This is a genomic window from Halomarina salina (assembly GCF_023074835.1).
Taxonomy (GTDB): Archaea; Halobacteriota; Halobacteria; order Halobacteriales; family Haloarculaceae; genus Halomarina; species Halomarina salina.
Genome location: NZ_JALLGW010000001.1, coordinates 2954879 through 3010009 on the forward strand (window position 1 = coordinate 2954879; position 55131 = coordinate 3010009).

Sequence of the window (55131 nt, forward strand, 5' to 3'; positions counted from 1 at the left end):
TCACGACCCGCGGAAAGCGACACCCGCGAGCGAGCCACTGTCTGCGTCGATGGAGGGACAGGTCCGACGAATCAACCGGTCGCGTCCCGTCAGTCGTCGGTATCGACGGCCTTAGCGTTGCCCCCAGCACTCGCTGTTGGGTCGGGCGACGGCGCGTTGTCGGTCGTATCGAGGGAGGGCATGTAGTCCGGGGCGTCCTCGTCGAGGTCCGCGAGGTACCGTCTCGACCAGACCTCTGCGCTGTGGTCGTTACTGTCTCTGTGCTCCCCGTAGAGTTCTAACGCGGTGTCGAGGGTCGCTACCGTACGCTGATACTCACAGTTCTGACAACCGACGACGAACGGTTGGACCATTACTGTCGTCTACTACAGTCACGTGCATAGAGTGAGACGCTAGCCATATATCCAAATCAGCTCACGGGGCGGGTAACTACTTAGTGAGGCCGTGGTCCGCGGAGTGACGGTTCGATGTTTGCACGCTCTGTTCCCGTCGTTATCGGCACCGTACAGCGGGTTCTTCGGAACGAGCGGCGGTTCGTCGGATGAACTCGTACCGCGTGTGTACCGTGACGGCGGCGACTCACCAGTCTCGACTGGCGAGTCGTTGCCGAACGGACTACCGGGCATCGGAGCGGAACGGCGATTACTGGACCACGGGAGGTGACGCCGCGACAGACGCAACCTCGTCGTTCGAGCACTCGCCGCTGAACGAGAGTCGGAGGTGGCCGTCTCCTCTCCCCCGCCAAATCGGAACGCCCTCGCAGGGTGCCTGCAGTCTACTCGCTCCACTCGCCAGGGAAGGAGACACCTCGGTCACGGGCCACCGAGTCGAGAGCCTAATACGTACCAGTTCCCCCGGTGGTGCACCCGGCGCATAGCTTCTTGTCCCGCCCGCGTGTCACTCCGCCTCGATGACGGACGAACCGGACGTCGAGTTGCTCACCGACGAGTACGGCGTCAGCCACGTCTACGCCGACTCGCGGTACGCACTCGGGTACGGCCAGGGGTACGCGCAGGCCCGCGACCGACTGTTCCAGATGGACGTGCTCCGGCACGTCGGCTACGGCGACAGCGCGGGCGTCCTCGGGCCGTCGCAGGTCGCCTCCGACCGGCAGGTCAGACGCGACCTCTACACGCGCGAGGAACTCGAACGCCAGTACGAGCGGTCAACGCCGGAGGCGAAGGAACTGCTGGAGGGGTTCGCCGCTGGCGTCAACCGCCGCCGCGCGCAGGCGATGCGCGACCTCCCGGCGGAGTTCCTCACGCTCGGCCACCTCCCCGAACCGTGGGACCCGGTCGACACCGTCGCCGTCCTCGCGTACATGATCGGCTACTTCGGCACGTTCGGCGGTCACGAGATCGGGAACGCCGCGCGGTTCGCCCGCCTCGAAGAGCGCCTGGCGGACCGCGCGGCTGCCTACGAGGCGTACGGCGACCTGAACTGGCTCCGCGTCCCCGAGGACCACACCGCCACGCTCGACGCACCCCGCGACGGCGGCGAGGACGCACTACGCTTCGACGACGTGCCCGCGGAGCAACTCGACCTCGCGGAGGCCGCACTCGGTGCCGTCCCGTGGGGCGAACGCGAGGGGAAGGTGTTCGGCCTCCAGCGAGCGACGGGCGCGCTCGCGGGGTTCGAGTGGGGGTCGAACGCGCTCGTCGTATCGGGCGACCGAACGGAGACCGGGTCCCCGATGATGTTCGGCGGCCCCCAGATGGGGTACTTCCGACCGCCCGTCGTCCACGAGGTGGGCCTCCACGGCGCGGGGTTCGACTGCGCCGGCATCGCCGTCGTCGGCACGCCGGGCGTCGTCATCGGCCGGACGCCCGAGTTCGCGTGGTCGGTCACGAGCGGCTACGACGACATGCGCGACACCGTCGCCCTCCGTCTGCACCCGACGGACGACGACCGGTACTACTGGCGGGGCCGCTGGCGCGAGTTCCGCACCGAGGAGGTGACGCACTCGCCGTCCCGGCTCGGGGCGCTCGCGGACGGGCAGCGACCCGCGGGGGGCGAGACTCAGCAGTTGGCGTGGGTCGAGGAGAGCGGCGCGACGATGCCCGTCGTCGCGTGGAACCCCACCGAGCGCGTCGCGTGGGCGCAGCGCACGACGACGCGAGGACAGGAGCTACAAGCCGCGCTCCAGTGGTCGGAACTCGGAGCGCTCGACTCACCGAAGGAGGCCGAAGAACACCTCGCGGAGTTCCCGTTCAGCTTCAACTTCCTGTTCGCGGATAGCGAGGAGGTCCGGTACGTCCACACCGGTCGCATCCCGGAGCGGCCGGACGACGTGGATCCGCGGTTCCCGGTCCCGGCCGACCGGTTCCGCTGGCACGGCACCCGCGTCGGCGCGGGCCTCGACTGTTCGGGGACCGACCCCGAGTCGGGCTACTTCGCGCAGTGGAACAACGCACCCGCGACCGGGTGGCGTGCTGGCGACGCCGAGGGTCGGTGGGGCTCCATCCACCGCGCGGACCTGCTGGAGACGGTCGTCGACGAGCACCTCGCCGACGGGCCGCTGTCGATGGACGGTGTCGAGTCCATCCTGCAGGAGGCGGCCACCCGCGACCCGGTCGCCCGCCACTCGGCACCGATACTCGCGGACGTCGCCCGAGAGAGCGACGATTGGATACTTCGAGCGATGGCCGACGAACTCGACGCGTGGCGCGAGGCGGGCTACACGTGGGCCGAGGGCGCTGCCGACGGGGACGACCCCGAGCGCGACGGCGGGTTCGACGCCGACGGAGACGGGCGATACGACTTCGCGGCGATGGCCATCTGGGAGGAGACGCGCCGCGAGCTACAGGAGCGCGTGTTCGGCCCAGCGCTCGGTGACCTGACGCCCGAACTCGTCTTCGACCCGCCACTGGAGGTCCATCCCGAAGAGGACGAGTTCCCCCACGCCGGGGACCACGGGCGTACCGACCGCGACGTGACGCTCGTGGATGCCCTCCGGGGCGAGACGAGCCACGACTGGTTCGATGAGGACCGAGACGCTGTCGTGGAGGACGCGCTACGCGCGGCCGCCGAGACGCTGACCGAAGAGTTCGACAGCGACGACCCGGCGGACTGGCGACGCGAGGTTCGCACGACCGGGTTCTCGCCGATGGGTGGGCTGCCCGTCTGCGAGATTCCGATGGTCAACCGCGGGTCGTGGAACCAGGTCGTCTCGCCGGTCGAGAACCGCGCTCGCGGCGTGCTCGCGCCGTCGAACGTCGGCCACCTCGCGATGCGAGAGCTTCCGGGTGCGGTCCGCGGGTCGGTTCCCGACCAGCTGGAAGACCAGCTGGCGATGTACGAGGAGTTCGACTACAAACCGTTCCCCGTGGCGCGGCGGCGCGTCGAGGAGCGTGCGGAGCGACGAACGCTGCTCGACGCCGAGACGCTGGGTCGGTTCCCGAGACTCTTCGGATTGCTGGGTCGGGACTGAAGACGAGTCAGTAGTACGGGAGTCGGTCAGGGACGGTCCTGTGGTCGCCGTCGGACCTCGGCGTGCTTCTCGACGCGAGCACCGTCGTCCAGACGAGCGCCTGGGCGCACGTCAGCGTGTTTCCCGACTCTCGCGCCGTCGGCGACGGTCGCCGTCTCGTGGACGGACGCGTGTTCACCGATTCTCATACAGAGGTGTGTGACGCGACCACTCGCAAAGAACGTAGGGGCGGCAGGCTCAGGCGCGTTTCTGTATCTCCTCGCGGAGCACCGAACTGACGAGTTCGCCGTCGGCCTTCCCGCGGAGTGCGCCCATCGCCTCGCCCATCAGTCCGGAGAACGCTCCCATCCCCTCCGCCTCCACCTGGTCGCCGTTCCGTTCGACGACCTCGGCGATGGTCTCGCGGACCTCGCTCTCGTCGACGCCGCCGAGTCCGGCCTCCTCGGCGGCCTCTTCCGCGGTCATCTCGGGGTGGTCGGCGAGCGTCCGCAGCACGGGGCCGACGCCCTCCTTCGCCAGGTCGCCGGACTCGACGCGGTCGAGGACGGCGAGGAAGTGGTCCTCGCGCAACCGCTCGACGGGCACGTCGTCGCGGCGGAGTTCGGTGACGGTCGATTCGAGCGTCCCGGCGGCGAGCGTCGGGTCGACGCCGTTCTCGACGGCCGTCTCGAAGACGGGCATCCGCCGGCCGAACGCGACCTGTTCGGCGAGACCCGCGTCCAGCCCGTACTCCTCGACGTAGCGGTCGACGCGTTCGGTGAGCAGTTCGGGCGTCTCGACCGCACCGAGGTCGAGGTCCACTGGCGGGACGTCCGTCTCGGGGTACATCCGGGCCGCGCCGGGGAGCGGCCGGAGGTATCGTGATGTGCCGTCGTCGTTCGCGCCGCGCGTCTCCTCGGGGACGCCCTCGATGGCAGCTTCGGCTCGGTCGGCGACGGCCCCGATGGCGCTCTCGGCGACGCTCGTCCCCGCGGCGACGATGGCGACTGCGTCGTCACCACTCGCACCGACAGCGTCGCGCAGGGCCTCGACCTCCTCGTCGGTGACGCCGTACGCCGGCAGTTCGTCGGTGTGGAAGATGCCGCCCGCGCCCGAGCGTTTCGCGTGGTCGGAGAACTCGGTTCCGAGGCGGCGGTCGGGCTGAATCTCCCGTCCCACGAGGCCGTCGAACCCGTGGAGCGGGACGGCCATCACCGTCGCCGCGCCCGCGATGACGCCGCTGTCGGTGTCCGCGAAGACGTCGGTCACGTCCCGTGGGTCGCCGACGCCGGCGTCTCGGTCGGCGAGTTCGTCGCGGATGTCGACCAGTTGGACCTGCCGATGGACCTCGTTGCGGACGATATCGGCGATATCGTCGAGGCTCTGGACGCCCTTCAGTTCGACGCGCGCGCCCTCGGCGATGGAGATGTTGACGTCCTGCCGGATGGTGCCCAGACCCCGCTTCACCTTCCCGGTCGACCGGAGCAGCATCCCGATCTCGCCGGCGGCCTCCTGGGCCTGCTCGGGCGAGCGGATGTCCGGTTTCGTGCCGATCTCGACCAGCGGGATGCCGAGGCGGTCGAGCGCGTAGGTGACGCCGTCGTCGCGTTCCTCGACGCGACCGGCGGACTCCTCTTCGAGCAGGAGGTCGGCGATACCGACCGGGCCGTCGTCGGTCCGAATCTCGCCGTCCGTGGCGACGAGCATCGAACGCTGGAACCCGGAGGTGTTCGAGCCGTCGACGACGAGTTTCCGCATTATCTGTCCCTGGTCGATGGTCGTCGTCTCCAGGAGGGCGGCGATTTCGAGCACCACTTCCAGCGCCTCGTCGTCGATGCGGTGGGGTGGTTCGTCGTCCTCCTCGACGAGGCAGGTGGTGTCGAACGCGAGGTACTCGAACTCGCGGTCGACGCGGCTCTCTTCGAGGGCGGCCTCGTCTATCTCGCCCAGTTCCGAGCGCGTCGGGTGGAGGTAGCGCGTCACCGTCCGCATCGCCTCCTCGGGGTCGCGCCGGGTCGTCGGACAGCCACAGAAGAGCTTCGTCGCGGTGTCGAGTTGCTGGTGGATCTCCAGCCCCGCCACGAGGCCGAGGTCCTCGTAGTCGTAGTCCGGGGTCGTCATGTCCGGGATTCCGCGACGGGACGGTAAAAAACCAGTCAGTCGCGGTCAGGCACGGTCGGTCGCGGTCGGGCGCAGTCGGGCCCGAACGAGGCCGTCACTCCTCGTCGCCGAGGATACCCGGCTCGGTCATCGCGAGCGGTTCGAGCACCTCGTCGGCCTCCGCCTCGGAGAGGTAGCCCTCGTCGACGGCGACCTGCTTGACGGTCTTCCCCTCGGCGAGCGCCTGCTTCGCGACCTTCGACGCCTTGTCGTAGCCGATGGCGGGGTTGAGCGCGGTGGCGAGCGCCATCGAGCGCTCGACCTGCGTCTCGCAGGTCTCGCGGTCGGCTTCGAGTTTCGCGACGAACTTCTCGCCGAACGTCTCGGCCGCGTTGGCGAGCATGTTCGTCGATTCGAGGAAGTTGTGCGCCAGCACCGGCTTATAGAGGTTGAGGTCTATCTGGCCCTCCGCCGCACCCGCGCTGACGGCGGCGTCGTTGCCGACGACCTGCTTGTGGACCTGGTTGACCGCCTCGGCGACGACGGGGTTGATCTTCCCCGGCATGATGGACGAACCGGGCTGGTTCTCCGGCTGGTCGAGTTCTCCGAGGCCGTTCCGCGGCCCGGAGGCGAGCAGGCGGAGGTCGTTGGCTATCTTGTTCATCGAGCCAGCGACGACCCGGAGCGCGCCGTGGCCCTCGCTCATCGCGTCGTGGGCGGCCTGCGCCTCGAAGTGGTTGTCGGCCTCGCGGAACGGGAGGCCCGTCTCCTCGGCGATGTACTCCGCGGCGAGTTCGGGGAACTCGGGGTCGGTGTTGAGGCCGGTGCCGACCGCCGTCCCGCCGAGGGCGAGTTCGGCGAGGTGGTCGGTGGTGTTCTCGACGCGCTCGATGCCCTTCTCGACCTGTGCGCGGTAGCCGCCGAACTCTTGACCGAGACGGACCGGCGTGGCGTCCTGCAGGTGCGTCCGGCCCGTCTTCACGATGTCGTCGAACTCCTCTTCCTTCGCGGCGAGTTCGTCGCGCAGCGTCTCCAGTGCGGGGAGCAGGTCCTTCTCGACGGCTTCGAGCGCCGAGACGTGCATCGCGGTCGGGATGACGTCGTTCGAGGACTGGCCGAAGTTGACGTCGTCGTTGGGGTGGACCGCGCGCGAGCCGATATCTTCGCCCAGTATCTCGGCGGCGCGGTTGGCGACGACCTCGTTGGCGTTCATGTTCGAGGAGGTCCCCGACCCGGTCTGGAACACGTCGACCGGGAACTGGTCGTCGTGGTCGCCCGCGATGACCTCGTCGGCCGCCTCGACGATGGCCTCGCCCGTCTCCTCGTCGACGTGGCCGAGGTCGACGTTCGCCCGCGCGGCCGACTTCTTCACGACGCCCAGCGCACGGACGAACCGCCGCGAGAACTCGATGCCCGAGATGGGGAAGTTCTCGACCGCCCGCTGCGTCTGTGCCCCCCAGTAGGCATCCGCCGGTACCTGCATCTCGCCGAGACTGTCGCGCTCCGTCCGGTGCTCGTCGCTCATGTCCGGGCCGACGCCCGGCGGTGGCGTAAAACCCATCGAAACCCGGTCGAACCGTCGAACGAGTCCGGCCAGTCGTTCTTTCGAATGTGAGTAAAACTTTAGTCCTCGTGGTCTAACGTAGTCCTATGAGTACGCGAGTGGGTGGCACGGATATCGAGACCGTAGCGGACGAACCGACCGTCGGCGTCGGCGTCGAACTCGTGGGCCTCTCGATGGCCCGCGCTGGCGTCGCGCGGAGCCAGATGTCGCTCCCGGAAGGGGCGACGGTCGTCGACGCGGTCGAGCGACTCGCAGACAAGCACGGCGCGCCGGTCCGACCGGCGTTGCTCCGTGGCTCCCGTATCCGGCAGGACACCGTCGCCCGTCGGCGGTCCGGGAGCGACTGGGAACGCATCTCGGGGAACGAGACACTCACGCACGGCGACCGCATCCGCTTCGAGGTCAGCGACTGACCGGACCCGGTCCAGCGGAGCGCCTCGATTCGACTGGCTCGTACTCGACCCGGTCGCAGTCACCCCAGACCCACCCGCTGACGTAGTTCACCCGTCGACGGCCACGGGCTGTCGGCCCGTCTCTGAAAGTCGTACCCGATAGCAGCGCGACCGCTCCGGACTACTCCAGCCCGGCCAGTCGGTCCAGCGCGTACACCATCCTGAGCATGCTGGCCGCACCGTCGCGTTCGAACACGAGTTCGTCCGTCTCCAGCACGTGGTCGAGGACGACCTCCGAGGCGTGGTTCGGGGCGGCGGCGATGCCCGCCTCCTCCTCGGCGACCCACTCCATCACCCGGAGGTCGGACTTCGAGTCGCCCATGACGAGCGAGAACGGGTCGTCGATGCCGAGCACGTCGAGTGCGGCCTCGACGCCCGCGACCTTGTCGAGTTCGTAGCTACCGAGTTCGGCGGCGTCGCCCTCGTAGTACCCGACCTCCAGTCGTTCGAGTCGCTCCTCGACGTCCTCCGGGACCTCGGCGTCCGGCACGCCCGGCCCGCGTTCGAGGACGCCGCGAATCTCGGGGTCGGTGCGGGCGTAGTACGCCCGCGTCTCTTCTGCCGTCGCTCCATCGAGGACGTCTCCGAGCAGGTCCAGCAGGTAGACGAGCGCCTCGTCGATGACCTCGACGGCTCGCTCGCTCCCGGTCTGGAAGTTCGGTTTGAGCGTCACGGTGAACTCGTTGCCCTGCAGGTGACAGCCCCGGTTGACTCGCTCGGGGGCCTCGGGGAGGACCCGCCCGCGAATCTCGTCGAACGTCCCCCTGACGTCGGCGTCCAGGTCGTCGTACAGCAGGCGTTTGGTGTCGGGGCCGTGGCCGGGCGTGAACACGCCGTTGCCCGCCTCGTAGACGATGGAGAACCGTCCGGAGTGGACGAGTTCGTTGCCCAACCCTTGCGTGATGAATCCCTTGACGTTCTCCAGCGTCTGTCCCGTGCAGATGACGATGGGTATCCCGCCGTCGTGGAGTTTCGTCAGCAGCGACAGCGTCTCGCGGGGTATCTCGTTGTCGGTCCTGCCCGCTGAACGGAGCGTCTCGTCGACGTCGAGGACGAGCACGTTCACCGCACAGTCGTACTTGCCGAGGAGGTCGAGGGCGGTGAACGCACCCTCGCGGGAGGCGTGGGCGGCCACGTCCGCGAACGTCTCGCCGACGGGGAACGCCTCGCGGATGGCCGCCTTCCGCTCGTCGAGTTCGTCGCGGACGTCCTTCCACTGCTCCAGGGCGACGCGCGTGCCGAGCGCCGGGAACACGTCCGCGAGTTCCTGGTACGCTCGCAGCGTCTCCGCGTCGAACTCGTCGTACAACTGGTAGAGCGCGTCGTAACGCTTCATCGCTCAGGCCTCCTCGACGTGTATCTCGTGGGCTTCGACGTCCTCGTACGCGGCGACGCGCCCGCCGACCGTCACCTCGCCGTCCTCGGCCTCGACGGTGAGCGTCGCCACCTCGTCCGAGGAGGCGAGGCTGAGGTCGCTCACGCGGCCCGTCACGCGGCGGTGTTCGCCCGTCACGACGTCTCGACCGACGACGGTCACGCTGAACGCCCCGTCCGCTTCCTGGAAGTCCTTGACACATCGCCGGATGGAGGCGTAGCGTCGCGGGAACGACCCCGTCCCGCCGGAGACGACCGATTCTCCGGTCGTCCAGAGGACGGTGTTGAAGAACCCGCCGACGAGGAAGCCCAGCGCCGAGCGGTTGAAGATGACGCCGTAGCGCTCGCTCCCGTCGGTGAGTGCGTCCTGCGTCGCGTAGACGGACCGCTCGCCGTCCGCGACGGCCATCACCGGCGTCGTGATGCCGCGTCGGGCGCGCACCTCGGTGGCGACGGCGTCGTAGTCGAACTCCTCGGGCGAGGGGGCGTCGGCCGCCGGCGTCACGAGGAGTTCGATGGCCACGCCCCGGGAGCGAGCGTCCGCCAGCTCCGACTCGAACCGTTCGAGCAACCCCGGCGTGAGCGAACACGCCAGTTCGTACTCTGCTATCTCCAGGACGGACTCCAGGTAGCGCAGGATGCTCGGACGGGACTTGACGAGCGACACGGCCTCCGTCTCGCGAGTAGGCGCGGTGTAGCGGGCGGAGAGGTCCGTCACCAGGTCGTCGAGCGACTCCTGCACCGACGGGAACACCTCCTCCGGGTCGAGGGCGACGACACGCATCGGGCGGGACTCCCGGACCTCGACCATCCCGCGGTCGCTCAACTTCCGGACCGTGTCGTACACCCGCGGCTGTGGGATGTCGGTGTGGTCGGCGATCTCGCTGGCGGTGAGGTCGCCGTGGTCGAGGACGGCCAGGTACGCCTCGATCTCGTACTCCCCGAAGTCGAAGCGGTCCCCCATCCACTCCAGCGTCCGGCGAAGGTCTGTGGAACTCATGGCGGGGGGTTCTCCGCCACCGTCTAAAGGGTTTACTCCGATTCGAGTGCAATAGTTTTCGGAATCGAATCAACACCGACGGCTCTCGGCGCGCATCGACCAGAGAACCGGACTGGAGGGCGTGTCGGTGCCGCTATCGACCGAGAATGGAGTTGATCGCGGACGTGAACGGTGACTCCGCGGCGTCCGAGCGCACCGGGTCGGTGTCGTCGAGCGAGAGCGGGTCCTCGTCGAGGTACGGCGCGAACGCCTGCATGATGGGCTCGGGTTCGACCGTCCCGCGAGCCTGGTCGTACTCGACGATATCGTGGTTGTCTAGTTTCGGCATGTGGCCCTGGTAGAGCGATATGTAGACACGTTTCCGGTCGTCGGACGACAGTTCGTCGGTGTCACAGTCGTTCTCCAGCGCCGCGACGTGTTCAGCGAGCGTTCCGAGTTCGGCCGGCCCCTCTACGTCGAGGAGGTACCGCATGACCGACCGCCTACGTGCGTTCGAGAGGAGGTGGAACGCGTCGTCTCGTTCGACCTCGGTGGGTTCGGCGTGCGCGGAGCTTGTTTCGGGCGGGGTGTCCGTGAGTCGCTGTGAACTCATACACCAGCCCATGAAGGTCTTAGGGATAAACCGATGACTCCGTTGTCAGCGGCGAAACCGTTGCGCCCAGTTGCACCGAGTTCGTTCGCACCGTTCTCCGTTCAGGACCGTTCAAAACCCGTGATATCCAGAGTTAGAGCGATTGTCTGACGGTCGACAGACGAAGCGTGACGCTCCCGAATGGTGGACGAGCGAGCGCGACTGCCGGACGAAAATTTCACGGCTCTTAGGAGGTTCCAAACCCTCGAATGGGTTCAAATATGAAACTACACCGGCGGCGTCTGTCGACTTGCGGAGCGAATTATCCTCCGCTCTCGACCGACCACCACTCCGTCTCCCCCGCCCGAACCACCTCGGCCGTCGTCCCACGACGAACGAGATGTACCTGCCAGAACAGCGATGTCGTAGGCCCGACCTCGCTCCGCTCAGTCGAACTACTCAGAGCAGCGTTCAGCGAGTTCGAGTTCGCTCAGTCGAACAGCACGAGTCGGAGTATCGTGGGCTCGACGCGACTTACGCTTCGTCGAACTGCTCGAATCGGAGAATTGCGGGCTCGACGAAGCTCACGCTTCGTCGAACAGCGTCTCGCCCTCGACCATGTGCTCCTCGACGGTGTCCATGTCGAGGGTGAGTCCCAGCCCCGGCTTCTCGGGGATCTCGATGTGTCCGTCGTCGATGACCGACTCCTCGACGAGGTCTCCCCACCAGCCGAGTTCGTAGGAGTGGTACTCGACGGCCAGCGAGTTGGGGATGGCGGCCCCGACGTGTGCGCTCGCCATCGTTCCGACCGGTGAAGCGACGTTGTGCATCGCCACCGGGACGTAGTACGTGTCGGCCATGTCCGCTATCTTCCGCGTCTCGCGCATCCCGCCGACCTTCGGGAGGTCCGGCGCGATTATGTCCGCGGCCTGCTCTTCGAGGAGGCGGCGCTGCCCGTGTTTGCGGTAGACGTTCTCACCGACGGCGATGGGCGTCACCGTCGACTGGGTGACGGTCTTCTGGACGTCGTGGTTCTCCGGCGGGACCGGGTCCTCCAGCCACCAGACGTCGTACTGTTCGAGTTCGCGCGCGAGCCGCTTGGCCGACCCACCCGAGAACGTCCAGTGGCAGTCGAAGGCGACGTCGGCACGGTCGCCGACGCGCTCGGTGACGGCCTCGACGATACGCGCCTTGTGGCGAATCTCGGGGTTCCGGAGGTGGCGGTTCGCGCGGTCCTTCTCGTGGCCGGAGGGGACGTCGAGGTCGAACTTCAGCGCGTCGTAGCCCAGTTCCTCGACGACGCGTTCTGCCTCGTCCGCGCACGCGTCCGGGTCCGCCTCGTCGGCGGTGTGACAGTCACAGTACACACGGACCTCGTCGCGGAACTTCCCGCCGAGCAACTGGTAGGCAGGGACGTCGAGCAGTTTCCCCGCGAGGTCGTGGAGGGCGATTTCGATGCCCGAAATCGCGGTGATGGTGACGCCGCCGATGGAGCCCTCACCGGACATCTTCTGGACGAGGTGTTCGAACAGTCGGTCTATGTCGAGCGGGTTCTCGCCGACCACGAACGGTGCCATCCGCTCGACGAGTTCCGGGACGCCCGCACCCCAGTAGGCCTCGCCGGTCCCGACGACGCCCGCGTCGGTGTAGACCCGGACGAGCGTCCACGGGAAGTTCCCGTCAATCATCGTCGTCTGGACGTCCGTAATCTCGACGTCGCGTGGGCCGCGGTCGTTGCCGAGGCCCATCGACTCCGAGGAGAGGTCCCGCATCGTGTACTCCGCGTTCGGGTCGTGCAGCGACCCGTAGTCTCTCGCCATGGCCGAAGAGGTACTCGAAGCGTAGTAAAGAATTGTGGCTTACTCGCAGGCGACGGCCACTTCGCGTGTCATCTCGACTCGTTCACCGGACCCGACTGCGACGATCTCCAACACGACCGTCCGGGATTGCATCCCGTCCCCAGGGCAAGTGGCGTCGACCGTTACCGGTTCGCTGTCACCAGGGTCGAGCGAGAACGACCAGTGAGCGCCCGACAGTTCGGGGAACGTCCCCCTCCTGTCTCCCTGGAAGTCTACGGAGACGTCGACTCCAGCGTCGAAGTTGTTCCTGACCGTGAGGAGCGTCACTTCGGAGCGCCGGAGACCAGACTCGTTGGCGTTCGTCGCGTTCGTCGCGTTGCTCTGCCCCTGGTTCTCGACGGTGGTTCCGGTGCCATCGACCTTCTCGCCTCCAGTGACTGTGACCTGCTCCGGGATGTCGACCGCCAGATACGCCTCCGAGTCGTCGACGACGGACACCGACACCCCCCGGTCGGCGGAGACCGACGAGAACGCCCCCGACCCGGCGACCAGACAGACTGCCGCGAGTACCAGCAGTACCTGGTACGCCCGAGGTCTCATGGCTTCGGTTCGGTGGGCGGCGCGGCCGTCGAACCGATGCGAAGCCGTCTGTTCAGCACCGTGTGAACCGCCGCGGAGACCAGTAGCGAGGCGACGACGAACGTCAGCCACGACACCTCCGGAAGCCACGCCATCGGGGGGAGTCCGGCCAGCACTCCCACGAGCACGGCCGTGTTCACGCACCCCAGACCGAGGTAGTACTTGCTCCATGGGATATCATGTCCGGGGACCATGTCGAGGTACACCTCCAGGTCCGTCGCGGGTTCCGAGCGTGCGACGGTGACGAGGGGTCGGCCGGCGAGTCCCGACCCGGCGACCGCTGACCAGGTCACCGTCGCGCTCGGTGAGCGCTGACTCGGTCAGCGGCCCCGTCCGAGGGTTGAAATCGCTCCGCGAGGCGATTTCTACGAGGTAGGTTACGCGTCGGTAGCGAATCGTGCGGGTGACGAGCGATAACACGAACGTTTAACTCGCAGTCGAGTTAACTTTTGATAGCGAGTCACTGCCATGGACGCCATCGTACTACACAGAGACCACGACGGACCACGACGGACGACGCTCCCGCGGCCGGAGCCCTCGACTGGGGAGGCGCTCGTCCGAACGCTCCGCGTCGGCATCGACGGGACGGACTACGAGGTCCTGAACGGCGGCCACGGCGAGTTCCCCGAGGGGCAGGACCACCTCGTGCTCGGCCACGAGGCGGTCGGCGTCGTCGTCGACGCGAACGGTACCGAACTGACGGAGGGCGACGTCGTCGCGCCGACGGTCCGACGACCGACGCCGGACGGGTCGGGTCGAGAGTACTTCGAACGGGGCGAGGCCGACATGGCACCGGCGGGGACCTACCACGAACGCGGTATCGTCGGTGCCGACGGGTTCATGGCGGAGTTCTTCACGTCGCCCGCGCGCGACCTGGTCAGAGTCCCCGACCGCCTCGCCGAGTACGGATTCCTCGTCGAACCGGCGAGTATCAGCGAGAAGGCGCTCGAACACGCGTTCGCCTCACGGTCGGCGTTCGACTGGTCGCTCGACAGCGCGCTCGTACTCGGCAACGGTGCGCTCGGCCTGCTCACCCTCGGGATGCTCGTCGAGAGCGTCGGCGTCGAGCGAGCCTACTGTCTCGGTCGCCGCGACCGGCCCGACCCGACCATCGACGTCGTCGAGGAGCTCGGCGCGACGTACGTCGACTCGCGGACGACGCCCGTCCCCCAGATTCCCAGGCGGTACGAGCCGATGGACCTGGTGTACGAGGCGACGGGCTACGCACGGCACGGGTTCGAGACGGTCGAGGCGCTCGCGCCGAGCGGCGTGGGAGCGCTCGTCGGCGTTCCGTCGCCCTGGGAGTTCGAGGTGGACGGCGGTGCACTCCACCGGGACCTCGTCCTCTCGAACAAGGCGCTCGTCGGAACCGTCAACTCGAACGTCTCGCACTTCCAAGGGGCAATCGAGACGCTCGACGCGCTCCCCGACTGGCTGTTCGACGCCATCGTGACGGACGTGGTTCCCGTCGACGACTTCGAACGAGCCTTCACCGAGGACGAATCGACTATCAAGACGGCAATCGAGTTCAGCGACACATGAAGAACGTAGACGACCTCATCGAGAACGCGACGGCACTGGCACAGAAAGGACTCTCGAAGGGCGAGATCGCCGACGAGTTGAACGTCTCGCGGGAGACGGCGCGGTGGCTCGTCGAGCGAGGCGACGCCTCGACGGGCGGCCCCGAGACCGAACCCGCCCCGCGGGAACCGACCGACATCCACGTCGACTGGTCCGCGGTGGGGACCGACAGCGACCGCCTCGACTTCGTCGGGCGCGCGCTCGCAGACCTGCTCCGGGACAAGAACGGCGTCCCGGACGTCACCGTCGGCGTCGAGAAGGCGGGCGTCCCGCTCGCGACGACCGTCGCGCGCGACCTGGAGACGGACCTCGGAACCTACACCCCCCGGAAGCACCAGTGGAACGAGGGCGACATCGAGGACCTCGGCGGGAGCTTCTCGCGGAACTTCGCGCCCGTCGAGGACCACGACTGCGTCGTCGTCGACGACACCGTCACCAGCGGGACGACGCTCACCGAGACCATCTCGGCCATCGAGGAACGCGGCGGCAACCCGACCGCCTGTGTCGTCCTCGTCGACAAGCAGGGCGTCGACGAGGTGGAGGGCGTTCCGGTGTACTCGCTGGTGCAGGTCATCCGGGTCTGAGGCTCGCCTCGACTCGGGTCCCGAATCGGTCCACGGACGGAGAGCAGACGAGGGTCGCCCACGTCGTCGCTCCGCGCTCGCGCTCGCGGGGTCCTGGGTCTCAGTTCTCCGCGTGCTCCTCGTACGCCTCGGGCGTGTACGTCTTCAGTTCGAGCGCGTGGATGTCGCGCGTCATGTGGTCGCCGAGCGCGTCGTAGACGAGCTGGTGCTGCGCCACGAGCGACTCCCCCTCGAACGCGGGCGAGACGACGACGGCCGCGAGGTGCGTGTCGTCGTCCGGGTTCCGGGGGCGGAACACGTCGACCTCGGCGTCCTCGATACCCTCCTCGATGAGTGCCGCGACCTCCTCCGGTGTCATACCCGCGAGTCGGTGAGCCGACGGAATAAGCGGCGTGGCTCCGCGTCGGTGAGGCGAGCGGTCAGGAAAAAGGCGCGTCCGGTCGGGAACCGTTCTCGTCCGTTCAGGGTTTGACCTTCGACGCCCCCTTGCGGACGCGACCGGCGAGGCCACGCGACTCCTTGGTGTGGGCGTGGACCGGGAACGCGATCTTCACGGTGGTCTTGTACTGTGCTATCTCGCCGTCGATGACGTCGGCGGTCTGGTCCATAATCTCGATACCGTGGACGTCGTCGATGGTCTTGCCCGCCTCCGCGACGGCCTCGCGGGCCGCGTCCTCCCACGATTCGTCGGACGTCCCGAGCACCTGGATGATCTTCACGGCAGTCATAGGCACACCGCTGTAGGCACCGCACGGTTATCTCGATAGCTACGGTCGGACTCCGGGACGGTCTGGGGTGCAGGCCGATTCGGCACGAGTGGCGCCGACCGTCAGAGCCAGTCGTCGAGCCCCGTCTGGGTGAGCGCCTCCTCGATGCGCTCGAACCCGCGTTCGACCTCGCTCTCCGGGATCGCCCACTCCTCGCAGACGAACTCGCGGGCGGCGTCGACGTCCGGCGAGAGGTCGGTGTCGAACGCGTAGTCGTCGGTCGTCGCGGGGTCGAGGAACAGCGCGCGGATGCGGTCGGCGTTGTCGATGTACTCCTCGCGGGCGTCGAGGACGCTCCAGAGGTCGCCGTGTTCGTGGACGAGTTTCACGGCCGTCTTCGGACCGACGCCGGAGAGACCGTCGTTGAAGTCGGTCCCCATCAGGATGCCCACGTCGACGAGTTGCTCCCACGTCAGGTCGTGTTCGTCGAGCGTCGCCTGGAAGTCCATCAGTTCCGGGTCGCCCTTGCTCGTCAACTGCCGGAGCGTCAGCGGCGCACCGAGCAGGAGCGCGTCGTAGTCCTCGCTGCCGACGTAGTCGGCGTCGCCCCGGCGGACCATGTAGCTCGCCTGCGCCTCCCCCTCGGCGGGAGCCTCGACGACTGGCACGTCGAGCAGGTCGAGCAGTTCCTTCGTCGTCTCGACGATGAGCGGTGTGAGTCGCTGGGTGCGGGATTCGAGGGTCGATATCCTGGCGGCGTCACCGCGCTCTCTGGCCTCGTCGAGTTGCTCCTCGTAGCGTTCGCGCTGTTCGCGGCGCTCCTCGACCTCCTCGGATTTCAGTTCGGTGACGCCGCCGTCGAAGACGAACACCGGGGTGAGGCCGTGCTCGACGAACTTCGGGAGGCCCTGCACGACGCCGATGAGGTTGGCGACCTCCTGTCCGTCCTTCGTGTACGCGCGGTTGTTCGTGAACCGGACGGTCGTCGTGAGATACCGGTAGAGCCAGTTGTGCGCGTCGACGGCGACGACGCCCGAGACGTCGTCGAACGACACCTCCTCGATGGCGGCGAGCTGGCGCAGGTCCGCGTTTCCCATTGCCGGAGTGTGGTGGGTGGCGGGCTTCAATCCCCCGAGTGGCGACGGACTCGCGTCGAACTCGGTCGAGCAACCTACATCACCCCCCGCCAGCAACGGTCGGTATGGTCCCTCCACGCCGTCGGTTGCCCTCGGGTCGTCCCGACGGGGTGTCCGAACGGTACGTCGACGTGCTGCTCGCCGTCGCCGCCGGAGTCGCCTCGATCGTCGGATACGCGACGGGCGTGTTCACTGTCTCCGGTGGCGTCGTGGTCGTCCCGGCGACGGCGACGCTCCTCGGCGTCCTCGCCGCGGGTGGGGTCGGCTACCGGCGCTCCGGGCTGCTCCTCGCGTGGCTAGCAGCGTTCACCCCCTTGTTCACCTTCGGTGCCGAGTGGGGGGTCCTCGGTCTCTCCGGACACGACCTCGGCGAGCGGCTCGCGTTCGTCTTCGACCCGGTGTCGCTCGCAGTGTACGGCGCAACCGCCGTCGTGAGCGGCGTCACGGGCTACGTCTCCGGGTCGTTCCTCCGTGGCGACGTCGACGTACTCGGTGCCGGCGAGACCTGAAGAGCGTCCTCCACGACGCTACGCGGTGAGCTCCAGTCCCACGATACCGACGACGACCAGTCCGACGAACAGTCCGCGAGCGGCGGTCGCGGGTTCGTCGAACAGGAGCACCCCACCGACCGCGGCCCCCACCGCGCCGATACCGGTCCAGACGGCGTAGGCCGTGCCGATGGGCAGCGACTGGACTGCACGCGCGAGCAACAGCATGCTGACGAGGAGCGCGACGACGGTGACGGCGGCGGGGGCGGGTTTCGAGAGGCCGTCCGAGGCGGCCAGCGAGAGCGCCCACACGATCTCGAAGACGCCAGCGACGAGCAACACGAGCCACGGGTTCATACCGTCGGTCGTGGCGCGGGCCGTGAAAGCGCGCCGGTCCGCGTCCGGGGTCGTTCGCCCCTCAGTCACACTCCTCCGAGACGACGGTCGGCGCTCCGCGCTCGCGCTTCTCCGCGACGAACTCCAGTTCCTCGTCGGTCAGGTCGCGGTCGGCGAACAGCGCCAGTCCCTCGTCGTAGCGCGTGCGGTCGCTCGGGTGGCTCATCACCAGTTCGGCGAGGCCCGTCTCTCGGCCGGTGAATCCGAACCCCGCCTTCGACAGCGACTCGTAGGAGTACGGGTTGTTGACCGCGATGGCGACCGTCTCGTAGCCCCGGTCGTGCGCCCAGTCGGTCGTCCACGTCACGAGGCGAGTACCGATTCCCTCGCCGCGGCGGTCCCGCCTGACCGTGACGTACCGGAGGCGGAGCGTGTCGGCGTCGGTGCGGTCCTCGGAGAACGCGACGGCCGCGAGGACGCCCGTGACGTACTCCTCGCGCGGGTCGGGGAACGAGGTGGGTGCACCGTCTTCGAGGGCGACGGCCTTCCCGCCGGGGACGACGAACTTCCCGGCGTAGGCGAACTGCTCGTGGTCGAGGCGGAAGGCGGCGTCCTCGCGTACCACGAACTCCATGGGCAGTCGAGTGGTGCCGGACGGTTAGCCGATGCGGTCGGAAGCGACCGATACGAACACGGTCGCTCGCAGAGCGCGGGAGTGAAGTCCGGGCCGCTCCCAGGAGGCAGTATGGGAACGTCCACCGCCACCGGTCTCCGTGGACGCATCGACCCCTCACCGACGACGCTCGGGTTCGTGGTGGGCGACCTGCTGCTCATCGCCGTGTTCGTCGTCAGCGGCGAACTGAGCCACAACGTCGACCCCCTCACGCAGACGGCGACCGTCGTCGACACGGCCATCCCCTTCTACGTCGGCTGGCTCCTGCTGTTCCCGCTGGTCGGCGTGTACGCGGCCCGGACGAGACGCTCGCTCCGGTCTGCGGTCGTCCGCACGGCGGGCGCCTGGGTGGGCGCGGCCGTCGTCGGACTGGTGCTCCGGGGAACCGACCTGTTCCACGGCAACTTCGACGTGACGTTCCTCCTCGTCGCGACACTCGTCGGTCTCGCGTTGCTGGTGCCGTTCCACCTGCTACCGTTCGTCCCCCGTGTCGTGCGACGGCTCCGCGGCGAGTAGAAGCGCTGAACGGCGCTCGTCTCAGCCACCCGGTCAGGCCGCAGTTCGCGCGCGACTGTAGAGTCCGAACCCGAGCAGCCCCGCGACCAGGCCGAAGACGGCGAGGACGGTGAACAGGACCGGTTGTGAGAACTCCGCGAGCGCGACCCCCGCGATGGTCGCGCCGAGCGCTCCCACGCCGAAATTGCCGAGGTAGGTGTAGCCGTAGGAGAGTCCCCGCGCCTCCGGCGGGGTGTAGTCGGCGACGGTCGCCTGGTAGAACGGCTGGACGAAGAACAGGAAGAACCCCAGCAGTGCGCTCACGACGAGCAGCGGGAGCAGTCCCACCTCGGCGAGCGGGAGGTAGGCGAGCGCGATGACTCCGAGCGCGCCGTAGCCCACGACCAGACCGAGTTCGACCGGAATGCGGTCGGTGAGCTTCCCACCGACGTACTGACCGCCGACGCCGACGGCGAGCAGGCCGGTGTAGATGTAGTTCCCCGGCGCTATCTCGCGGCCGGCGAACTCCAGGGGCTGAATGGCGGCGAACCCGCCGAACAGGTCCGGGAGGAACGTGAGCACGCCCCGGTAGTAGAGCCCCTGGAGCATCACGACGACGAAGACGACGACGAAGCCGCCGACGAACAGGTGTCGTGACGTGGTGAGGAACTCACCCAGCGAGTCGACGCCGGGGTTGGCCTTCGACCCGTCCTCGCCGTCCGAGCCGCCGTCGGCCGCGACGGCCGCCATCTCGTCGACCGACACGCGCGTGGCGACGAGCGCACCCGCGAGCGCCGGGAGCGCGAGGACCGCGGCGACGACCTGCCACTGGTCGCTCAGCGCGAAGAGGAGGACCGTCGTCACGAACGGCCCGAGGGCAGTGCCGACGTTGCCGGCGGTGCCGTGGTAGGCGAACGCGTCGCCGCGCTCCTGGACGCCCCGCGTGATGAGCGAGAGACCAGCCGGGTGGTAGACGCTCGCCGCGAGCCCCCAGACGACGAGGGCGACGGCGACGACGCCGAGTTCGGGCGCGACGCCGACGACGGGGAGCGAGTCACCGCCGACGAGCCCACCGAGCGCCGGGGCGGCCCCGAGCAGGAGGAACGCGCCGCCCATCCCGGCGAGACAGACGACGATGAGCTCCTTCGAGCCGTATCTGTCGGCGAGGATGCCCGCCGGAAGCGACCCCAGGCCGAACAGCGAGAGACCGACCGTGAGCACGACGCCGATGACCGCCTCCGTCGTCCCGAACTGGGACAGCCAGATGGGGACGAACACCGGGAACGCGAACTCGTAGGTGTGGACCATCGAGTGCGCGAGCATGACGAGCCCGGTTATCGCCCGGTCGTTGTCGTTCACGCCGTATCTCCTCCCACGAGTCGTTTCAACCCGTCGGTTCGGGCAGTACGACGAAAACGCAACGTACATATCAAGAACAGTGATTGAACAGTGTTGGTGACAGTTACTAGTATATATCCCTTGTGGCTAAAGCTACCCATAACTTATGGGAATCTATTGAGTTAGATATTTCTTAGCGACAGATTAGGTCGGACGATGGATATCGGTCGATACGGGGGAAAGCTTTATGTTGAAGGTAACGCTACGTGATGATAGACGATGACTGGATACTATGATATCGTCCTCGGTCTCATTCCGCTCGCGTTGCTCGGGATCTCCGGAGGGCTCTACGTCGCTGGTTTCGCCGTCACGACTGCCGTCACGCTCGCTGGCCTCGTCGCCGTGACGCTCATCGGGCACGCGATGTTCGTCCAGACCCCGACGGACACCGTCCCGGACCGGTCGCCGATCAACGCGGACTGAGGACTCTTCGAACGCACGCCACCTCCAGTCGAGTGACCACGCTCGCTCTCATCTCCCCCTTCGTTCACCCGTTCTCTCGTTCTCACCGGTCGTGGCCACGGTGGCGTGTTCCGGCCCCCCGTAGGGGCACCATGCCACCAACGCTAAGCAGTTCGCGTCGGTCGGTACTGGTATGACGGACACGTTGTTTCTGCGGAGCGAGGACCTCGCCGGACTCGCGGACATGGAAGAGTACGTCGACGCCGTCCGCGAGGGGTACCGCCAGCAGGGGCCGGCCGAACCGCGCACGAAACTCGTCAACCAGGACCCGCCGGGGATGCTCACGAGCTACGTCGCCATCCTCCCGGAGACGGGCGCGATGGGCGGCTACACCTACGCGGCCGGGTTCGGCGAGGGCGACGTCCACTTCATGACGCCCCTGTTCGACGCCGAGTCGGGCGACCCGCTGGCGATGCTCGACGGGGCGAGCATGAACCCGTTCAAGACCGGTGCGGTCGGTGGCGTCGGAGTGGACGCGCTGGCACGCGACGACGTCGAGACGCTCGCCATCGTCGGCTCCGGGGCGCAGGCCCGCGGCCAGCTCCGCGCCGCGGCGACCGTCCGCGACTTCGCGACCGTCAACGTCTACTCGCCGACGAAGGAACACCGCGAGTCGTTCGCCTCGGAGATGAACGGCGAGGTGGCGGCGAGCGTCGGTGCGGTCGCCTCCTCCGACGCCGCCGTCGAGGGCGCAGACGTGGTCGTCACCGCCACGAACGCCAGCGAACCCGTGTTCGACGGCGACCTCCTCGAACCCGGCACGCACGTCACTGCGATGGGCCAGTACGACCCGGAGAAGCGCGAACTGGACGCCCAGACGCTCGAACGCGCGACGTACGTCCCGGACCTCCGCGCTCGGGCGACCAGCGACGCCGGCGCGTTCATCCAGGCGATGGACGAGGGGAGGGTCACCGAGGACGACATCCACGGCGACCTGGGCGAGGTGCTCGCGGGCGACGTGCCGGGGCGCCAGTCCGACGACGAGATAACGGTGTTCGACTCGGGCGGCACGGGCATCGAGACGGTCGCGTCGGCGTACATGCTCTACGAGAAGGCGTTCGGCAGCGGCCTCGGCGAGACGTTCGACATCGCGCCCGGCAGCGAGGCGCTGACCGGTCGGTAGGACGAGGTCCGGTCAGTAGGACGGCGTCTGGTCGGGGAGAGCGCGTTCCAGAGTCGGGTTCTCAGCGTGTTCTCAGAGGTACTCTGCGAGACCCAGTGCGTCGAGCAGCGGTACCCCCGCCACGAGCGCACCGAGGAGGTAGCCGGCGATAGCGCCACCGTTGAGCAGCGGGAGGCCGGCGTGTGCCCGGCCGCGCATCACGAACCGGACGAGGACGAGGAGGCCGAGGAGCGTCCCGACCAGCGCGGTCAGCGCCGGGAGCGTGAGGACGGTGTCCTCGACGAGCGGTGCGGTGTCGAGGAAGACGCCCGCGCTCACGACGAGCACCGTCGGCATCACGGCGTCCCCCAGACCGATGTAGAACGCGTCGCGGTCCTCGGGCGCGGGGCGTTCGCGAGCGCTGGCCTCGCTCTCGGCGGCCGCACCTGTGTCGCCCGTCGTGTTCTCGCCCGCTGCGGACTTCCCGCCGTCGCCACCGTCGGCCGCCGCCTCGGCCTCGTCGAGGTAGGAGTACGACCAGGTCAGCGGGACGACGAGCACGACGGGCACCTTGAGGTCCATCACGCCCGACGCGAGCGAGAGCATGTGCTCGGTGCCGTAGACGCTCACCGCGTCGTAGACGGCGAGCACGGTCAGCAGGATGAGCGCCGGGAGGAGGCCGAAGCTGATGCCGAACAGCGCCGCCGCGCCCATCCCCATCAGCACGCCGACGGCGTCGATGACGTACCACTCGGGGTGGACGACCAGCGCCACGGCCAGCACCAACGCGCCGAGCACCGCAGGACCGTTGTACCCCAGCAGCGTGAACGCGGCGGGGAGGACGACCGACAGTGCGTAGAACGCGAGGAACGTGCTGGAGAAGATGACGAGCGCCCGGATGAGCACGTCGGCGTCGAACTTGAACGCGGCGAGCATGAACGCGGTTGCGACCAGAATCGCGCCGACGTAGACGATGCTGTTCGTCGGGTCGGAGGGGTTCTCGACGGTCTGGTACCCGGCGTCGACGAACGGGTTGGCGAGGAGGAGCGCCCCGAGTTGGACCACGAGGAACAGCGCGAGCGTCGCACCGGCGGCGACGAGGGACCGTCTCATGGTCGGGAGTTCGCACCCGGACGCTTGGGCGTTGCGTTATCGCGTCTCGGAGACGGTCACGTCACAGGCCAGCGCCGTCGAGAAGGTGCGATGCTCGGCGGTCGTCTCCCGCATCGCGACGCCAACGCTCCAGTGGTTACAGTCGAACTGGTCGCTCGGGATGGAGACGGTGTGCTCGACATCGCCGAGCCGTATCTCGACCGTGTAGTCGGCTGCACTGTGGAACTGTACCGTGAGGAAACCACCCTCGGGCACCTCGTGGCTCGCCGCGAGGAGTTCGGTGTCGCCGACCCCGAGCACGAGGCGACCGTCACGAGCAGCCGCCCCGTTCCAGACCCGGAGGCTGTTGTCGTACTCCCCGTCCCCGACGGCGTACCCCTCGACGAGCGGTCCAGCGTCGGTCTCGGGGAGCGCCGAGAGACCGTGAGTGGTGTTATCCGACAGGTAAGGTCGTTCGCGGACTGTCGGCGGTGCGTCGAGGGTCGGAGAGGCGTCGGTCGTCGGTGCTGACGTGGTCGGTCCGGGTGTCTCCGAGGCCGACGTGCCACCTTCGGTCGACTCGGAGGACTGGCCGTCGGTGGAGAGACAGCCGGCGACCGACGCGACGAGCAGAGTAACGGAACGACGGAGGACGTGACGACGGGAGGGCATCGTTCCGACTCGGACGACCGATGATAAGTGCTTTCTCCTCTCAGCGAGCGTACAGGACGTTCCCGAGGAGAGTCGGGAGACGGACGCCGCTGTCCGGCGTAACGGCGAGGTAGGGCCGCGAAACGGGGCCGAACACGTCGACGACTCGGCCGACGTCGTCCAGGTTCTCGTCGAGGACCATCGTCCCGATGTCGGCGTAGTCGTCGTCGGGCGTGCGAACGACGGCGAGTCCCTGCGCGGTCCGGACCACCTCGCCGACGCGCCTCATGTGCGTAGCGCCCCGACGTAGGCGGCCACGGCCTGCAGGAGGTCGGACTTCCCCGCGTCGTCGGCGTTCTGGACCAGCACCCGGCCGCGCGTCTCGTACTCGCGCGGGTAGCGCTTCTCGCGTTCGACTACGGCGTCGTAGCCGACCTGCTGGACGGCCTTCGCTATCTCCTCGACGGTCGGGTCCGGGACCGCGAGGTCCAGCGAGACCCGGCGACCCTCCGCGCGCGACAGATTGGCGTCGAGCGCGGCGGGCCAGATGACGTTCTCGACCATGTCTCTACGTTCTCCTCGGGCGACGCAACTAGCTTTCGGGACACGCCGACCGCTTCTCGGCGGGTCGGTGGGACGGGAAGCGAGGAACGAGGGGTGAGCGCCGAGCGCAGTCAGTCGCGTCTGGCCAGCAGGGCCGCGGCGACGCTCGCGACGAGCGCTCCGACGACGCCGAAGCCGGGACCGCTCCCGGAGGAGGTGGTGGTCGCTCCGTCGCCGGTGGTGGTAGTCGCACCTTCCGTCGGCGTCTCGACTGCGGTGGCCGTCGTCGCTCCGCCGTCACTCGGGGTCGCAGTAGTGCCAGTCGTACCGTTCGCTGTCGGGGTCGCCGTCCCGTTCTCGAACGCGTCGGGGTGGAGTGCCATCGCTATCTTCCGCATCGGCATCACGACCCGTGGAGCGGCCTGGTTCATGTAGTTCGCGTTCAGCGTGAGCGTCTGGTTCTCCCGGAGGGCGGTGGTGCTCGTGTACGGTTCGGCCGTCGGGAGCGGCGCGTCGCTCGGGTGGAGGAGCCACTCGGGGTCGCTGTCGGCGACGACCTCCTCGTTCACGACCTCGTAGGAGTCGATGCCGGCGTTCGCGGCGACGTTGTCGCCGCCGGCCGTCTCGATGATCTCGTGGATGAACGTCTGACTCCCCGCGGTGTAGTTGTAGAAGTAGTAGAGCGTCCGCGGTCGGTCACGGTCCTCGACGGCCGAGCGAATCTCCTCGACGGCCGAGCGCGTCTCCTCCACGACGGCCGTCGCCTCCTCGCAGTTGCCGACCATCTGCCCGTAGCGGTCGGTCTTCTCGTAGATGCTCTCGATGGACTTGTCGGCCCCGCTCTTGTAGACGGTCAGCCCGGCGTTCCTGAGCTGTTCGACCGTCTCGTTGCCGATGGAACTCGGCGCGAGGACGAGGTCCGGTTCGAGCGCGACGACCTGTTCGACGTTCACGCCCGCGCCGTCCTCGGTCAGCACGTCGGTCTTCGCGTCCGAGCCGTTCAGGTAGGACGTGTAGGAGCGGACGGGCATCCCGACGACCCGCTCTTGGGCTCCGACCTCCCAGAGGATCTGGGCGGTGCTGGCCTGGAGCGCGACGATACGGTCCGGGCGCTGTTCGACGGTGACCTCGGTCCCGGTACCGTCGGTCAGCGTGGCCGGGAACGAACACTGCGCCTGTACGGACGATTCGACCTGTGCGGGCGAGACTGCCGCGTCGTCCGTCGCTGTCGGGCCGGTCGAGACGGCCGCCGCGGGGACGGCACCGACCAGCAGTCCGACGAGCACGGCGACGACGAGTACTGTGTGTCGTGGCTGTCGCATCGACTCTCCCTGCGAACGTATGCAACAAGTATTTACCTAATCCAACTGCGCTTGTGTATATGCAGTCGTGGGGGCGACTCGGCGCGTGGCTGGTCGGACTAGCCGCGCTGCTGGCGGTCACGTGCGTCGTCAGCGTCGCGTACGGGACCGTCTCGCTCACCCCCGTCGTCGTCGCCAAGGCGCTGCTGAACGCGTTCGCGATTCCCACGGGACTCGACGTCCAGACCGCTCGCGTCGGCGTCCCCGTCGTCGGACAGCTACCGTGGCTCACCGCCGGGCTGACGTACACCCACCCGTTCGACTTCGCCGTGCCCGAGAGCGCGCAGGTCATCGTCGTCCGGTTGCGCGCACCGCGGGTGGCGCTGGCCGCCGTCGTCGGGTTCGCGCTGGCGAGCGCCGGGACGGTGATGCAGGGGTTCTTCCGCAACCCGATGGCCGACCCCTCCATCGTCGGCGTCTCGACGGGCGCTGCCGTCGGCGCTGTCGGAGCCATCGTCTTCCCCGGCGTGGTCGCCGCGATTCCGTTGCTGGGGCTCCTCCCGTTCGTCGGCCCCCTCCAGACGTTCGCGTTCGTCAGTGCGCTCGTGACGGCGTTCACCGTCTACCTCATCGCGACCGAGGGCGGCCGGACGCCCGTCGCGACGCTCCTGCTGGCCGGAGTCGCGGTCCAGACGCTGCTCGGTGCGGTCGTCTCCTACCTCCTCCTCCACTCGGGGGAGAGCGTCGGCCAGGCGCTGTACTGGCTCATGGGCCACCTCTCGAACGCCTCGTGGGCCGACGTCGTGGTCACGCTCCCGCTGGCACTCGTCGGGTTCGCGGTCCTCGCCGCGTACGCACGCGACCTCAACGTACTCCTGATGGGAGAGGAAGACGCCCACGCCCTCGGGGTCGAGGTCGAACGGACCAAGCGAATCCTGCTGGCGGTGTCGAGTCTCGTCACGGCCGCCGCCGTCAGCGTCGCGGGCGTCATCGGCTTCGTCGGCCTCGTCGTCCCGCACGTGATGCGCCTGCTGGTCGGCCCGGACCACCGCGTCCTCCTGCCGACGAGCGCCCTCGCTGGCGGCGTGTTCCTCGTCGTCACCGACGCGGTGGCGCGGTCGGGCGCGGCCGAGATGCCTGTCGGCATCGTCACTGCCGCGGTCGGCGCGCCGTTCTTCCTCTACCTGCTCCGCAGTCGGGAGGTGCGTGCGCTGTGATTCGCGGCGAGGGCGTGACGGTGACGCTCGGCGGCCAGACCGTCCTCGACGACGTCTCGTTCGACGTCGAGGAGGGGACGTTCGTGGCCGTCTGTGGGCCGAACGGTGCGGGGAAGACGACGCTCCTGCGGACGGTCAACGGCGTCCTGCCCCCCGACTCGGGCCGTGTCCTCGTCGACGGCGAGGAGGTGGCCGCGCAGTCACCGAAGCGACTCGCCCGTCGTGTCGCGACGGTCCCACAGGACACGAGCCTCGCGTTCGAGTTCCCCGTCCGCGAGGTGGTGGCGATGGGACGGACCGCCCACCGCGGTCGGTTCGAACGGACGACGGCCGAGGACCGCGACGCCGTCGACCGGGCGCTGGAACGCGCCCAGGTCGCAACCCTCGCCGACCGGTCGGTCGGGGCCGTCAGCGGCGGCGAGCGCCAGCGCGTGTTGCTCGCCCGAGCGCTCGCCCAGGAGACGCCCGTGCTCGTCCTCGACGAACCGACCGCCAGTCTCGACATCAACCACCAGGTCCGGACGCTGTCGCTCGTCCGCTCGCTCGTCGACGAGGGGAAGACGGCGCTGGCGGCAATCCACGACCTGGACCTCGCGGCGCGGTTCTGCGACGAACTGCTCCTCGTCGCCGACGGTCGAGTACTGGCGAGTGGCCCCCCGGCCGAGGTGCTCACCGAGTCGGTCGTCGAACGCGCCTTCGGCGCCCACGCCGCGGTCCGGACCAACCCCGTGACGGGGACGCCGGCCGTGACCGCACTCGACGACGTCGAGGAGCGACCGTCCGGACCACACCCCAGCGGACGACCCGCCGAGGAGCGGTCGGACGAGCTACCCGTCGAGGAACCGTCCCACGACAGCTCAGACGACGAGGAACGCCGGAGGGAAGCGCTGACTCCCGACCGTCGCCCCGATGACGACGACTGACTCGGCTCGACCCGCCTCGACACTCTCGCCCGAGGGTTACACTCCATAGACAGAGTTATTTCTTTTACTGTATGTATCCAAAAGTTAGATGTAGTGGGAGACTAACTCGCCCGCATGGCAAACAAGCTCCTCATCCTGGTGTTCGGAGCCGTCATCGTGACGTCGCTCGTCGTCGGTGGGCTGCTCGGAATGCAGTTCGCCGGTGGCGGCGGGGACGAGGTCCCCGCGACGGCGACGCCTGCACAGAAGACGGCGGCGCAGGCCGCCACGACGACGGGCAGTTCGGCACAGTCGACCGAGTCGACTACCGACGGGTCGACCGACGAGACGGCGACGTCGGAACCGACGGCGACTCCAGAACCCACGTTCTCACCCGAGTCGGTGAACGGGTCGGCCGTCGAGCAGCACCTCCGCGTCCTCGTCAACGAGAAGGTCCGCAACGGGAGCCAGCCGCTCGACTCCGAAGCGACGCTCGAGGAGATGGCCCAGTTCCACACCGACAACATGCTCCAGCAGGGCTACAGCTCCCACGTCGCCGGTGGCTACTCGACGCGCATGCGATACGAGGAGTTCGACCGCTACTCCCACTGCCGGGTCCCCAGCGACTCCAACGCTGGCATCCGCGACGGCGAGGAACTGGAGGTCGTCGGCCGAATCTCCCTCGACTGGCAGGAGGACCCGACCGACCAGGAGATAGCGCGACAGCTCCTCGACGACCTGCGGAGTGAGGAGAAGCAGATGCAGAAGCTCGGCCTCACGAACGCCGAGACCGCCGGCGTCGGTATCAGCGTCTCCGACGAGGCACGCGTCTACGTCACCGTCGACCTCTGCTGACCACGACGATTCTCTTCTCAGCGCTCGTCGAGCGCGAACCGCACGACTGCGAACGGTCTCTCTCGCTGTTCCCGACCGCCCGACTCCGAGCGGGTACCGTCCTCGACGGCGAGCGCTCGCGCGAGCAGTCGGTGGCGCTCGACGTATCCCGCCAGGAGGTCCGCACGCTCTTCGCCGACGACGACTTCCCCGGTCGCGGAGCGTTCCTCCCCACGGTGCCACAGGAGACAGTCTCGGCGCTCCAGGAAGTTCCGCCACCAGGTGGTCTCTCGTTTCGGCGTCACGGCGACGAGCGCACCGTCTCGACGGTGGTAGGCCACCGGGAACGTGTGCCGGCGGTCGCTCCGACGGCCGACGTACGAGACGAGGACGAGCCAGCGACTCGCGAGCCAGTGGAGGCGCGACCGCAGGACCGACCGCAACAGCGGGTTCGCGAACCGCTCCTCCAGCGCCCGCTGTACCGACGAGACACGATTCGCCGCTCCCGAGTCGTGCGAGTCACCCATCTCGTCCGACAGCGACGACGCGACCCCTGAAGAAGAGCACCCTCGTCCGCTCGACGACTCACCTCCTCCCGTCGCTCACTTCGGGCGGGCGTACAGTTCCCGCGCCCGGTCCTGCGCGGCGTCGAGGTAGACGAGCGTTCCGGGCGGTTGCCACGCCAGCCACGTCGCGCCGACGAGGTCCCCGGCCGCACACGCGGTGTTGACCAGCGCCACGAACGTACAGACCGCGAGTGCGAGCGGATGAGAGACCACCAGCGTCGCCGCCAACGCCCCGCCGCTGATGAGCACGGTAGGTGCGAGCAGGACGGCGACGTTCTGGCCCCGACGGACGTGCTGTCGGAGCGGTGCTGCGTGCGGCGTCGGGAAGCCCCAGTGAATCGTGGGCGTGAGCCCCAGTAGGCGACCGGTGGCGTAGTGGACGATCTCGTGGGCCATCAACACCGGGAGGACGGTGAGGATGACGACGACACCGTGAGCGAGCGAGAGCGCCCCGACGAGCGAGTCGACCTCCAGCAGCGTCCAGAGCGCGACGGCGATGGCGAGGGCGACGAAGTCCACGGCCGCCCCACCGATGGGGTATCGTCGATACGGTTCGTAGCCACCGGGCGAGTCCACGTCGTCCATTCGAGCGAAGCGCAGGACCTGTCCCGGAAGAACGTTTTGGGTACGATGAGAGCCATCGACCGCTCGTGGGTGTCTCTCGTCGTCTCGTGGACCGCGAAACCAGGGGGTTGTCGTTCGATAGGCTGCAGAAGAACCCTCGCGACGTGGTCCCGGATGTCGGCCGGTGACCCCCTGCCACCGGCGACTCCGAATGCAACGTGTGGCGAGCGGACGTGTGTGGCACGGCCCCCTCGCCTGATTCGTCCAACGAGAGCCAACGGTATTGTTATCGGGTGACTGAACCACGGAAGTCACTGGATACTCCCTCTCACACTATCCGTTCCAGCTAGGAACGAAGACCGAGCGACGCGAAGAGACTCCTCGTATCGAGATGCGTCGCCACCAGCGACGCTGCCGACTCGTACGGCGAAGCGGGTGACTCGCCGGCGTCGGGTCGCGTGCGGTCGGCGCTGGCGAACACCGCGTCCACAAACCCCGAGCGGAGCAGGTCGTCGTCGAAGAGCCCGTGCAGGTAGGTACCAAGGACGTCGTCGGTGGCAGCACTCCGTCCGCCGAGCGGCCGTGTGACCGAGTCGGGACGCGTGTCGAGGAGACTCGTCTCGCCCATGTGAATCTCGTACCCGGTGACGTCCCCCCGGACTCCGGCGAGGAGGCCGCTGTCGCTCCCGACGACGCTCACGGTGACGCGTTCGACCCGCTTCTTGGGACCGAACCGCGTCTCGACGGGGAGGAGGCCGAGCCCCGAAACCGACTCGGGAGCGCCGGGCGTCTCGACGCCTGCGTTCGTGATTCGCTCGCCGAGCAGCTGGTAGCCGCCACAGATACCGACAACCGGTCCCGCGAAGTCAGCGAGGCGGTCGTCGAACCCGGCTGCACGGAGCGCCCGCAGGTCGCCGACCGTGTTCTTCGTCCCCGGGAGGACGACGGCGTCGGCTCCGTCGAGCGTCGCTCCGAGCGGGCGGAACTCGACGCGGACGCCAGGCACCCGCGCGAGCGGTTCGAAGTCGGTGACGTTCGAGATGCGCGGGAGGCGGGGCACGACGACGCGAACCGACCGGTCGGGCGCGACGCCGTCGTCGTCGCCCAGTACGCGCGTCTCCTCGCTCGCGCCGAGCGAGACGCTGTCCTCCTCCGGGAGACCGGGGTCGTCGTACGGGAGCACGCCGAGAATCGGGACGCCCGTCTCTCGCTCGATGGTCTCGATGCCGTCGGTCAGGAGCGACTCGTCGCCCCGGAACTTCGTGATGGCCGCGCCGACGACGCGGTCGCGCAGGTCCGGGGGCATCAGTTCGAGCGTCCCGTAGAGGCTGGCGAACGCGCCGCCGCGCTCGATGTCGACCAGCAGGAGGATGCTCGCGTCCGCGAAGCGAGCCGTCTCGACGTTCGCCAGGTCGCGATGCTGGAGGTTTATCTCGGCGACGCCCCCCGCACCTTCGGCGACGACGACGTCGTGCTCGGCCGCGAGCCGTTCGTACGCCGCGATGGCCGCCTCGCGGGCACGCTCCCAGTTCGACTCGTAGTACTCGCCCGCCGCGACGTGGCCGACCGCCTCCCCGTCGACGACGACCTGGCTCTCGCCGTCGGCGCTCGGCTTCAGCAGTACCGGGTTCGTGTCGGTCGTCGGCGTGACGCGCGCCGCGCGCGCCTGAGCGTACTGCGAGACGCCCATCTCGCCGAACTCGCCGTCAGGCGTGAGCGCCACCTGCGCGTTGTTGCTCATGTTCTGGGCCTTGAACGGTGCGACCGAGACGCCCCGGTCGGCGAGCAGTCGGCAGAGACCGGCGGCGACCGTGCTCTTCCCGACGTGACTCGCCGTGCCCGCGACGAGTAGCGTCGGCGCGGTCTCGGACGCGGTCGCGGAGTCGGTCGGCTCGGAGGGCATCCTCAGAACTCCGTCCCGCGCCGTGCGCGCTGCCCGGCGTCTATCGGGTGCTTCTCCTTCCGGACGTTCGTCACGAGGTCGGCGTGGTCGTAGAGGTAGTCGGGTTTCGCGTGACTCCCGGTCAACACCAGTTCCAGCCCCTCCGGTTTCGACGCGACGAGGTCGACCACCGCCTCCGGCGAGACGAGGTCGCGGTCGGCCGCGTAGAGGAGTTCGTCCAGAATCAGCATGTGACAGCCCTCCTCAACCGGCGCGTCGATCGCCAGCGGCCCGTCGACGTCCCGCGCCGCGTCGACGAGTTCGGTCGCGCGCTCGAACCCCGCCTGCGCCCGTGTCGCGTGGTCGTCGTCGGTCGACCCGTCGGCCATCCCGTGCCAGCCGTAGTGACCGCTGTTCTCGTAGGTGAACCCCGGCACTGCGGCGATGGCGTTGTACTCGCCGCGGACGGCCTCGACGCTGTCCGCACCGCCCTTCATGAACTGGAGCATGTGGACGCGGTAGCCGTGCCCCGCTGCCCGGAGACCCATCCCCATCGCCGCCGTCGTCTTCCCCTTCCCGTCACCCCACCACACCTGGACGAGGCCGAACTCGTCGGGGGCGTTCGGTTCGATGGCTTCGGCGGTGGGTGTCCGGCCCTGCCCGGGAGTGTTCCTGCGTGTCGATTCGGGCGTCGCATCGTTCGTGTCGTCCGTTCCGTCCGTGTCGGTGGTGTCTGAGTCGGTCATCGTGGTCGGTAGTGTGGTGGTCCGTCGTCGTGGGTGGTCGCGTGGTGGTCCGTCGTCGTTGTCGGTCGTCGTTCGTCGGTCGGTTCGTTACGAGAGCGCGTCGAGGAACGCGTCGAAGAGACCGCTCTCGGGGTGGAAGTGGGCGTACGTGCCGAGCGTCGCGTACTCGGTCAGCCCCTCGTGGTCGTCGTCGATGCCGTGGCCGCGGATCGTCTCGAAGGCGAATCGGGCGTCGGTCGCCGGGGTCGCCCGCGAGTAGTGGAACTCGTGGCCGCGGTAGCGTCCGCTCGTTGGCCGGAGCGGCGAGTCGGCGGTCGCCTCCAGTTCGACCATCTCCAGCGCCTGAAGCCCGTCGTGCATCTCGACGCTCGCCGGGAGCACGCCGGCCATGTCGTAGCGCTCCCCGTCGACAGTCGTCAGGGACTCCGCGAGCGCCATCATACCGCCGCACTCGCCGAACACGGGCAATCCCTCGGCTGCCGCCCGGCCGAGTTGGTCGAGCGTCGCGCTCTCCGACAGCGTCTCGGCGTGCAGTTCCGGGTAGCCGCCGGGGAGGTAGACCGCGTCACACGGCGGCAGGTCGTCGCCAGCGACCGGTGAGAACGTAATCACCTGGCCCCCCTCTCCGAGTCGCTCCAGCGTCGCCGGGTAGACGAAGCAGAACGCCGCGTCGCGGGCGACGGCGATTCGTCGCTCGTCCCCGGAGACGTCGCGACCCCGACCGATGCGGTCGTTCGGTACGTCGCTCGCCAGTTTCGGGGGTGTCCGTGCCACCTCCACTAGCGCCTCTGCGTCGAGGTGGCTGGCGGCCTCCGCAAGCGCGTCCGAATCGACGGCCGCCTCGTCGCCGCGGTGCAGTCCGAGGTGGCGTTCCGGGAGGTCGAGTCCGTCGAGCGGCGGTATCCGACCGAAGTAGGTCAGTCCCTCCGGGAGCGCCTCGCGGATTCCGGTCTCGTGTCGCCCGCCGTGCGCCTGCTGGGCGACGACGCCGACCACGTCGACGTCCCGGCCCGCGACGGTCGCGTACTCTCGGAAGCCGAGCGCCGTCGCGGCCACGCTCTCCATCCCGGCGCTCGCGTCGACGACGAGCACCACTGGTAGGTCGAGCGCCTCGGCGACGGCGGCGGTGCTGTTCACGTCCCCGTCGTACAGCCCCATCGCCCCTTCGACGACGCAGACGTCGCCCTCGCCGCGGCGGTAGTTCCGGCGGAGACCCGCCTCGCCCTGTAACCACGGGTCGAGCGTCCGCGAGGGCCGGTCGGCGACGGTGGCGTGCTGGCTCGGGTCGATGAAGTCCGGTCCGGCCTTCGCCGGCCGGACGGCGTAGCCGGCGTCGCCGAGCGCTCGCACGGCCGCGAGCGTCGCCACCGTCTTGCCGACGCCGGAGGCCGTCCCGGCCAGGACGAGTCCCGGCATCACGGCGAGAACACCTCCGTGTCGTCGGACGTGACCACGCCGTACTCCGCGTCCGCGACGGAGTCGGGCAGGTCTCGTTCTGCGTAGCGCGACCGCAGGCTCTCCCGGACGGCGTCGCGGACGCAGGCCCGCACGGCGCTCCCGACGGGCGTAGCGCTGCCGGAGAACGTCGCCGTCTCGCCCGCGGGGTCACAGCCAACGACGACGGCGTCCGTGGTGGTCCCCGGGAACCCGGTCGCCGCGAGGAGCGTCGCCGTCTTCGCCTCGACGGCCACCGCGAGCAGGTTCGCGAGCGCGCCGTCGTCGAGCGCTCGCGTCGTCCCTACGAGGAGGTTCACCGTCCCGGCGTTCGTCCGTTCGCCCTCCTCGCCGACCGCCTCGGACTGTCCGGGTCGGTTCACGGCATCGTCCATCGGGAGCGCCGCCGGGTTCGAGACGCCCGCGGTCGCGTAGACGGTGACCGAGCCAGCTCGCGCCCCGGCGGCGTGCGAGAGGTCGACGCCGGTCAACAGCGCCGGTCCGTCCGTCTCGAACCCGGCGTCTGCGCGGCGTCCCCGGACGTAGGCGTCGAGGTCGGTCCGGTCCCAGCCCTCCGGGACGCTGACGTTGTACGCCGCGTCGGCGCGGACGAACCCGCCGTCCCACCCCGAGGAGAGCCAGCGGGCGTCCGGCGACGCGACGCGCAACACGCCGTCGCGGACCGTCGACCCGAACGGCACCGACTCAGACATCCGCGAGCGCCTCCAGCAGCCGGTCGTTCTCCTCGGGGAGCCGGACGGCGACTCGGACGTGCGAGTCCAGTCCCCGGAAGGAGGTGGCGTCCCGGACGACGACGCCTCGCTCGCGGACCTGCTCGACGATGTGGGCGACGTCGCGTTCACCCACGTCGAGCAGGAGGAACGGTGCGTCGGATGGGTGGACCGCGAACCGGTCGTCGAAGGCGGCGGCCATCCGCTCGCGCTCTGTCCGGACGCGCTCGCGGGTCGCCTCGACGAACGCCGTCTGAGCCATGCAGTGACGACCGACCGCGAGCGCCGACGTGCCGAGGTTCCACGTCCGTCGCGCCGCGAGCAGCGCGTCCAGCAGGTCGCCCGTGGCGACGGCGAACCCGGCCCGGATTCCGGGCAGACCGAACAGTTTGGTGAGCGACCGGGCGACGACGACGCCCTCCGTACCGGCCAGCGACGGCCGGTCGGTGAACCCGAGGAACGCCTCGTCGACGAGCAGCGGCGTTCCCGAGGCTCGACAGCGGTCGGCGAACGCTCGCAGCTCCCCGTCGTCGTAGGCGTCGCCGGTCGGGTTGTTCGGGTTGCAGACGACGGCGAGCGCGTACTGCTCGGGGGCCACGTCGAGGAGGGCGTCGTGGGCGACGAACGTCGGGGCCGCTCCCTGGAGTCGGACCTCGCGGCCGTACTCGCCGAAACTCGGGGCCGGGAGCAGCACGTCGTCGCCGGGGGAGAGCGTCACCTCGACGGCGAGGCGAATCGCCGCGAGACCGCCCGGCGTCGGCACGACCTGCTCGGGCGCGCAGTCGACGTAGCTCGCGGCGGCCTCGCGGTACTCCCGTGGCGGTTCGGCGGGGTAGCGTCGAGCGTCGTCGAAGCTCTCGACGTGGACCTCGCGCGTGCCCTCGGGGACCTGCGGGTTCGTGTTCGCGCTGAAGTCGAGGACGGCCGGGTCGTCCGAACTGCCGTGTGGTTCGCGACCGACCGACCGGACGGCGTCAGCGTCCATCCGTGCGCACCTCGTCGGTCGCCTCCCCGTCGGCCGTCTCGTCGTCGGCTGGCTCTCCATCGGTCGATCCTTCGCGAGTGGGTTCGTCGTCCGCTGGCCCTCCTCCAGCGGCGTCGCCCGCTACAGGACCGATCTCGCGCTCGTAACGGGCGACGACGCGGTCGCGGACGCTCGCCATCTCGACGCCGGCCGTACGGGCCAGCGCCAGTGCCCCGCCCATGCCCGCGCCCTCCTTCCCGACGCCGTCACTGTAGTGCGCGAGGCCAGCGTGGTCGAGGCGGTCGAATCCGGGGTCCGTGACGGACAGTCGGCAGTCGAGAGCCTCGGCCGCGGCGCGCACGTCGACGGAGTCGTCCCCGTCGACGAACGAGGTCGTCGCCAGCGTCAGCGGGTGGTCGACCCCCGCGTGGCGGACGAGCGCCGCCGCGGCGACCATCTGTGTCCCGCCAGCCAGCGTCACCGGAGCGTCGCGCGCCGCGGCCCCGACGACGAGCCCCATCACCGTCGCCAGGACGGGGTCGCCCATCCGGGCGACGGCTTCGACCGGGGACCCGGCAAGGGACCCGGCGTCGAGGTCGCTCGCGGTCAGCGCCTCCTCCACGACCCGCCGCTTGAGTTCGAGCGGGTTGGTCGGGAGCGACGACGAGACGCCGAACGGTTCGCCGAGTGCGGTGAGCACTCCGAGCGCCGTCGTCGTCCCGCCGGGAACGCTCTCGCCGACGACGAGGGGACCGTCGGCCGCCCTGCCGACGCGTCTCGCGCGGTCGACTATCTCGGCCGCGTCCGGAACCGGGGTCGGTTCGCGGATGTCGCTACCCGGTGTCGCCCCCACCTCGACGGTCGGCGCGGCGGACGGAGCCGAGAGGCCGCCGTCGACGACCAGCAGGTCGAAGCCGACCAGTTCCCGGACGGCGCGGGTGACCAGCGCGGGCGTCGGGCAGCCACCGGGGCTGACCGGCACGGTCGGCGCGTAGACGGGCGTGCCGTACGCGACGAGTTCGGCGTCGGCCGACGGCGTGTGGTCGAGGAGCGCGGGATTCGCACCGGCGGCGCTGATGCCGTCGATGGCGGCCGTCTCCGTCGTCCCGACCACCAGCGCGAACGTCGGGTCCGTCGAGTCCGTCGCGACCGGCGAGTCCGTCACAGCAGCGCCTCCGCGAGGTCGGCGTCTGTCGTACGGTTCACGTTGACTGCGAGTCGGGCGTCGTAGCTCATGTGTATGGTATCGGTGTCGTCGTCCGCGACGAGGTTCACGCCGCTCGGGGCGACCGCGCGGCCGTCGTGGTCGAACGCCGTGTCGACGCTCGCCCCGAGCGCCTCCTTCAGCGCGACCGGTACGCAGACCGTCGTCGAATCGCCCTCGAACGCGGCGAGGAGCGTGTCGAGGAGCGGACCAGCGAGCAGGGGGAGGTCGGCGACGACGGTCAGTACGGGTCGCTCCACGCGGTCGAGGGCGAACTGGAGGTCGGCGACGTAGCCCTCGCCGGGTGCGTCGATTCGCTGGACCTTCGAGTGGCCGAGATGTGTGGTCGTCTCGGGCACGTGCGGCGAGGCGACGGCGTGGACGGTGTCGACGCGACTTCCCGCGAGTGCGTCGGTGACGCGGTCCACCATCGGTCGTCCAGCGACCTCGAACAGCGGTTTCTCGGTCGGCGCGTCGAGTCGGGTGCCACGACCGCCGCACATCAGCAGAGCGTCCACGTCGTCACCCCCGCAGCGAGCGCCACGACGCGCGCCAGTTCGTTCGTCGCCCCCATCACGTCGCCGTTGACGCCACCGAGTCTGCGGCGTGCCCAGAGTAGCGTGGCGAGTCCCGTCACGCCCCCAGCGAGAACCGTCACGGCCGAGGCGGGACGCGGCCACGTCAGCGTCGCAGCGGGGAGGGTGAGGACGACCGGAGAGAGGAGGTCCCGCAGCCCGTTGTCGTCGGTCAGCGCCGACCCGAGGCCCTCGTGGGTCGCCGTGCCGAGACAGACGACGACGGCCGTCGCGAGTTTGGCGCTCACCTCCGCGGCGACGACGACCAGGGCGGCTCGGGTCGGGAGTGCGGCCAGTTCGCCCGCGCTCGACCAGAGGCCGAGCACGACGAGCGAGACGGCGACGACGGCTCCGACGCCGACCGTCGTGTCCTTCAGCACGCTGCGACGACGCTCGGCGTCGCCGTGGACGACCGCCGCGTCGCCGAGGTCTGCGACGCCGTCGAGGTGGTTGATGCCGGTGAGGGCGTAACACCACGCGACGAAGACGGCCGCGACGACCAGGGACGGCCCTGGAGCGAGGAGCGGCACCGCGGCGAGTGCGCCGACGGGATAGCCGGCCAGCGGGAACGCGACCGGCGTCGTCCGGAACGCCTCCCACGCCGCCTCGTCGCGGCCCACGGGCGCACGCGTGAGGAACCCGAGTGCGCCACGGAGTGCGGTCGCTACCACGCCAGCACCCCGGCGAGGACCGCCGCGAGTCCGCCAGCGACGCCGACCACGCGGACACCCTCACGGGCGTCGCCCGCAGTGGGCAGTCGTGCGGACGGGTTCAGGACGTAGCTCCCGCGTTTCGCGAGTCGGACGCCGAGCACCGCAGCGAGCGTCGCCATCGGCCACCCCGAGTTCGGCGACGGCGGGTCGCCCGCCCAGCGACGACTGCGACGGACCGCTCGCGGGTCCAGTGCGGCGAGTGCGACCAGCACCGCGCTGAGCCGGGCCGGGAGCCACATCACGGCGTCGTCGAGGCGGGCGCTGGCCGTCCCGTGTGGCTTCGACGGGTAGCCGAGCATCGAGTCGAGCGTGTTGACGCCCTTCACCCACGCGGCCGCGCCAGCGGCGACGGCGAGCGACACCTGCGCCCCGAGCGCGAACGCGAACAGCGGGGCGACGAGGCCGTCCGCGAGGTTCTCGGCGACGCTCTCGACCGCCGCGCTCCGGAGTTCGCCGGGCGAGAGCGTCGCGGTGTCGCGGCCGACGAGTCCGCGAATCGCGTCCCGTGCGTGGGCCACGTCGTTCTCGATGGCGCCGAGGACGTCCGTCGAGAGCGTCAACAGCATCCGGAGGCTACAGAGACAGAACAGCCAGCAGCCAGCGACGAGAGTAGCGACGACCGGACCACTCCGACCCGCCAGTGCTGTCGTGCCCGCGACGGTCCCGGCGAACGTCAGGGGGACGACGAGGGCGACGGCAGCACCGACGAGCGTCGGTCGTCCCCACGTCCGGTCCAGTGGCGCGGCGAGACGGCCGAGGAGCGCGACCGGGTGGACCCTCGCCGGCGGTTCGGCGACCAGTCGGTCCAGCACCACGGCGAGCGCCACGGCGACCGTTCCCATCGCCCCCGGCATCACCGGGCCTCGGTGAGTCGGTCGGAGAGGTTCGTCAGTGGCGTCTCGTCGACGAGAATCGCTCGTCCGCCGACCGCGGAGACACCGCCGTCGGTCTCCGGGTCGTCGCCGACGTGTATCAGGTCGGCCGGACGCGTTTCGGTCGCCGTCGCAACCGCCTCGAACGCCCGACGGTGCGGTTTCCGCCAACCACTGTCGACGCTGGCCACGACCGCGTCGAACAGCGACTCGTCGACGGTCGAGCGACGGAGCGTCCGTTCGACGAGGCCGGGGACGCTACAGTTCGAGAGGACGGCGACGGACCCTCGCTCGGCGGCCGTCGTGACTGCCGCCCTGGCTCCGAGGCGGGTCTCGACGGGCTTCTCGAACGCGGCCCTGACGGCCCGGTGGACGGTCCCGTGCCGGACTTCGACCCCACGACTCGCGAGCGTGTCGCGGGCGTGGGCGACGAGCGAGCGCTCACGACCCGGTTCGACCTGCTCGTGGGGTTCACGGTACGCCGTCCGCCAGTCGTCCGGGAGAGCGACGCCCCGCTGGCGGAGTTCGGTCGCCACCGCCTCCGACGGGTCGGTCACCGCCGGTGTCGCGACCAGCGTGCCGAAGAGGTCGAACGAGACGGTCGTCACCGGCGCCCCCGTGACCGATGCTGCTCGACTCTCGTTCGTCGTCCGGCGCTCTGTGACCCCATACTCACGAACGACGGGGGTGCACAATAATGCTTTACGTAGTACAAGCGCGGTTGTCAGGTCCCTGCCGGTGCGTTCCGACCACTCGCGGAACCGGTGCTCCGTCGCGGAGTCGTGAGGCCCCCGGTCGAATGCGACACTCGGTCCTCGGGGACGGGCGAGGCTATCGGCTGAAGTCAGAGGGGTCGGTCACTCGAAGCGAGTGCCACGCGACGAAGGCGACGCCGGTGGCCAAGTGCGCTGTCGCGTGGCTGGACACCCCGTCCGGAGTGCGTCGGGAAGTCACTCCCACCTTCGTTCCCATCTCCCTCGGAGCAGGTGTGTCCACCTCTACTGATGGAGTTGGTGATATAAACCTTGACGCTGCCTCTGTGGTCGGAACTGGACCGGGTACCACTCGGCCACACCCCGGTCTGGCGGGGTTATGCGGTTCTAGTTCCGGAGGCTGGCGGCCAGGAGCCGGCGTCACCGACGTATCTGACTGTTTCCACCGAGCCCCCGATTCCGGTTGATTTATTTTCAGAAGCCGACTGTACAGTGCAATGACCTCGCCGTCGGACGACGACGACAGCGATGACCAGCATCGCTTCCGACGGCTGCTCCTCCAGGCGAAAGCGGAGGGCTGTCGCGTCCTCGTCACCGGGGACGTCGGTGCCGACGTTCTGGCGACGCGGAGCCGACGGCTGTTCGGACAGGGTGAGAATCGACACCGTCTCTTCGCGGCGACGGCCCTCGGTACCGATAGCATCCGACGCCACCTCCCGGAGACGGTCTCCATCGACGACCAGGACGTCGAACTGATTCGGCTCGGCGACATCCGCTCGGTGGACGTCACGGAGACGTACTCGACGCCGCCGCACATCGACGACGACAACGAGTTCGCGGCGTTCCGCTGGCGGGTCGTCGACGCCATCGCGCGTCACCGGGCGGACCACTCGCCCGACCCCGGCGAGTTGCGCGTGGGCGTCGCGCCGCTCGCACCGCTGCTCGACCAGCACCGCATCGAGTGCATCGACGAGTTCGTCCGCGTCGTGGGGCGAGAGACCGTTCGTTCGAACGGGATGGCGCACTTCCACCTGGGCCTCGACGCGTCGTCCGACCTCGCTGCACACCTCCTCCCGGAGATGGACGTCCACATCCAGCTCCGTCGACGGACCCCACGCTCGCTCGAACACCGGTGGATACTCCTCCGACACAACGTCCACACCGACTGGCTCCCGCTGCAGGAGTGACGGCTGGCCAGCGAGAGGGCTGGCCAGTGACTGTCGGTCACACTGCTGTCGGACGGAGTCCGACGAACTCGTCTCTACTAAGAACGGCCGAAAAGGGCACGAGAGAGCGGTCCGCATCGAGCCGACCGTCACGGTGCTATCGTCGCTTTGGAGAGACCGCCTCAGTCGGGGTCCGAGTCAGGGGAGCTGTTCGCCGCCCCACTGGTGGTACTCCTGAAGCGCCGCGACACCCTTCTCCGAGATGTCGTAGTAGTTCGTGCGCCGGTCGATATCCCCCTTCGACACCAGTTCCGTCTCGACGAGCGTGTCGAGGTTCGGGTAGAGTCGGCCGTGCGTGATCTCGTGGTCCATGCGCCCTTCGAGTTCCTCCTTGATGGACTGCCCGGACGGTTTCTCCAGCCCCGCGATGCAGTAGAGGAGGTCGCGCTGGAACCCCGTCAGCTGGTGAATCGTACTCTCGTCAACCTTGTCGCCCAGTTCGGTCGTGACACCCGTATCAGATCGAGACATGCTACTCCAGTATCCACTGGGAGAGGGCATTGTTATTGACTGTCAAGTGGGTGAGACAGTCGCAACGATGATTGTTGCACCGCCATCGTTCTCGATATTCACACCATAATGAGGGCCGAACTGATGGATTCAGTCGGAGGTCGACAACACACCGGAGATGGCCCAGAGGGACCGAATTCGGCATCGTAGGTGTGTGCTGATGTGTGTAAAGCACCCATCAAACCCACCGTCACTCCAGCGCTGTGCGCAAGGACGGTCATCGAGGTGAGTCGACTAGTAGTTTCTCTGACAGTCGTCGCTCCACGGCCCTGCAGTGGTTGGCAGTGACGTCGGAATCGTCGAATCGAGACGTCGCCAGGGCTAGCCCCGTTCGAATCTCTGCGCTTGACCGATAGCTGCGGGCAGCGATTGATTGATATCTGAACGTTTCTCCGTGGTCGCTTCCTCACTATCCCCAATTCGGTCGGTACGCGGTTCGTTTCTACTGCGAGGGGCGATATCGAAGTAGCCAGCACGCTGTAAATATCAGTCAGCTATATGGTTCCGCCAGAGAGATACTCATCGTACACGGGAGTTCGAAGGAGAGCGGCCGTTCACGACCGGACGATACGGCGAACGGGAGCCGCTGCCGAACGAACGTCGACTGCGTACACAGTTATGAACGGAGAAGCGAGCGAGCCGACGAGGGGGGTTTCGAAGCGGCAAACGAGAGGTTCGCGGATCAGACGCCGTGGGACGTGGGGGCTAGCGATTTCGACCGATGGGACCCGGCGACGACACCGTATCGGGCCGTACGAGGAGGGGGAGTAACGATGGAGGTCGCCCCGTACCTCGCGGTCGGCGGATTCCTCCTGCTGTTCGCGGCGTTCGGCGTCTTCGTCGCGATGGAAGTCGGGTTCGCGTGACAGAGCGGGGAGTTCGCTCGGCGACCGACGACCGTATCGCTCATCGGGAGCGGTGTCGTCGGTCTCGCCACGGCGGTACAGCCCAGTGGTGAGGCGGACCGCGGCGGTCGCTTACGCGCGGCCGTGTTCTTCGTACGGCTGGACGATGACGAACCCGCTCTCACCGGCGAAGTTCATCTGGTAGCGCTCTCCCGACTCCTGGCCGATCATGTCCGAGAGGTTCCGGTTGACCTCGACGTCGGGGGACGTGTCGCTCCAGGCCACCGTCGCCTGCGGGTCCGTCGAGATGGGCGGTTCGACGACGATGGGGTCGCCGTGCGTCGTGATCGCGACGTAGCCCGGACCCTCGAGGTAGACGTTGGTGAGGCCACCGGCGAACGCACCGGCGAGGCTGTCGATGGAGCGAATCTCGTAGGAGATGTCGGACTCGAACGCCAGCACGTCCTCGCCGTTGACGGTGACCGAGTCCCCGTCGTCCAGCGCGAGTATCTGAATCTTCTTCCCGCGGTCGGCGAGGTACACCTGCCCCTGGCCCTCGACGACCATTATCGGCGTCCCTTCACCGGAGGCCGCCTCCTTCAGGAACCCGCGGATGCCACCCTCTGCCGACGCCTTGCCGGTGAACGACAGGTCGCCGGAGTACGCGATCATCGACCCGGCTTTCGCCAGCAACGAGCCATCGGCGGTCACGTCGAGCGTGTAGCTGTTCTCGAGTTCGAACGGTGCGTCGCTGTCCGCGGAGGGGTCGTCGGCCGTGAGTTGCTCGATGTTCATAGTCGAGTGGAACCAATTTCCAGCAGTTCCACCGGACGTGTCTCGTCGACGGACAAAGAACCCTGGGTGAGCGACGGACGGCGATGTCGCACCCGACGGCCGGGCGTCACAACGGGGCGACCGTGCACCCACTACCGCTTCCACGCAGCGCGCTATCGGTCCGTCGGGGCGTCGGACCCCCGTCGACCTGAGGAGAGTCCGAGCGCCGCGGCGCCCATCGTCGGGACCGACGCCGGGTCGTCGGGGTCGTCGTGTTCGAACACGGCCCACTCCGCACCGACGTCGCTGGCGGTGGCGAGTGCCCCGTCGATGTCGACGATACCCGTCCCCGGGTCGACCGACCGACACGCCGTCAGCGGTCCGACCGGCCCGTCCACGGCCGTGTCCTTGACGTGGACGAGCGGCGTCCGGCCAGCCGTGAACCGGAGCACGTCGGCGGGGTCCTGCCCCGCCGCCGTCACGGTACCGACGTCGACCTCGAACGAGAGCGCGTCCGGGTCGGTCGCCTCGACGAGTCGGCCGAACGCGGTCCGCTCGACGGGAACGACGCCGTCGGGCCGACCGACCAGGTCGAACAGTCGGTCGCCGACCAGTCCGAGCCCGGTCTGTGGCTTGCTCGCGCCCGGCGCGTACGGGTTGACGGTCGTCAGGAGCCGTTGGAGCCGCGATGCCCGGTCGACCGGGACGAAGTCGTGGACCTGGTTGTGGTACGCCAGCGAGGAGCCGTGTTCGGCGAGCTCGCGCCCGAGTTCGTCCAGTCGGTCGGCGAGTGCGTCGACTCGCGCTGGCGTCCGGAAGTGCGCCGGGGGCAGGTGTGGAATCACGAGTCGCTGGACGCCGACCCGTGCGTAGCGTGCGGCGCACGCCGCAGGGTCGTCCTCGATGTCGCGGAGCCCGACGTGCGCACCCACCGGTTCGAGGTCGGCGTGCGCGAGGGCGGCGACGACGTCATCGGGATCGGCGTCGGGCAGTCGGTAGGCGAACTCCACGCCGTCGAATCCGGCGTCGCCGACCCGCCGGATGACGTCCGGCAGCGGTTCGTCGATGTCACGGAGCGAGTACAGCTGGAGCGCCGACTTCACGGCTCGGCCCTCGTCGCGTCGTGTGAGACCGAGCGGTGTACGACCACCGTCTGCGGCGGAGACATGCTGTTCGACACGTCGCCTCGTCACCCCATTGTAATATCCGGCATATGTCACAGAGGAGGGCAGAGAGCCCCCGAACAGAGGTAGAAGGAGGGTCTTAACAGAGACTCCTCGCGGCGACGTGGGACGCCGGTGACCGGGTCGGCTTCGAAGTCGGGAGAGAAGGTCGAGGACCGTCAGTTCTGTGAACAGCGAGAGGGGTGCGGAGTGCGGTAGAGCTGTCGCGCGTGGCTGCGCAGGGTGAACTTCGTCAGGAGCCGTGGCGTTCGACGTTCAGGCAGTCGCCTTCGTGAGGGACCGGTACCAGGCGCGGTTGGAGCGGTACCAGTCGATGAACTTGCGGACGCCCTGGTCGATAGTGACCGACGGTTCGTAGCCGATGAGCGCTCTGGCCTTCCCGATGTCCGCGTGGGTGTGTTCGGCGTCGCCCCGGTAGCGTTCGTCGTACTCCAGGTTCAGGGGCTGGTCGAACGCGTCACAGATGGTCCGGGCGAGTCGCTCGATGCTGATGTTGTCCGTGCTCCCGATGTTGAGGATCTCGCCGTCCGCGGCGTCCGACGTCATGAGCGTGCGGTTCGCGTCGACGACGTCGTCGATATACGTGAAGTCGCGGGTCTGTTGCCCGTCGCCGTAGATGACGGGGGGCTTCCCGTCGGCACACCGCGTGACGAAGTTCGTGATGGCCATGTTCGGTCGCATCCGCGGGCCGTAGACGGTGAAGTAGCGGAGTGCGACCGTCGGTAGTCCGTACACGTCGTTGTACGTGCGGGCGTACTGCTCGGCGGCGAGTTTCGATACACCGTACGGACTGACGGGTGTCGTGGGATGGGCTTCGTCGTAGGGGAGGTAGTGGTTCTTGCCGTAGACGGACGACGAACTGGCGAGTACCACCCGGCGAACGTCCGAGCTGCGGGCGGCTTCGAGGACGTTCAGCGTCCCCTCTACGTTCACCTCGTTGGGTTTCTTCGGGTCCTCGACGCTCGCCCGGACGCCCGCCTGCGCCGCCTGATGGTAGACGACGTCGGCCTCCGCGACGAGTCGCGACACGGTCGACTCGTTACGGACGTCGTCCTCGACCAACGTGTACGACCCGTCGGTCTTGGCCGCGGTCTCACGCGCCTCCGAGACGTTCGTGCGCTTGATCGCGACCTCGTAGTAGGGGTCGAAGTTGTCGACGACGGTCACGTCGTGGCCGTCGTGGACGAACGACTCGGCGAGATGACCTCCAATGAATCCAGCACCACCGGTGACCAGAACCTGCATTCTTTCTTACCTTCGGTCACAAATATCAGGGTCACCAATTAGGTAGTAGCACCTTATTGGTCGAGCGTTCGTCCGGCGAGACGTCCTGAACGTCCACACACTCAGCGTTCACGAACAGCAGAGATATCCGAGTGGTACCGGTCGAACACCCAATTTTCACCCCCATTTCACCGATATAATCCCTCCTGAAGTGGCCCTGGGACCTCGTAACTGACAGCCGGAGCGCAGGTCGGGTCGACTACTCGCCGCGAGGTTACACAACCTATTTGACTGGCGATAGTGCATGTCCTCCTAGACGTCTTTCGCTCGGACGTATCCGCTACGCATGATCGACAGGCTCCGTTCGCTCGTCAGGCATCTGGTCCCCAGCGGGGGGACCGCCCAGCGCGTCACGAAGGGGACGGTCTGGGTCATGAGTCAGAACGTGTTCGGTCGGCTGCTCCAGCTCGGGATGCTGGCGGTGCTCGCACGGCTCATCGGTCCGTCCGAGATCGGCCTGGTCGGCATCGCGCTGCTCGTGCTGAGCGCGACGAAGAAGTTCACCGAGATCGGCCTGGAGGCCGCCATCATCCAGCAGGAGGCAGACGACGTCGACCACTATCTGAACACGACGTGGGTGTTGCAGGTGCTCAGGGGCGTCCTCATCGCGGCCGTCCTCTACGTCGCCGCGCCGTTCGTCGCCGACGTGTTCGACGAGGCTCGGGCGACCGTGCTCGTCCGCGCCATCGGTCTCTCGCCGCTCCTGTTCGGCCTGACGAACCCGGGTATCGTCTACTTCCAGAAGAACCTGGAGTTCCACAAGGACTTCGTCTACAAGCTCTCGGGGGAGGTCGGGATGGTCGTCATCGCCGTCGCGTACGCGCTGTTCGTCGAGCAGACCGCGTGGGCGTACGTCGTCGGCTACGTCGCCGCCGACGCCATCCGACTGGTCATCTCGTACCTCATCCACCCCTTCCGACCCGGTGTCGAGGTCGACCGGGACGCGGCGCGCGACCTCATCGGCTACGGGAAGTGGATAACCGGGTCGTCGGTGCTGTACTTCCTCTACAGCCAGGGCGACGACGCGTTCGTCGCCGCGTTCATCGGCCCGGCGGCGCTCGCGTTCTACCAGTACGCGTACCGGTTCTCGAACGCCCCCGCGACGGAGTTGACGCAGGTCGTCTCCAGCGTGCTGTTCCCGATGTTCTCGAAGCTCCAGTCGGACATGGACCTGCTCAAGGAGACGTTCCTGAAGTCGCTCCGCCTCACGACGTTCGTCGCGCTGCCGATGTCCTGTGGTATCGCCATCGTCGCACCGAGTTTCGTCGTCGCGTTCCTCGGCGAGCAGTGGGTCGAGATGGTCGTCCCGATGCAGATACTGACCGTCTACGGGCTGTTCAGGTCGCTCGGGAAGACCTGGGGGCCGGTCTGGAAGGCGACCGGTCGGCCGGACTACCACACGAAACTGTCGCTCGTCCGCGTCACCCTCCTCGCCATCCTCATCTACCCGCTCACCGACGCGTACGGCATCACCGGGACCGCGCTGGCGGTCACGAGCATCTCGCTGTTCCCGATGATACCGCTCGAACTGTACCTCATCAAGAACTCCATCGACGTGCGCTACCGGGAGATCGCCTCGGAGATATCCTATCCGCTCGTCGCGAGCGGCCTGATGTCGGCCGGACTCGTCGTGTTCAACACCAGCGTCAGCCTCCCACCGCTGCTCGAGTTCCTCGCCCTCTCGGTGCTCGGCGTCGCCCTCTACGGCGTCTCCGTGCTGGTGCTGGAACTCACGTTCGACTGGGGCATCCGCGGGAACCTCGAGTCCATCGCCGCGAACCTCAGCGACTGACGACGACGACCGGTCCTCGCCGCTCGTGCCACCACCCTTGGAGCCACGGCACCTGCGAGACGTGACAGGCGGACAGCGCCGGGACGACCTGGGTCGGCCAGGAGAACACGCTCGCAGAACAGCGCGACGCGGAGAGTACCGGTTGACTCGTCTCTGGGCCGCCTCCTCAGCCACTGGCGTTCACGGAGACCCATCGGTGCACCTCGCGGTACGCGTTGTCGACGGTCGGGTTCTCGGGCACTTCTCCCCGATACAGCAGCATCGTCAGCCGGAGGCGCTCGCCGGTGAACGGCGGAGTGACCGTCGGGTCGACGACCAGTCGAGCGTCGGCCGGGACCTCGCGGCCGAACTGTGAGAGGGTCGCCGTCCTCGTCACCGTGCCGTCCTCGCTCACCTGCTGTAACTGGACGACGCCGGCGAACCGCACCGTCTCGCGCTCGTGGTTGTCGATGCGCAGGTGGAGCGTCGTCGCTTCACCCCGGACGAACTCGGTCGGGTAGTCGCCCGCGACGGCGTTCCCCGACTCGTCTATCGACACCTCGTAGAACTCGGTGGGCGTCTCGGCGTTCGGAGGGGTGGCCGCGACGTAGACGACGCTCGCGGCGACGAGGACGATGGCGAGCACCACGAGGCCGTTCGAGACGCGAGAGAACCGCGGCGCCTCCCGCCATCGGTTGACCCCGAACCGCTGGGCGAGACCGTAGTCGAACCGCTCTCGGGCGGGCAGCGAGCGGCGGCGGACGGCGGCGACCACGACGCCCAGCACCGTCGGGACGAGGAGCGCCAGCACCACCGACCGCAGGTCGATGAGCCACCGCGACCAGTCGAGGAGCACGCCCGAGAGGACGGCGACGGCGACGCTGACGACGACCGCGAGCAGGAGTCGTTCGAACACGTCGATACCCCCTCCGACCGTCTCCTTCGGCCCCTTCTTCGCGGCCGGGAAGAGCGCGGCGACGAGCGCGTAGCCGGGGACGAACAGGAGCATGGGCAGGAAGACGACCAGCTGGAGTGCGGTCGGAATCGGTGGCTGGAGGAACGCCAGTAGCTCTGCGACCCCGGCGACGACGACGACAGCGACGAGGTCGTGCGCGGAACTCGATGCGCGAGTGTGGTCCAGACGGCGGGAGGGTTGCTTATCCATCGGTAATTGTCGTGGTGTCTGTCAGCGCGCGTCTCGTGGCGTAGTCGTCGTACATGGAGCGATTCACAGTGTCGGGAGCGTTCCGGGAGGGACGACCTGCTGGACCCAGCCGTAGACGAAGACCAGGAAGCCGACGAATCCGAGTATCGTCACCCAGCGGAGGTGTCGGTGCCAGCGCGGTGGCTCCCCCATCGGTGCCGAGTACTCGGCGGCCAGGAGGAACCCGACGTATCCCGTCGCGTAGACGAGGGCGGTCGTCACCCGACCGAACTGGCTGAGGACCAGCGCACTCGCCACACACCAGAGGAGGAACGCGCCCACGAACCGGCGGAGCGTCGCGTCGGTCACGACGCTACCCTCCGTCGGGAAACGGAACACATCCGTCGGTTCACCTCAGGGCGCACCGTACTCGACCTCCGTCGCGCCGTCGAGCGACTGCGAGGCGAGTCCCTCGACGAACCGCTCGTAGTCGTCGCCGACGGTCCGAGTCGAGAACTCGTCGGCCCGCGACTGCAGTCTCTCCTCCTCCACCGGGTCGTCCAGCGTCGCGAGGAGCGCCTCCGCGAACGCCTCGTCGTCGCCGACCGGGACCAGCGGGCCGTACTCGCCGCCGACGAGGATCTCGTCGGGGCCGCTCGGGCAGTCCGTCGAGACGACGGGACAGCCACACGCCAGCGCCTCGATGAGCGTCGTCGGGAGGCCCTCGTGGCGCGAGGAGAGCGCGAAGACCGCGGCGCGGTCCATGCAGGCGTACTGGTTGTCGACGTAGCCCGGGAAGTCGACGACGTGGTCGATACCTAGCGCGGCAGCCTGTCGTTCGAGGTCGTCACGCAACGACCCCTTCCCGGCGACGAGGAGCCGGGTGGTCGGGCGCTCCTCGTGGACGCGAGCGAACGCCCGAAGGAGGGTCGGCAGGTCCTTCTGTTCCTCCAGGCGGCCGACCGAGAGGACGACGTCGAGGTCCTCGTCGGCCAGCCACGGGTGGTCGACGTCACCGGCGGCCTGGTCGCGAATCTCGTCGATGGGGAGCGGGTTGTAGAGGACGCTGCTCCGACTCGCGTCGGCCGTCGTCCCCCGGACGGCGCTGTCGACGACGCCCCGCGAGACGCCGACGAGGTGATCGGCGCGGCCGTACATCCGGGCCGCCAGCGCGTCGACGAGCGCGTCCTTGCGACCCTCCTTCTCGCCGAACGTGTTGTGTTCGGTCGGTATCGCGCGGACGTCGGTACCGGCTACCTCGACGGCCGCCAGCGCGACGACGTTGGCGTAGGTCATCTGCGAGAACAGCGCGAACGGCCGGCGCGAGCGGAGGTAGGAGACCAGTCGCGGGACGCACGCGCCGAGACCGAGGACGGGGACCGTCGGCGTCCGCAGGTCGACGACGGTGACGTCCCCGGTGACCTCCGAGCGGAGTCTGCCGCGTCTGAACGCGAGGACGAGGTCCACGTCGTAGCCGCGACGGCCGAGTTCGTTCGCCAGCGTCACCGTCACGCGCTGCGCGCCGCCGACGGTGAGGGAGGGGACGAAGAACGAGAGCTTCCGTTCGTGCGTCGACATAGCTATCTACGGAGCCTCTCGGTGGAGCACGACCATTAGTAGGTGGTCGCTATCGGCCCGGAGCACTGTCGAGTCGCCGTTCGAGAAGCGAGTCGCGACACGCCGGAACACAGTCCGTTACCCGCTCGTGGACCGCGTCCGCTCTCGTTGCATCCGGGCGACGCCGCGAGCCAGTTCGTAGGAGTAGCGGCCCCCGAGCGAGGCGAGGAACAGCGGGTAGCACTCCGTCAGCGTGGGGTCCCACTTCAGCGCGCGAGCGAAGTGGGTCCGCGCGTCAGCGTACCGCTCACACCGGACGGCGGAGCGACCGAGCGTCGTGTTCAGCGTGGCGAGGAACCGACGCTCACAGCGGCGGCCGTACGACCGCGCGAGGTCGCGGTGTCTCGCGAGGAACAGCGGGTAGGAGACGTCGCGCTTCGTCTCGAAGTCGTGGCTGATGCGGTCGGCGTGTTCGATGTCGCGCAGGGTCAGCAGTTCCGGGAGCGAGCGGAACTCGCAGTGCAGCGACAGGCGGATGTACCACTCCTTGTCCTGCCAGCTCGGGAACTCCGTGTCCGGGAGGCCCGCCTGCTCGACGACGCTCCGTCGGACCATCAGCGCGGAGAACTCGCCGAACGGCGCGCCCATCAGGATGTCCTCCGCCACGTCGCCGTCGGCGGTCGGCACCTTCGTCACCGTGCCCTGGGGGCCGTCGTACTCGGTGCCGGTACAGACTGCGCCGACCGCGTCGCCGCCCGTCTCGAACGCGTGGACCTGTGCGGCCAGTTTCTCCTCGCGCCAGCGGTCGTCGTCGTCGAGGAACGCGACGAACTCCCCCGTCGCCGCCTCGATGCCCGTGTTCCGGGCGGCGTTCGCTCCCCGATTCTCATCGTGGCGAAGTATCTCCAGTCGTGCCAGTCCCGCCGAGGGCACGTCCGCGAGCGTCTCGCGTGCTGGCGTCGGCGAGCAGTCGTCCACCACGACCAGTTCGACGGCGTCGTAGGTCTGTGCCCGGACGCTCTCGACGGCCGCTCGGAGCCGCTCCGGGCGCCCGTACGTCGGGATGACCACGCTGACGACCGGGGCTGCTTCGTCGCTCATCGGTCTCTCTCCCGACCGAGTACGGCGGTCCACTTCAGTAGTCGTCTTCATCCGCGCGGCCTGGGCGGGTCGCGTTCGCCGTCGTGCTCCCGTCCGGAGGCTGTGACTGCGAGGAAGCGAGATTCCCGGGGGAGTGTCCGCAGGCCGTGAGGCGCGTTTAACCTGCCCTTACTCACCAGCTCGTGGTGGTAACAGCGTACTTACTTAGTCCCGATTGTGTGAGTAGCACCTATGAGAGTTCTCCGTATCGCCCAGGACGTGTTCCCCGAGACGGTCGGGGGGGCGCCGTACCATATCCACGCCCTGAGCCGTGACCAGGCGCGAAACGGCCACGACGTGACCGTCTGTACCGTCTCCTCCGACGAGACCCTCCCCGACCGCGAGGAGACGGACGGCTACACCATCGTCCGGCAGACCCCGAAGCTGGAGATATTCGGGAACCAGCTCCTCTCGGGGACGTCCCGGATGTTCCGGGATACGAGCGAGTTCGACGTCGTCCACCTCCACTCGCACCTCTTCTTCTCCAGCAACGTCGGTTCGTTCTTCGCGCGGTTCTCCGACACCCCCGTCGTCGTCACCTGTCACGGTCTCCTCTCCCAGACGCCACCGGAGTGGGTGTCGAAGGCGCACCTCCGGACGCTCGGCAGGTGGACGTACGGCTTCGCCGACCGGGTGTTCTGCTACACGGACGTCGAGCGGCGTCGGCTCCGCGAACTCGGCGTCGACACCGAGATAGACGTCATCCCGAACGGCATCGACACGAAGGCGTTCTCGCCGACGGGAGACGTGCACCGGGAGATCGACGACGACCCGATGGCGTTCGTCTTCGTCGGCCGTCTGGTCGACGGGAAGCGCCCGATGGACGTCCTGCACGCGCTCGAAGCGGTGCGACGGGATCACCCCGACGCGACGCTGTACTTCTGTGGCGACGGGCCACTGCGCCAGGCACTGGAGGCCAGGGTCCGCGAACAGGACCTGTCGGACGCCGTCACCTTCCTCGGTCACGTCCCGTACGAGGAGATGCCGGCCGTCTACCGCGCGGCGGACTGCCTCGTGCTGGCGAGTCGAACCGAGGGGTTCCCACGGACCGTGATGGAGTCGCTGTCGTGTGAGACTCCGGCGGTGACCTCCCACCTCGACCAGATAGCGCCCCTCGTCAACGCGGCCGGGGCGACGGTCCAGACCGGCGACGTCGACGGGTTCGCACGGGAGATGAGCGCCCTCGCCGACGACCGGGACCACCGGGAGTCGCTCGGCCAGGAGGGCAGACAGCGGGTCCTCGACGCCTATCGCTGGGAGGACCTCGTCGAGAAGACGACGGAGATGATGCAGGTGGCCATCGACCGCCAGCCAGTCGAGGTGCGCTAGATGGGGACGACCGACTCCTCTCCGGAGACCGTCGGCGCGACCGGCGAGACGGCGGCGGCGACAGCGGGCGACGAGAGACACACGGAGGAGACGCCCACCGGGACCGCGAGCGCCGATGACCCCATCGAGGTCTGTCTCCTGACGAACCACCTCGCCCCCGACGGCGCGCCGACGCTCCTGCTGGAGATAGTCACCGGGTCGGACTCTCCCGACATCTCGTTCACCGTCTGCTCGTTCGGCGGCGACGACGAACTCGGACCGGCGTTCGAGGAGGCGGGCGCGACGGTCGTCGACCTCGGCTCCTCGATGTCCGTACCGCAGTTCGACCCGCTGTCGATACCGCGTGCGCTCCGGTTCTTCCGGACCGCCGAGTTCGACGTCCTCCACTGTCACATGCCGTACTCCCACACCGTCGGTCGCGTGCTGGGGGCAGCGTTCGGCGTGGACACCATCGTCAGCACGCAGCACAACGTCCCGGACAACTACCACCCGGTCGAGCGGGCCGGCGAGCGACTCACGCGGTTCCTCGACTCGACGACCGTCGCCGTCTCCGAGGGTGTCGAGAACGCGTTCACCGGTCGTTCGGAACTCCACGAACCGGGGACGACCCCGGAGTGGTGTACCATCCGCAACGGTATCGACGTCGAGGCGTTCCACCGGAAGGTCGCGGCGGCCGACGGCTCGGCGGTCCGGGCGACGCACGACCTGGACGACGAGACGGTGTTCCTCAACGTCGCCCGGTACGAACCGCAGAAGGCCCAGGTCGACCTCGTCACGGCGATGGGACGGGTCGTCGAGTCGCTGCCCGACGCCCACCTCTTCGTCGTCGGCTGGGGGTCCGCGGAGGAGGACATCCGCGACGAGGTCGCGCGACTCGGTATCGGCGACAGCGTCACCGTGACGGGCCGCGTCCCGACGGTCCACGAGTACTACGCGGCCGCCGACGTGTTCGTCTCCTCCTCCATCTTCGAGGGCCTCCCCATCACGCACCTGGAGGCGATGGCCGCCGAACTCCCCATCGTGACCACCGACATCCCCGGGGTTCGCGAGGTCGTACTGAACGGCGAGACGGGCCAGCGGGTGCCGATCCGGTCGCCCGCGGAACTCGCAGAGGCGATGACGACCGTGGCGACGAGCGACGGCCGCGACGCGATGGGGCGGGCCGGCTACCAGCGCGCGCTCGACGCGTTCAGCATCGAGGACACGGTGGCGTCGCACCTCCGCCTCTACCGCGACCTCCACCGGCAGCACGCGTCGAGCGACGCGGCGACCGACGACTGACACCGATGACGGGACCACCCACCGGTCGGTCGTCCGCCGACCTCGGACCGACGCTCCCCGCGTCGAGTCGCGACACCGCACGGAGGCGAACGCATGGCCGGGTTTGAGGCGGGCCACCGGAGCGGGAGGTGGAGTCGGGTCCAGCACGAGTACGCCTACACCGCCCAGTCGCTGTTGCTGGGACTGGCGGCCCTGTTGCTCATCGTCGAGTGCGTGTTCTTCCTGACCGTCCCGGCGGCGACGGGGTTCGAGACGTCCGTCGTCGAGGGGTTCCCGCTCGGGTTCTGGCTCGGGTTCTACGGGACGCTCGCCATCGGCATCGTCGTTCTCCTCCTCTCGGCGATGACCGGGAGCGGGAGCTGGCGACAGGCCATCGGTCTGGTCCTCGCCAACTACGCACTGTTCCTGTTCCTGCCGGTCGCGAAGGGCTACAAGCTCTACGGCCGGGGGCAGGCCGACGCGCTCCGGCACCTCGGCGACGTGAAGGCGATGGTGTCGACGGGAGCACTCCCCGGCGTCTGGTACCCGGCCGACCACATCCTCGCGGCGCAACTCCACCTGATGGGTCTCCCGCTCACCTCGGTGAAGTCGGCGCTGGCGTTCGTCTTCACCGCCATCCTCATCGTCTCGGTGGGGATGCTCGTCAGGTCGCTGACGGGGAGCGTCGTCGGCACCGCCTGCGGCCTGCTGGCGGCCGTCCCGTTCGTCTACACGACGTTCCACGTCTCGATGCACCCGGCCATCCACTCGTTCATGCTGCTCCCGGCCATCGTGTTCGTCGTCGAGCGCTACCGGCGGACGAACGACACGGTCTACCTCGGCCTGTTCGTGCTGTTCGGCATCACGATGGTCTACTTCCACCCGATGACGAGCATCCTGCTCGTGGTGTTCCTGCTCGGGACGTCCGTCGTCACCTGGCTCTACGGGCTGGTCGTGGGCGAACCGACCCGCGTCCTCAGCCCGCGACTGGCGCTGACGATTCCGCCGATGTCGTTCGTCTGGCTCATCAACTTCCGGAAGATGCGCGACGCCGTGGCGCGCGTCGCCGCCGCCAGCGACGGCTCGACGGCCGCCGGAGCCGAACTCGGGCAGGCCGCGTCGGCATCGTTCTCGCCGCTCCAGCTGTTCACGCGGTTCATGCACGTCTACGGAGCTATCTTCGTCTTCCTCGTCGTCGCGGGGCTGTTCGCCCTGTTCATCCTCTACCGCGTCCTGCAGCGCGACGTGCCGTACGCCGAGGCACTGACGGCAGCACACTTCGGAGCGGGGTTCGGCATCGCGGCGGTGTTCCTCGTCGCGCAGCTCATCGCGAAGGGGCCGATTCGCGTCTCGCGGTACATGATACTCATGGCGACGCTGCTCGTCGCCATCCTCCTGGTGCGCTGGATAGACGGCGGTCGGCGCGTGCTCCCGGTCCTGCTGGCAGGGTTCGTCGTTCTCGCCGCCGTCCTGGGGGCGAACGCGGCCTACGAGCCGAACAAGCACCTCACGTACTCGGAGTACGAGGGGGCGCAGTTCCTCGCCTCGAGCAACGACGAGTCCATCCCGGTCCGGTCGCAGTCGACGTCGAACAAGATGGAGGAGTTCGTCCTCGGCAGCGACCACCCGAAGCTCTGGCCGAAGACGCTGATAGCGGGGAACGGCGTCCCGCCAGCGCTCGGCTACGCCGAGAACGAGACGGCGGCCCAGACGTTCGGCCGGTCGTACGTCGT

56 protein-coding genes and 1 pseudogene (1 of these 57 running past the window's edge) are annotated in these 55131 nt (G+C 68.5%); 16 read left to right on the forward strand and 41 right to left on the reverse strand.

Features of this window, described 5'->3' with window-relative positions:
- Nucleotides 1–89: 89 nt before the first annotated feature.
- Nucleotides 90–353: a hypothetical protein gene (locus tag MX571_RS15030; protein WP_247418156.1), complete on the reverse strand. Its 264-nt coding sequence runs from the start codon at nt 351–353 to the stop codon at nt 90–92.
- A 557-nt stretch (nt 354–910) separates the two neighbouring features.
- Here MX571_RS15030 and MX571_RS15035 point away from each other — a divergent pair.
- A complete protein-coding gene (locus MX571_RS15035) occupies nt 911–3430 on the forward strand; it encodes a penicillin acylase family protein (RefSeq protein WP_247418158.1) in 2520 nt (839 codons plus the stop codon).
- 26 nt (nt 3431–3456) lie between these two features.
- On the opposite strand, the gene MX571_RS15040 is transcribed toward MX571_RS15035, so the two are convergent.
- From MX571_RS15040 to MX571_RS15050, 3 genes are all read right to left on the reverse strand, one after another.
- Complete coding sequence (locus tag MX571_RS15040; RefSeq protein ID WP_247418160.1) at nt 3457–3618, reverse strand: hypothetical protein; 162 nt, start codon at nt 3616–3618, stop codon at nt 3457–3459.
- Nucleotides 3619–3667: 49 nt separating this feature from the next.
- Nucleotides 3668–5530, reverse strand: a complete 1863-nt coding sequence (gatE, locus tag MX571_RS15045) for a Glu-tRNA(Gln) amidotransferase subunit GatE (protein ID WP_247418162.1) — start codon at nt 5528–5530, stop codon at nt 3668–3670.
- Between the two features lie 94 nt (nt 5531–5624).
- Nucleotides 5625–7034 carry a class II fumarate hydratase gene (locus tag MX571_RS15050; RefSeq protein ID WP_247418164.1) on the reverse strand — a complete coding sequence of 470 codons (1410 nt, stop codon included), beginning with the start codon at nt 7032–7034 and terminating at the stop codon, nt 5625–5627.
- A gap of 125 nt (nt 7035–7159) precedes the next feature.
- Here MX571_RS15050 and MX571_RS15055 point away from each other — a divergent pair, with 125 nt between their 5' ends.
- Nucleotides 7160–7486 carry a hypothetical protein gene (locus tag MX571_RS15055; protein ID WP_247418166.1) on the forward strand — a complete coding sequence of 109 codons (327 nt, stop codon included), beginning with the start codon at nt 7160–7162 and terminating at the stop codon, nt 7484–7486.
- 160 nt (nt 7487–7646) lie between these two features.
- Here the strand turns inward: MX571_RS15055 and MX571_RS15060 are convergent, their stop codons facing one another.
- The 6 genes from MX571_RS15060 to MX571_RS15085 form a co-directional block, all read right to left on the reverse strand.
- Nucleotides 7647–8861 (reverse strand): HAD hydrolase family protein, encoded by a 1215-nt coding sequence (locus MX571_RS15060; RefSeq protein ID WP_247418168.1) that lies wholly within the window; start codon nt 8859–8861, stop codon nt 7647–7649.
- A gap of 3 nt (nt 8862–8864) precedes the next feature.
- Nucleotides 8865–9899, reverse strand: a complete 1035-nt coding sequence (trmB, locus tag MX571_RS15065) for an HTH-type sugar sensing transcriptional regulator TrmB (RefSeq protein ID WP_247418170.1) — start codon at nt 9897–9899, stop codon at nt 8865–8867.
- Between the two features lie 133 nt (nt 9900–10032).
- Complete coding sequence (locus tag MX571_RS15070) at nt 10033–10491, reverse strand: DUF7344 domain-containing protein (RefSeq protein ID WP_247418171.1); 459 nt, start codon at nt 10489–10491, stop codon at nt 10033–10035.
- A 563-nt stretch (nt 10492–11054) separates the two neighbouring features.
- Nucleotides 11055–12290: a mandelate racemase/muconate lactonizing enzyme family protein gene (locus MX571_RS15075; protein ID WP_247418172.1), complete on the reverse strand. Its 1236-nt coding sequence runs from the start codon at nt 12288–12290 to the stop codon at nt 11055–11057.
- A 39-nt stretch (nt 12291–12329) separates the two neighbouring features.
- Complete coding sequence (locus MX571_RS15080) at nt 12330–12869, reverse strand: hypothetical protein (protein WP_247418173.1); 540 nt, start codon at nt 12867–12869, stop codon at nt 12330–12332.
- A complete protein-coding gene (locus MX571_RS15085) occupies nt 12866–13201 on the reverse strand; it encodes a hypothetical protein (RefSeq protein WP_247418175.1) in 336 nt (111 codons plus the stop codon). Before MX571_RS15085 ends, MX571_RS15080 begins: the two co-directional genes overlap by 4 nt.
- 175 nt (nt 13202–13376) lie before the next feature.
- Here MX571_RS15085 and MX571_RS15090 point away from each other — a divergent pair, with 175 nt between their 5' ends.
- On the forward strand, nt 13377–14450 hold the full coding sequence (locus tag MX571_RS15090) for a glucose 1-dehydrogenase (protein WP_247418176.1): 1074 nt from the start codon (nt 13377–13379) through the stop codon (nt 14448–14450).
- Complete coding sequence (gene gfcR / locus MX571_RS15095) at nt 14447–15073, forward strand: transcriptional regulator GfcR (protein ID WP_247418177.1); 627 nt, start codon at nt 14447–14449, stop codon at nt 15071–15073. The genes MX571_RS15090 and gfcR overlap by 4 nt, the downstream gene beginning before the upstream one ends.
- Nucleotides 15074–15173: 100 nt before the next feature.
- Here gfcR and MX571_RS15100 read toward each other — a convergent pair whose 3' ends face one another.
- The 3 genes from MX571_RS15100 to fen form a co-directional block, all read right to left on the reverse strand.
- On the reverse strand, nt 15174–15431 hold the full coding sequence (locus MX571_RS15100) for a BolA family protein (RefSeq protein ID WP_247418178.1): 258 nt from the start codon (nt 15429–15431) through the stop codon (nt 15174–15176).
- A gap of 103 nt (nt 15432–15534) precedes the next feature.
- The gene (locus MX571_RS15105; RefSeq protein WP_247418179.1) at nt 15535–15801 is read right to left on the reverse strand and encodes a dodecin family protein; all 267 of its coding nucleotides are present in this window, start codon (nt 15799–15801) and stop codon (nt 15535–15537) included.
- 101 nt (nt 15802–15902) lie between these two features.
- Complete coding sequence (fen, locus tag MX571_RS15110; protein ID WP_247418185.1) at nt 15903–16877, reverse strand: flap endonuclease-1; 975 nt, start codon at nt 16875–16877, stop codon at nt 15903–15905.
- A gap of 104 nt (nt 16878–16981) precedes the next feature.
- Here fen and MX571_RS15115 point away from each other — a divergent pair, with 104 nt between their 5' ends.
- Nucleotides 16982–17425, forward strand: coding sequence for a hypothetical protein (locus tag MX571_RS15115; RefSeq protein WP_247418186.1), 444 nt, complete (start codon nt 16982–16984; stop codon nt 17423–17425).
- A gap of 18 nt (nt 17426–17443) precedes the next feature.
- Here the strand turns inward: MX571_RS15115 and MX571_RS15120 are convergent, their stop codons facing one another.
- Both MX571_RS15120 and MX571_RS15125 read right to left on the reverse strand, forming a co-directional pair.
- Nucleotides 17444–17761, reverse strand: coding sequence for a DMT family transporter (locus MX571_RS15120; RefSeq protein WP_247418189.1), 318 nt, complete (start codon nt 17759–17761; stop codon nt 17444–17446).
- A 61-nt stretch (nt 17762–17822) separates the two neighbouring features.
- Nucleotides 17823–18374: a GNAT family N-acetyltransferase gene (locus tag MX571_RS15125; protein WP_247418190.1), complete on the reverse strand. Its 552-nt coding sequence runs from the start codon at nt 18372–18374 to the stop codon at nt 17823–17825.
- Nucleotides 18375–18485: 111 nt separating this feature from the next.
- On the opposite strand from MX571_RS15125, the gene MX571_RS15130 reads away from it, so the two are divergent.
- Nucleotides 18486–18929, forward strand: a complete 444-nt coding sequence (locus tag MX571_RS15130; protein ID WP_247418191.1) for a DUF3054 domain-containing protein — start codon at nt 18486–18488, stop codon at nt 18927–18929.
- A 33-nt stretch (nt 18930–18962) separates the two neighbouring features.
- On the opposite strand, the gene MX571_RS15135 is transcribed toward MX571_RS15130, so the two are convergent.
- Nucleotides 18963–20231 carry an MFS transporter gene (locus tag MX571_RS15135; protein WP_282594668.1) on the reverse strand — a complete coding sequence of 423 codons (1269 nt, stop codon included), beginning with the start codon at nt 20229–20231 and terminating at the stop codon, nt 18963–18965.
- A 294-nt stretch (nt 20232–20525) separates the two neighbouring features.
- On the opposite strand from MX571_RS15135, the gene MX571_RS15140 reads away from it, so the two are divergent.
- Both MX571_RS15140 and MX571_RS15145 read left to right on the forward strand, forming a co-directional pair.
- Complete coding sequence (locus tag MX571_RS15140; RefSeq protein WP_247418193.1) at nt 20526–20729, forward strand: DUF8015 family protein; 204 nt, start codon at nt 20526–20528, stop codon at nt 20727–20729.
- A 172-nt stretch (nt 20730–20901) separates the two neighbouring features.
- Entirely contained in the window at nt 20902–21891 is a 990-nt protein-coding gene (locus tag MX571_RS15145) for an ornithine cyclodeaminase family protein (RefSeq protein ID WP_247418194.1), read from the forward strand.
- Between the two features lie 72 nt (nt 21892–21963).
- Here MX571_RS15145 and MX571_RS15150 read toward each other — a convergent pair whose 3' ends face one another.
- The 5 genes from MX571_RS15150 to MX571_RS15170 all read right to left on the reverse strand — a co-directional run bounded on the left by MX571_RS15150 (nt 21964) and on the right by MX571_RS15170 (nt 25478).
- A complete protein-coding gene (locus tag MX571_RS15150) occupies nt 21964–22983 on the reverse strand; it encodes a presenilin family intramembrane aspartyl protease PSH (RefSeq protein WP_247418195.1) in 1020 nt (339 codons plus the stop codon).
- A 36-nt stretch (nt 22984–23019) separates the two neighbouring features.
- Nucleotides 23020–23634 (reverse strand): hypothetical protein, encoded by a 615-nt coding sequence (locus tag MX571_RS15155; protein ID WP_247418196.1) that lies wholly within the window; start codon nt 23632–23634, stop codon nt 23020–23022.
- A gap of 40 nt (nt 23635–23674) precedes the next feature.
- On the reverse strand, nt 23675–23902 hold the full coding sequence (locus tag MX571_RS15160) for an H/ACA ribonucleoprotein complex subunit GAR1 (protein WP_247418199.1): 228 nt from the start codon (nt 23900–23902) through the stop codon (nt 23675–23677).
- Complete coding sequence (srp19, locus tag MX571_RS15165; RefSeq protein ID WP_247418201.1) at nt 23899–24177, reverse strand: signal recognition particle subunit SRP19; 279 nt, start codon at nt 24175–24177, stop codon at nt 23899–23901. Before srp19 ends, MX571_RS15160 begins: the two co-directional genes overlap by 4 nt.
- Before the next feature lie 110 nt (nt 24178–24287).
- A complete protein-coding gene (locus MX571_RS15170; protein ID WP_247418202.1) occupies nt 24288–25478 on the reverse strand; it encodes a PGF-CTERM-anchored ABC transporter substrate-binding protein in 1191 nt (396 codons plus the stop codon).
- Between the two features lie 59 nt (nt 25479–25537).
- On the opposite strand from MX571_RS15170, the gene btuC reads away from it, so the two are divergent.
- The 3 genes and pseudogenes from btuC to MX571_RS15185 all read left to right on the forward strand — a co-directional run bounded on the left by btuC (nt 25538) and on the right by MX571_RS15185 (nt 28431).
- Entirely contained in the window at nt 25538–26674 is a 1137-nt protein-coding gene (gene btuC / locus MX571_RS15175) for a vitamin B12 ABC transporter permease BtuC (protein WP_247418203.1), read from the forward strand.
- A pseudogene (locus MX571_RS15180) lies at nt 26671–27459 on the forward strand (heme ABC transporter ATP-binding protein); the annotation flags it as partial. The gene btuC and the pseudogene MX571_RS15180, both read left to right, overlap by 4 nt.
- Nucleotides 27460–27711: 252 nt before the next feature.
- Nucleotides 27712–28431, forward strand: coding sequence for a CAP domain-containing protein (locus MX571_RS15185; protein ID WP_247418204.1), 720 nt, complete (start codon nt 27712–27714; stop codon nt 28429–28431).
- 17 nt (nt 28432–28448) lie between these two features.
- On the opposite strand, the gene MX571_RS15190 is transcribed toward MX571_RS15185, so the two are convergent.
- The 12 genes from MX571_RS15190 to MX571_RS15245 form a co-directional block, all read right to left on the reverse strand.
- Nucleotides 28449–28937, reverse strand: coding sequence for a hypothetical protein (locus MX571_RS15190; protein ID WP_247418205.1), 489 nt, complete (start codon nt 28935–28937; stop codon nt 28449–28451).
- A 75-nt stretch (nt 28938–29012) separates the two neighbouring features.
- Nucleotides 29013–29561 carry a DUF3267 domain-containing protein gene (locus MX571_RS15195; protein WP_247418206.1) on the reverse strand — a complete coding sequence of 183 codons (549 nt, stop codon included), beginning with the start codon at nt 29559–29561 and terminating at the stop codon, nt 29013–29015.
- A 325-nt stretch (nt 29562–29886) separates the two neighbouring features.
- On the reverse strand, nt 29887–31443 hold the full coding sequence (locus MX571_RS15200; RefSeq protein ID WP_247418207.1) for a cobyric acid synthase: 1557 nt from the start codon (nt 31441–31443) through the stop codon (nt 29887–29889).
- 2 nt (nt 31444–31445) lie between these two features.
- Nucleotides 31446–32168, reverse strand: a complete 723-nt coding sequence (locus MX571_RS15205; RefSeq protein WP_247418208.1) for a cob(I)yrinic acid a,c-diamide adenosyltransferase — start codon at nt 32166–32168, stop codon at nt 31446–31448.
- Between the two features lie 87 nt (nt 32169–32255).
- The gene (locus MX571_RS15210; RefSeq protein WP_247418209.1) at nt 32256–33584 is read right to left on the reverse strand and encodes a cobyrinic acid a,c-diamide synthase; all 1329 of its coding nucleotides are present in this window, start codon (nt 33582–33584) and stop codon (nt 32256–32258) included.
- On the reverse strand, nt 33584–34315 hold the full coding sequence (locus MX571_RS15215; protein ID WP_247418210.1) for an adenosylcobinamide amidohydrolase: 732 nt from the start codon (nt 34313–34315) through the stop codon (nt 33584–33586). Before MX571_RS15215 ends, MX571_RS15210 begins: the two co-directional genes overlap by 1 nt.
- Nucleotides 34308–35318: a threonine-phosphate decarboxylase gene (locus MX571_RS15220; protein WP_247418211.1), complete on the reverse strand. Its 1011-nt coding sequence runs from the start codon at nt 35316–35318 to the stop codon at nt 34308–34310. Before MX571_RS15220 ends, MX571_RS15215 begins: the two co-directional genes overlap by 8 nt.
- Nucleotides 35308–36462 (reverse strand): nicotinate mononucleotide-dependent phosphoribosyltransferase CobT, encoded by a 1155-nt coding sequence (gene cobT, locus MX571_RS15225; RefSeq protein ID WP_247418212.1) that lies wholly within the window; start codon nt 36460–36462, stop codon nt 35308–35310. The genes MX571_RS15220 and cobT overlap by 11 nt, the downstream gene beginning before the upstream one ends.
- A complete protein-coding gene (locus tag MX571_RS15230) occupies nt 36459–37004 on the reverse strand; it encodes an NTP transferase domain-containing protein (RefSeq protein ID WP_247418511.1) in 546 nt (181 codons plus the stop codon). Before MX571_RS15230 ends, cobT begins: the two co-directional genes overlap by 4 nt.
- Complete coding sequence (gene cobS, locus MX571_RS15235) at nt 37004–37747, reverse strand: adenosylcobinamide-GDP ribazoletransferase (RefSeq protein WP_247418214.1); 744 nt, start codon at nt 37745–37747, stop codon at nt 37004–37006. Before cobS ends, MX571_RS15230 begins: the two co-directional genes overlap by 1 nt.
- Entirely contained in the window at nt 37741–38631 is an 891-nt protein-coding gene (gene cbiB, locus MX571_RS15240) for an adenosylcobinamide-phosphate synthase CbiB (RefSeq protein ID WP_247418215.1), read from the reverse strand. The genes cobS and cbiB overlap by 7 nt, the downstream gene beginning before the upstream one ends.
- Before the next feature lie 11 nt (nt 38632–38642).
- Nucleotides 38643–39269 carry an HAD family hydrolase gene (locus MX571_RS15245; RefSeq protein ID WP_247418219.1) on the reverse strand — a complete coding sequence of 209 codons (627 nt, stop codon included), beginning with the start codon at nt 39267–39269 and terminating at the stop codon, nt 38643–38645.
- Nucleotides 39270–39871: 602 nt separating this feature from the next.
- Between MX571_RS15245 and MX571_RS15250 the strand changes: the two genes are divergently transcribed.
- Nucleotides 39872–40561, forward strand: a complete 690-nt coding sequence (locus tag MX571_RS15250; RefSeq protein WP_247418221.1) for a DUF7504 family protein — start codon at nt 39872–39874, stop codon at nt 40559–40561.
- Between the two features lie 177 nt (nt 40562–40738).
- Here MX571_RS15250 and MX571_RS15255 read toward each other — a convergent pair whose 3' ends face one another.
- The 4 genes from MX571_RS15255 to MX571_RS15270 form a co-directional block, all read right to left on the reverse strand.
- Nucleotides 40739–41011, reverse strand: coding sequence for a PadR family transcriptional regulator (locus MX571_RS15255; protein ID WP_247418512.1), 273 nt, complete (start codon nt 41009–41011; stop codon nt 40739–40741).
- A 1076-nt stretch (nt 41012–42087) separates the two neighbouring features.
- The gene (locus MX571_RS15260; protein ID WP_247418222.1) at nt 42088–42750 is read right to left on the reverse strand and encodes an AIM24 family protein; all 663 of its coding nucleotides are present in this window, start codon (nt 42748–42750) and stop codon (nt 42088–42090) included.
- A gap of 152 nt (nt 42751–42902) precedes the next feature.
- On the reverse strand, nt 42903–43832 hold the full coding sequence (locus MX571_RS15265) for a sugar phosphate isomerase/epimerase family protein (protein WP_247418223.1): 930 nt from the start codon (nt 43830–43832) through the stop codon (nt 42903–42905).
- Nucleotides 43833–44168: 336 nt separating this feature from the next.
- Nucleotides 44169–45158, reverse strand: coding sequence for a GDP-mannose 4,6-dehydratase (locus MX571_RS15270; RefSeq protein WP_247418224.1), 990 nt, complete (start codon nt 45156–45158; stop codon nt 44169–44171).
- A 325-nt stretch (nt 45159–45483) separates the two neighbouring features.
- Between MX571_RS15270 and MX571_RS15275 the strand changes: the two genes are divergently transcribed.
- Nucleotides 45484–46989, forward strand: coding sequence for a lipopolysaccharide biosynthesis protein (locus MX571_RS15275; RefSeq protein WP_247418225.1), 1506 nt, complete (start codon nt 45484–45486; stop codon nt 46987–46989).
- A 166-nt stretch (nt 46990–47155) separates the two neighbouring features.
- On the opposite strand, the gene MX571_RS15280 is transcribed toward MX571_RS15275, so the two are convergent.
- From MX571_RS15280 to MX571_RS15295, 4 genes are all read right to left on the reverse strand, one after another.
- The gene (locus tag MX571_RS15280) at nt 47156–48133 is read right to left on the reverse strand and encodes a DUF1616 domain-containing protein (RefSeq protein WP_247418226.1); all 978 of its coding nucleotides are present in this window, start codon (nt 48131–48133) and stop codon (nt 47156–47158) included.
- A 63-nt stretch (nt 48134–48196) separates the two neighbouring features.
- Nucleotides 48197–48511 carry a DUF8044 family membrane protein gene (locus MX571_RS15285; protein WP_247418227.1) on the reverse strand — a complete coding sequence of 105 codons (315 nt, stop codon included), beginning with the start codon at nt 48509–48511 and terminating at the stop codon, nt 48197–48199.
- A gap of 15 nt (nt 48512–48526) precedes the next feature.
- Nucleotides 48527–49690: a glycosyltransferase gene (locus MX571_RS15290; protein ID WP_247418228.1), complete on the reverse strand. Its 1164-nt coding sequence runs from the start codon at nt 49688–49690 to the stop codon at nt 48527–48529.
- 117 nt (nt 49691–49807) lie between these two features.
- On the reverse strand, nt 49808–50770 hold the full coding sequence (locus MX571_RS15295) for a glycosyltransferase family 2 protein (protein ID WP_247418229.1): 963 nt from the start codon (nt 50768–50770) through the stop codon (nt 49808–49810).
- Nucleotides 50771–51001: 231 nt separating this feature from the next.
- Between MX571_RS15295 and MX571_RS15300 the strand changes: the two genes are divergently transcribed.
- The 3 genes from MX571_RS15300 to MX571_RS15310 all read left to right on the forward strand — a co-directional run.
- A complete protein-coding gene (locus MX571_RS15300) occupies nt 51002–52138 on the forward strand; it encodes a glycosyltransferase family 4 protein (protein ID WP_247418231.1) in 1137 nt (378 codons plus the stop codon).
- On the forward strand, nt 52139–53419 hold the full coding sequence (locus MX571_RS15305; RefSeq protein ID WP_247418232.1) for a glycosyltransferase: 1281 nt from the start codon (nt 52139–52141) through the stop codon (nt 53417–53419).
- Nucleotides 53420–53512: 93 nt separating this feature from the next.
- Nucleotides 53513–55131, forward strand: the 5' portion of a protein-coding gene (locus MX571_RS15310) for a hypothetical protein (RefSeq protein WP_247418239.1). It continues 265 nt past the right edge of the window; only the first 1619 of its 1884 coding nucleotides appear in the window; it begins with the start codon at nt 53513–53515; its stop codon lies beyond the right edge, outside the window.

Excerpts from the sequence above, each read along its gene's own strand:
- MX571_RS15030 (WP_247418156.1), bottom strand. The coding sequence starts at position 353 with ATGGTCCAACCGTTCGTCGTCGGTTGTCAGAACTGTGAGTATCAGCGT.
- MX571_RS15035 (WP_247418158.1), top strand. The coding sequence starts at position 911 with ATGACGGACGAACCGGACGTCGAGTTGCTCACCGACGAGTACGGCGTC.
- MX571_RS15040 (WP_247418160.1), bottom strand. The coding sequence starts at position 3,618 with ATGAGAATCGGTGAACACGCGTCCGTCCACGAGACGGCGACCGTCGCC.
- gatE (WP_247418162.1), bottom strand. The coding sequence starts at position 5,530 with ATGACGACCCCGGACTACGACTACGAGGACCTCGGCCTCGTGGCGGGG.
- MX571_RS15050 (WP_247418164.1), bottom strand. The coding sequence starts at position 7,034 with ATGAGCGACGAGCACCGGACGGAGCGCGACAGTCTCGGCGAGATGCAG.
- MX571_RS15055 (WP_247418166.1), top strand. The coding sequence starts at position 7,160 with ATGAGTACGCGAGTGGGTGGCACGGATATCGAGACCGTAGCGGACGAA.
- MX571_RS15060 (WP_247418168.1), bottom strand. The coding sequence starts at position 8,861 with ATGAAGCGTTACGACGCGCTCTACCAGTTGTACGACGAGTTCGACGCG.
- trmB (WP_247418170.1), bottom strand. The coding sequence starts at position 9,899 with ATGAGTTCCACAGACCTTCGCCGGACGCTGGAGTGGATGGGGGACCGC.
- MX571_RS15070 (WP_247418171.1), bottom strand. The coding sequence starts at position 10,491 with ATGAGTTCACAGCGACTCACGGACACCCCGCCCGAAACAAGCTCCGCG.
- MX571_RS15075 (WP_247418172.1), bottom strand. The coding sequence starts at position 12,290 with ATGGCGAGAGACTACGGGTCGCTGCACGACCCGAACGCGGAGTACACG.
- MX571_RS15080 (WP_247418173.1), bottom strand. The coding sequence starts at position 12,869 with ATGAGACCTCGGGCGTACCAGGTACTGCTGGTACTCGCGGCAGTCTGT.
- MX571_RS15090 (WP_247418176.1), top strand. The coding sequence starts at position 13,377 with ATGGACGCCATCGTACTACACAGAGACCACGACGGACCACGACGGACG.
- gfcR (WP_247418177.1), top strand. The coding sequence starts at position 14,447 with ATGAAGAACGTAGACGACCTCATCGAGAACGCGACGGCACTGGCACAG.
- MX571_RS15100 (WP_247418178.1), bottom strand. The coding sequence starts at position 15,431 with ATGACACCGGAGGAGGTCGCGGCACTCATCGAGGAGGGTATCGAGGAC.
- MX571_RS15105 (WP_247418179.1), bottom strand. The coding sequence starts at position 15,801 with ATGACTGCCGTGAAGATCATCCAGGTGCTCGGGACGTCCGACGAATCG.
- fen (WP_247418185.1), bottom strand. The coding sequence starts at position 16,877 with ATGGGAAACGCGGACCTGCGCCAGCTCGCCGCCATCGAGGAGGTGTCG.
- MX571_RS15115 (WP_247418186.1), top strand. The coding sequence starts at position 16,982 with ATGGTCCCTCCACGCCGTCGGTTGCCCTCGGGTCGTCCCGACGGGGTG.
- MX571_RS15120 (WP_247418189.1), bottom strand. The coding sequence starts at position 17,761 with ATGAACCCGTGGCTCGTGTTGCTCGTCGCTGGCGTCTTCGAGATCGTG.
- MX571_RS15125 (WP_247418190.1), bottom strand. The coding sequence starts at position 18,374 with ATGGAGTTCGTGGTACGCGAGGACGCCGCCTTCCGCCTCGACCACGAG.
- MX571_RS15130 (WP_247418191.1), top strand. The coding sequence starts at position 18,486 with ATGGGAACGTCCACCGCCACCGGTCTCCGTGGACGCATCGACCCCTCA.
- MX571_RS15135 (WP_282594668.1), bottom strand. The coding sequence starts at position 20,231 with ATGCTCGCGCACTCGATGGTCCACACCTACGAGTTCGCGTTCCCGGTG.
- MX571_RS15140 (WP_247418193.1), top strand. The coding sequence starts at position 20,526 with ATGACTGGATACTATGATATCGTCCTCGGTCTCATTCCGCTCGCGTTG.
- MX571_RS15145 (WP_247418194.1), top strand. The coding sequence starts at position 20,902 with ATGACGGACACGTTGTTTCTGCGGAGCGAGGACCTCGCCGGACTCGCG.
- MX571_RS15150 (WP_247418195.1), bottom strand. The coding sequence starts at position 22,983 with ATGAGACGGTCCCTCGTCGCCGCCGGTGCGACGCTCGCGCTGTTCCTC.
- MX571_RS15155 (WP_247418196.1), bottom strand. The coding sequence starts at position 23,634 with ATGCCCTCCCGTCGTCACGTCCTCCGTCGTTCCGTTACTCTGCTCGTC.
- MX571_RS15160 (WP_247418199.1), bottom strand. The coding sequence starts at position 23,902 with ATGAGGCGCGTCGGCGAGGTGGTCCGGACCGCGCAGGGACTCGCCGTC.
- srp19 (WP_247418201.1), bottom strand. The coding sequence starts at position 24,177 with ATGGTCGAGAACGTCATCTGGCCCGCCGCGCTCGACGCCAATCTGTCG.
- MX571_RS15170 (WP_247418202.1), bottom strand. The coding sequence starts at position 25,478 with ATGCGACAGCCACGACACACAGTACTCGTCGTCGCCGTGCTCGTCGGA.
- btuC (WP_247418203.1), top strand. The coding sequence starts at position 25,538 with ATGCAGTCGTGGGGGCGACTCGGCGCGTGGCTGGTCGGACTAGCCGCG.
- MX571_RS15185 (WP_247418204.1), top strand. The coding sequence starts at position 27,712 with ATGGCAAACAAGCTCCTCATCCTGGTGTTCGGAGCCGTCATCGTGACG.
- MX571_RS15190 (WP_247418205.1), bottom strand. The coding sequence starts at position 28,937 with ATGGGTGACTCGCACGACTCGGGAGCGGCGAATCGTGTCTCGTCGGTA.
- MX571_RS15195 (WP_247418206.1), bottom strand. The coding sequence starts at position 29,561 with ATGGACGACGTGGACTCGCCCGGTGGCTACGAACCGTATCGACGATAC.
- MX571_RS15200 (WP_247418207.1), bottom strand. The coding sequence starts at position 31,443 with ATGCCCTCCGAGCCGACCGACTCCGCGACCGCGTCCGAGACCGCGCCG.
- MX571_RS15205 (WP_247418208.1), bottom strand. The coding sequence starts at position 32,168 with ATGACCGACTCAGACACCACCGACACGGACGGAACGGACGACACGAAC.
- MX571_RS15210 (WP_247418209.1), bottom strand. The coding sequence starts at position 33,584 with ATGCCGGGACTCGTCCTGGCCGGGACGGCCTCCGGCGTCGGCAAGACG.
- MX571_RS15215 (WP_247418210.1), bottom strand. The coding sequence starts at position 34,315 with ATGTCTGAGTCGGTGCCGTTCGGGTCGACGGTCCGCGACGGCGTGTTG.
- MX571_RS15220 (WP_247418211.1), bottom strand. The coding sequence starts at position 35,318 with ATGGACGCTGACGCCGTCCGGTCGGTCGGTCGCGAACCACACGGCAGT.
- MX571_RS15230 (WP_247418511.1), bottom strand. The coding sequence starts at position 37,004 with ATGTGCGGCGGTCGTGGCACCCGACTCGACGCGCCGACCGAGAAACCG.
- cbiB (WP_247418215.1), bottom strand. The coding sequence starts at position 38,631 with ATGGGAACGGTCGCCGTGGCGCTCGCCGTGGTGCTGGACCGACTGGTC.
- MX571_RS15250 (WP_247418221.1), top strand. The coding sequence starts at position 39,872 with ATGACCTCGCCGTCGGACGACGACGACAGCGATGACCAGCATCGCTTC.
- MX571_RS15260 (WP_247418222.1), bottom strand. The coding sequence starts at position 42,750 with ATGAACATCGAGCAACTCACGGCCGACGACCCCTCCGCGGACAGCGAC.
- MX571_RS15270 (WP_247418224.1), bottom strand. The coding sequence starts at position 45,158 with ATGCAGGTTCTGGTCACCGGTGGTGCTGGATTCATTGGAGGTCATCTC.
- MX571_RS15275 (WP_247418225.1), top strand. The coding sequence starts at position 45,484 with ATGATCGACAGGCTCCGTTCGCTCGTCAGGCATCTGGTCCCCAGCGGG.
- MX571_RS15280 (WP_247418226.1), bottom strand. The coding sequence starts at position 48,133 with ATGGATAAGCAACCCTCCCGCCGTCTGGACCACACTCGCGCATCGAGT.
- MX571_RS15290 (WP_247418228.1), bottom strand. The coding sequence starts at position 49,690 with ATGTCGACGCACGAACGGAAGCTCTCGTTCTTCGTCCCCTCCCTCACC.
- MX571_RS15295 (WP_247418229.1), bottom strand. The coding sequence starts at position 50,770 with ATGAGCGACGAAGCAGCCCCGGTCGTCAGCGTGGTCATCCCGACGTAC.
- MX571_RS15300 (WP_247418231.1), top strand. The coding sequence starts at position 51,002 with ATGAGAGTTCTCCGTATCGCCCAGGACGTGTTCCCCGAGACGGTCGGG.
- MX571_RS15305 (WP_247418232.1), top strand. The coding sequence starts at position 52,139 with ATGGGGACGACCGACTCCTCTCCGGAGACCGTCGGCGCGACCGGCGAG.